A 56,926-nucleotide genomic window follows, 5' to 3' on the forward strand; every position below is an offset into this window, starting at 1 on the left:
GAAACCGATCACCACTTCCTTGTTCTCGACGCGCCGGCGGATATCGCTTTCCGCTTCGTCCGGCGTCTGGTAGCGCGACTGGATCTCGAACGCGACTTCGTTCGCGCCGCCGTGCTTCGGTCCTCGCAGCGCGCCGATTGCGCCCGTGATTGCCGAGTAGATGTCAGAACCGGTGCCCGCGATCACGCGCCCCGTGAACGTCGACGCGTTGAACTCATGCTCGGCATACAGGTTCAGCGACACGTGCATTGCATCGACCCACGACTTCGACGGCTCCACACCGTGCAGCAGATGCAGGAAATGGCCGCCGATCGAATCGTCGTCGGTTTCCACTTCAATGCGTTTGCCGTTGTGCGAATAGTGGTACCAGTACAGCAGCATCGAGCCGAGCGACGCCATCAGTTTGTCGGCGATATCGCGCGCGCCGGGCAGGTTGTGATCGTCCTTCTCCGGCAGCACGGTGCCGAGCACCGAGACGCCGGTGCGCATCACGTCCATTGGATGCGCGGCAGCGGGAATCCATTCGAGCGCGGCCTTCACATTGGCGGGCAGGCCGCGCAACGCCTTGAGTTTAGTCTTGTAGGCGGTGAGTTCGGCCTGTGTCGGCAGCTTTTCGTGCACGAGCAGATACGCGATCTCCTCGAACTCGCAATTACCCGCGATGTCGAGAATGTCGTAGCCGCGGTAGTGCAGATCGTTGCCGGTCTTGCCGACCGTGCAGAGTGCCGTGTTGCCCGCGGTCACGCCGGACAGCGCGACGGATTTCTTCGGTTTGAATGCGCCCGCGTTCGGCGTGCTGTTGTCTGCTTCGCTCATCAGTCTGTCTCCAGTTGCGATGCTACGTTTTTGAACGGGTCGTTAAATGCAAAGATCGGGCCATGCGCTGCGGCGGGCGCTAAGTGCCTGTTTCGGCGGAGATCCCGCCTTCTGCGAAATGCCGATGATTTCACTCATGAAATTGGCGAATTTCATTTTTGAAATGGATGCGCGCATAATGACCGCGTCTAGCCAACCGAGAGCGCACCGCGCTACTGCCGTGAGCACACCCCCCTTCGACCCCGTCCAGCGCCCGCGCATCTGGGCGCTCAGCATCAGCCGCCTGCGCGACCTGTTTTTCGACATCGCCGGCGAATATGTGGAGCGCGCCGACCTGCGCATCGTTGCGCAAGGTTTCGAAGACGCCGTTCGTGAAATCGAGGCCGCCGGCGCGTCGCGTCCTGATGTCGTCATCGCGGGCGGCTCGAACGGCGCTTATCTGAAGACGCGCGTCGCCGTGCCGGTCGTGATGATCACGCCAACGGGCTTCGACGTAATGCACGCGCTCGCGCGCGCTCGCCGCGACGGCTCGAAAGTCGCATTGGTCACGCACGGCAATACGCCCGACGAGGTTCGCCGCTTCGTCACCGCATTCGGGCTCGACGTGACGTTCGCCTCGCATCAATCGGCGCAAGACGCGGAAAGCGTCGTGCTCGATCTGCGCGACCGGGGCGTGGACGTGGTGGTCGGCCCAGGCCTTGTGACCGACCTGGCCGCGAACGCCGGCATGGGCGCTGTGTTTCTCTACTCACGCGCGTCGGTGCGCGCGGGTTTCGACACGGCGCTCGAAGTCGCGCAAGCCACGCGGCGCGAAACGATCCGCCGTCAACGGCTCGACAATCTGCTGCAACATTTGCGCGACGGCGTCGTCGCGCTCGACTCGCAAGGCCGCGTAGAAGCGATGAACCAGCGTCTTGCCGCCGTGCTCGGCATCGACCCGGCAAATGCAGTGGGCCGCACGTTCCTCGAACTTGCACCGGATCTCGACGGCAGCCTGCCCGATTCGGACGGCGACGCGTTCTGCACGGTACGGGGCGCGAGCTATGTCGTGCATCGCGGGCCGCTCGCAACAAGCGGAGCCGCGGCGGGCACGGTGCTGACTTTCCAGGAATCGCGCGCGGTCGAGCGGCTCGACCGCACATTGCGCTCGCGTCAGCGTGTGCAGCAGTTCAGCGCGCGGTATCGGCTCGAAGACATGGTCGGCGCGTCGGAGTCCATGCAACGGGTGCGCGCGCTCGTGCAGCGTTACGCAAGGTCGGACGCCACCGTGTTGATTCTCGGCGAGAGCGGCACCGGCAAGGAGATGGTCGCGCAAAGCATGCATCACCTGAGCGCGCGGCGCGACTTCGCGTTCGTCGCCATTAATTGCGGCGCCTTCCCCGAAGCTTTACTGGAAAGCGAGTTGTTCGGCTACGAAGAAGGCGCCTTCACCGGCGCGCGCAAAGGCGGCAAGGCCGGGTTGATTGAAGTCGCGCATCGCGGCACGCTGTTTCTCGATGAAATCGGCGAAATGCCGCTCTCGTTGCAAAGCCGCTTGTTGCGCGTGCTGCAGGAGCGGGAAGTCGTGCGGCTCGGTTCGACGGAACCCACGCGCGTCGACATTCGTGTTGTCGCGGCGACGCACCGTGCGTTGACTGCGGGCATCGAAGCCGGTACTTTCCGCGCCGATCTGTACTACCGGCTCAACATTCTCAGCATTGCGCTGCCGCCGCTGCGCGAGCGTCCAACGGACCTGATTTCGCTCGCCGTCGAGTTGTTATTGCAAGCCGCAGCGCGTGAGCCGAGGCTCGCCGCGCGTCTGCCCGACGCCGCCGCTGCTGAACGCGTTCTTGCCGGGCTCGCGGAGCCGTTGCAGCGCTATGCGTGGCCCGGCAACGTGCGGGAATTGCAGAACGTGGTCGAGCGCATCGCGGTCGAGCTTGCCGAGATAGAGACCGAGACGGACGTGGGCCTACATGCGGACGCCGCAGCACAAACCAGCCCAAGCCGGAACGCTGCAATCGCGCAACCGCTCATTACACGCGACATGCTGCGCACCATCGCACCCGAGATCACCGAGCCGCACCACACGCGTTCAAAGAAAGCCTCGCTCACGTTGCGCGAACGCAGCCGTCATGTGGAAGCCGACGAGATCCGTGCCGCCCTTGCCGCGCACGGCGGCGACCGCGACGCCGTTTGCGACGCGCTCGGCATCAGCAAGACGACCTTATGGCGGAAGCTGAACGCACCGCGCTAGCTTTCGCGCTCACGTTGCACTGCTTGCCCGCAGTGCCAGGATTGGCCGTCGCGCGTTGAATGAACATGCTGGGCGTCATGCCGCAGCATCGTTTGAAGTGCCGGCCAAAATGGCTTTGGTCGAAGAAACCGACCTCGGTGGCGACCACCGAGCCGGGCACGCCTTCAAGCAGCATCGTCTGCGCACGCTGAATCCGCACGCCGCACAGATAGCGATACGGCGAAGAACCGTATTGCTGCCGGAACACCGTCGCGAAGCGCGACACGCTGAGCGCGGACAGTGCCGCGAGTTGCGCGAGCGTCACCGGCTCGTTGAAATGAGCTTCGATGAAAGCCCGCGCGGCATTAAGGCTGATGGACTGTTTCATGACGTCACGATGCTCGAGCGAGGCGCCGCTTCTTTTGCGAAACGCTGAATGGCGAACTTGTCCAGTGGAATCGGCGTGCTGCCCGTATCGACGAGCTCCGCCATCGTCTCGCCGACACCCGGGCCAATCTGAAACCCGGCGCCGTTGAAGCCGAATGCATAGAAAAGACCGTCGACCTTGCTGCTCGGACCGATCACCGGTTCGCCGTCGGGCAGATAACTTTCGACGCCGCTCCACACACGAATCACATGCAACGGCGCCAGCGCGGGGACGAGCCGCCGCATCTGCGCGAGCTGACGTACCGTGTTCTGAGGCAGGACCGACGCGCGGCTCGTCACCGGATCGGCCGGCCCGGCGGGACCGCCACCGACGATGATATTGCCGCGCGGAATCTGCCGGAAGTAGATGCCTTCCTGCTTGATCGACGTGAACACGCCCATCGACGATTTGAACACGTAGGGCACCGGCTCCGTCACGCACATTTGCGGGCCGCTCACGGTAAGCGGCGCACCCTCGCCGAACTGTTCGGTAAGACGCGTCGCCCAGGCGCCCGCACAAATGACCAGTTGCGCGGCGCGGTATACGTCGCCCTGCGCGCTTTCCACGCGAAAACGGTCGCCGTCTTTTTCGACGCGCACGATCTCCGTGTTCTCGATCACCTGCGCGCCGAGCCGCGCCGCCGCGCGTCCGAATGCTGGTGCGGCCAGTCGCGGATTCGCGTGGCCGTCGAGCGGCGAGATGGACGCAGCCAGCACTTCGCGTCCAAGAAAGGGAAAGCGCCGGAACATCGCTTCGCCCTGCAGCACTTCGAGCTCCAGCCCGTGAGCGCGCGCGTCGATCGCGTACTGCTCGAAATTCCCGACGTCTTTCTGGTGATAGCACACGCGCGTATGGCCGACCGGCAGAAACTCGACATCGTCGCCGAGCAATTCAACCGAACGCTGCCACGTACGCAACGCGCGGTTGGCCATCGCCAGTTGCGGCAATGCGCGGCCTTGCCGCCGAATGCCGCCAAAGTTCACACCGCTCGCCTGCTGCCCCGTCAGACCGCGTTCCAGCAGAATCACCGAGCGATTGCGCCGGCTCAGGAAGAACGTCGTCGTGGTGCCCATGATGCCGCCGCCGATCACGATGACGTCCGCTTCGTTGCGATTGGCCGCGCTCATTGCGTCACCTCCTCGGTGAGTGCCTCGGTGAGTGCAACAGGCAGCGGCTTGACGGGCGCCTGGCCGCGCAACCGTCCCACCGACGACAACGGCACGCAAGCGGCCGCCGCAATGATCTCCGCGCCCGCGTGAGCGCAATAGCGCCCCTGGCAGCGCCCCATGCCGACGCGCGAAAACGCCTTTGCGCGATTGGCTTCCCGCGCGCCCGCCTCGCATACGACGCGACGCAACTCGCCCGCAGTAATCGCTTCGCAGCGGCAAACAATGGTCTCGTCCGGCAGCGACGCAGCGAACTTCGCCGGCCACGGAAACGCTTCGCGCAAGCCCGCAGCAAAGCGTGAGAAGCGCGCCAGTTCAGCGCGCAAGCCTTCCATGTCTTGCATGCTTCCCGTCTGCATGCCGTGGTCGTGCATGACGGCGAGCGCCGCGAGGCGGCCGGAACGTTCCGCTGCGTCCGCGCCGCGCACGCGCGCGCCGTCGCCCGCGAGATAGACGCCTTTCACGCTACTGCGGCCGTCGTTGTCCACTTGCGCGAGCCACTGCTGCGCTTCGTCGTCGAAAACAAAGCGGCAACCGGCCAGATCCGCAAGTTGCGTTTCCGGGCGCAAGTGATAGCCGAGCGCGACCGCATCGCACGCTAACTCGATGCGCTTGCCGCCCGGCAATGCCGCTTCCACGGCGCTCACGCCCGTTTGCGGGGAACCTTTGATCTCCAGAGGCTGCACGCCGCGATAAACCGGCACGCGCGCTTTCGACAACACGCGCGTCAACGCAATGCCCTTCTTGAGCGCGGCGGGAATCGCGAGCAAGCGCGGCAACGCGGCGACGCGCTGCATGAAGGTCGACGTGTCGAGCACCGCCGCGATCTGCGCACCCGCCTTCACATATTGTGCGGACACGAGATACAGCAGTGGCCCGCTGCCCATCATGACGATGCGCGAGCCGATTGCGCAGCCTTGCGATTTCAGCGCGACCTGCGCGCCGCCAAGGCTATACGTGCCCGCCTGATGCCAGCCTTTGACGGGCATCAGCCGATCGGTTGCACCGCTGCAAATGATCAGCGCGTCGAACGGCAGCGTGCCGTAACGTGTGCCGCTCACTGTGTGCACCGCATTCGCCGAGATATTCCAGACGAGCGTTTCAGACAGGTAGTCGAGCCTGCTTCTCAGCGAATCGAAGCTTTGGTGCAATGAAGCGGCGCGCTCCGCCTCCGTGCCATAAAGCGTGTCATAGCTGCGCGAGAAACCTTCAGGCTGACGCCGGTATATCTGTCCGCCGTCGCGCCGGCCTTCGTCGATAACGGTTGGACGCAGCCCGGCTTCGACAAGCGCCTCTGCAGCACGCACCCCCGCCGGTCCCGCGCCGATCACGATTACACGCGGGGCCATACGCCCTCCCCGGCTTCGGCCAGTTTGGTCACGATCGACATGCCGGGTGCCGCCGGCGTGCTGCATGCGCGCACACGCTCGCCTTTCGCGGTCCACACCCAGCAGTCCTGGCAGGCGCCCATCAGACAGAAACCGGCGCGGCGGCCATCGCCGAATTCGGAATCGCGCAACGTGCTTCCGCTCGTGAGCAACGCGACCATCAGCGTGTCGCCTTCGGCGGCCTCGCGTAGCACACCGTCGACGGTAATCGGGAAGGTCTTGCGACCGGTTTCCGCGAGCCGCACAAATCGCTGGTTCATGCCGGGATCGTCTCCAGGGTTTGCAAACGGCTGAGCTCGGCCGCCGAATGATGGCAAAGAATCTCAGCGCCGGAAGGAAGTTTCTTGAGCGACGGCGCGGTCATATTGCACATACCGTCGATTCGCACGGGGCAACGTGACCGGAACGAACAGAGTTCGGGCACGTCGGCGCTCTCGCCCATCGCGGGCAATGCGCAAGCAGCCACGTGACGCCGCGCGTCGAGCCAGCCGGGCCTCAGTTCGGGCACAGAATCCACGAGCAACTCCGTGTACGGGTGATACGGCGGCGCGGCGAGCACGTCGCGCTGTCCTGCTTCGACGCGCTGACCCGCGTACAGCACGATCACTTCGTCGCAGATCGCGCGCACGGTGGAAATGTCGTGGCTGATGAACATGTACGACACGCCAAGCTCGCGCCGCAACTCGGCGAGCAGATCGAGAATCGCCGCGCCGACCACGGTGTCGAGCGCGGAGGTCACTTCGTCGCAGAGAATCAAGGCGGGATCGGCGGCGAGCGCGCGCGCCAGATTGACGCGCTGCTTCTGGCCGCCGGACAAACCGGCAGGCGTGCGAGTCGCGATGGAAGCCGGCAGCTTCACCAGATCGAGCAGCGCGAGCATGCGTTTCTTTGCAGCAGCGCCACGCAGATGGTGATAGAACGCGAGCGGCCGGCCCAGAATGTCCGCAATCGAATGGCTTGGGTTCAGCGCTGTGTCCGCGTTCTGGAACACGATCTGGATCTGCCGGTACTGCTCGGTCGTGCGCCGCGACAGTTGCGCCGGCAGTGGCTCGCCATTGAACAGCACGTCGCCGCGTGCGCGGTCGACGAGCCCCGCAACCACGCGCGCGAGCGTCGTCTTGCCCGAGCCCGATTCGCCGATCACACCGAGCGCGCTACCGCGGGCAATGGTGAGACTCACGTCGTCGAGCACCCGCACGGCGGGTACGCCGGAACGGTCGATGCGGCCATAACCCGCGGACAGTCCGCGGATCTCCAGCAGCGGCGCCACGCGCTTTGCTTCTTCTGGCGGCGTGTCGAATGACGCTTCCGGGCGGCGCGTCGCGGCGAGCAGCTGGCGCGTGTAGGCGTCGACGGGCGCGTCGAGCACTTGGGCGACCGCGCCGTTCTCCTTCACCGCGCCGCCGTTCAGCACGACGATGCGATCGGCCATCTGCGCGACCACGGCAAGATCGTGCGACACATACACAGCAGTCGTGCCGAGTTCGCGCACCACCTTCTTGAAGGCGGCGAGCACTTCGATTTGCGTGGTGACGTCGAGCGCGGTAGTCGGTTCGTCGAACACGACGACCGCCGGATCGGTAATCAGCGCCATCGCGGCCATCAAGCGCTGCAATTGCCCGCCGGATACCTGATGCGGATAACGTTCGCCGATGGTTTCCGGCGCAGGCAACGCGAGCGCGCGAAAGAGCCCGATTGCCTTGGTCCGCGCGGCGTCTTTGGTCATCAGCTGATGCAGCAGCGCAGGCTCGGTGACCTGATCCATGATCGTGCGCGCCGGATTGAAGCCGGCCGCTGCGCTCTGCGCGACATACGCGACGGTGCGCGCGCGCAACGCGCGGCGTCCGCGGGCGTCGAGCGACAGCACGTCGACGTCGCCGATGCGCACCGAGCCGCCGCTGATCGAGCAGCCCGCGCGAGCATAGCCGAGCAGCGACAGCGCAATGGTCGTCTTGCCCGAACCGGACTCGCCGATCAGCGCGAGCACCTCGCCCTTCGCCACCGAAAAGTCGACGCCCTTGACGATCTCTGTCATCGGCCCGTGCGCCGCGCCCGCGACGACACGCAACCCCTTCACTTCAATCATGTGCCGGTCGGCCATCATGCGTCTCCGTGGCTACGGCTGCGACGCCGCAAGTTGTCGATCAGCAGATTCATGCCGATGGTCAGCGTGGCAATCGCCACCGCCGGCATCAGGACTGCGGGTGCGCCTTCCGACAAGCCGCCGATGTTCTCGCGCACGAGCGAACCCCAGTCGGCGTTAGGCGGCTGCACGCCGAGGCCGAGAAAGCTCAGGCCGCTCAACAGCAGCACGATGAACACGAAGCGCAGCCCGAAATCCGCGAGCATCGGATGGATCATGTTCGGCAGCACCTCGACGCGCGCGATATACAGCAGGCCTTCGCCTCGCGCGCGGGCCACCTGCACGTATTCCAGGCCCATCAGGTTCAACGCGAGCGAACGCGAGATACGAAACGCGCCTGGAATGTAGGCGAGCGCGGCAACTGTCGTGAGCATCGTGATCGACGATCCGAACGCGGCGATCACGACGAGCGCGAGCACCTTGCTCGGAATCGAAATCAGCGCATCGAACAGGCGGCTCAACACTTCATCCACCCATTTGCCCGACACCGCCGCGAGCAGTCCGAAGAACGTGCCGATTACGCTCGCGAGCAACGCGGCGGCGAGCGCGAGGCCCACCGTATAGCGCGCGCCGTACAGAATGCGGCTTAGCATGTCGCGGCCGAGATAATCCGTGCCGAGCGGATAGGCTGCGCTATAGCGGCCGAAGATTTCCGTCGACGTCAGCGCGCCGCCTTTGTATGGCGCGACCAGCGGTCCGACGAAAGCGACCAGCAGCCAGAACAGGACCATGAGCAGGCCAAGCAGGCCGAGCACCGAAAAGCGCTGCACGAGGCGTTGCAACACATTCTGCTTAGCGCTCGCCACTTCGACGGGTGGCGTCTCCGCGACGAGTTCATCGCGGCTGACGTCGTATAGCTCGGTGCCGGCGTGAGGAACGTGGGGATTGGTAGGTCGGCTCATCATCGACGCAGCCTCGGGTTGGATACGATCTGACACAGATCCGCGATCAGCACGAGCGCGAGATACGCGGCGCAAAACACCATCACGCAGCCTTGCACGAGCGGCATGTCGCGATTCGTCACGGCGTCGACCATCAGGCTCGCAAGGCCCGGATAATTGAAGATCGACTCGACGATCACCACGCCGCCGAACAGATACGAAAGGCTCAGCGCAACCGCGTTGGCAATCGGCCCAATGGTGTTCGGCAGCACATGGCGCAACACCACGCGGCCCGGCGACGCGCCCTTGAGCAACGCCATTTCCACATACGACGAGTTGAGCTGATCGAGCACGGCGGCGCGCGTCATGCGAGCCATCTGCGCGACGATCACGCAGCACAGCGTCATGACCGGCATCGCGTAGATGCGCAGCAGCGCGCCGAACGAATTCACCTCGGACAGGTACGACAGCGCGGGCAGCCAGCGCAGCTTGACGGCGAAAATGAGCACCGCGACCGTCGCGACGAGAAACTCGGGAACGGCCACGGTCGACAGCGTCAGCACATTGAGCGCACGGTCGAGCAGCGAGCCGCGAAACATCGCCGACGCGATGCCGATTACCAGCGCGACCGGCACCGACACCACCGCGGTCAAGCCGGCGAGCACGAGCGAGTTCGGCAGGCGCGTCGCGATCAACTGGCTAACGGGCAGATTGTTCGACAACGACGTGCCGAAGTTGCCGGTCACAATATGAAGGAGCCACTCGAAGTAGCGTTGCAGCGCGGGCTGATCGAGCCCGAACTGATGCCGCAGGGCGGCGACGGCCTCCGGCGTGGCCGCCTGGCCGAGCGCCTGTTGCGCGGCGTCGCCGGGAAGCAGGCCCGTCACGCCGAACACGATTGCCGAGACCAGCAGGAGCGTGAGCAGCGCGAGGCCGAGGCGCGCGGCAATGAGTCGTTGCGCGTGTGCTTTCATTGAAAGTCGCCTCCTTTTTTGCAGCATGCGCGCCGCGTCGCAACGGCGAGCCGTGCACGTTTGGCGCGTATGGCGCGGATTGCGCGCATTGCGTATTGCGGGGGAAACGGCGCCCCGGTTCACCGAACCGGAGCGCCTTTACATTACGCCTCTAGCCAGACGTTTTCAGCAAATGCAAAACCCATCAGACCTGCAAGCGGAATCGAGCCGAGGCCCTTGAGCTTGCTCGTATAGGCGTCGAGCGAACTCTGGAACAGCGGAATGCCGATGCCGCCGTTTTCATGCACGAGCACCTGGATGTCGCCGTAGATCTGCTTACGCTTGGCGTCGTCCGGTTCACCACGCGCCGCAACCAGCAACTGGTCGAACTTCGCACTCTTCCAGTTCGCCTCGTTCCATGGCGCATCCGACTTGAAGAACTGCGTGAGCAGCACATCGGCGCTCGGGCGCGCGTTGACGGAACCGTAACCGAGCGGATGCTTCATCCAGTGATTCGACCAGTAGCCGTCCGCCGGCACGCGCGTGACCTGCAGGTTCAAGCCCGCTTGCGGCCCGACCTGCTGAAGCAGCATTGCCATTTCGACCGAACCTTCAGCCGCCGGCGAAGCGAAAATCTGGATCGGCGTGCTGCCGACCTTGGCCTTCTGGAAGTGATACTTCGCCTTGTCCAGATCGAACTTGCGCTGCGGCAAACCGGCCAGGTAGTACCTGTTGGTCGGATCGATCGGCTGATCGTTGCCGATCGCGCCGTAGCCCTGAAAGACCGCGCGGCGAATCTGCTCGCGATCCTGCAGGTACATCATGCCTCGCCGAAAATCGTCGGTGCCGGTAATGCCGCCTTCGTCGCGAACGACCAGATCCGTGTACTGGCCGGTTTTCGTTTCCAGCACGGAGAAGCCGGCCGTGCCCTTGATGCGCGGCGCCGAGCGCGGGCTGACCGCGTTGATCAGCTGCACGTCGCCGGAAAGCAGCGCATTCACGCGTGCCGATTCGTCGCCGATGCCGATCAGTTCTATCTCGTCCAGATGCGGCAGGCCCGGCTTCCAGTATTTCTCGTTCTTCACGCCGACCGTGCGAACGCCCGGCGAGAATTCCTTGACCTTGAACGGACCGGTGCCCACAGCCGTCTTGAAGTCCTTGGTGCCGTCCTTGATGATAAGGAAGTGCGACGTCGCGAGGATCACCGGCAAGTCGGCGTTCGCGCCTTCGAGCGTGATCGTCACTTCGTCCGGACCCGTGGCCTTCACTTCCTTGATCTGATCGGCGAGCGTCTTGGCCTTCGACGCTGTCGCCGGGTCCTTATGGCGCATGATCGAATAGACGACGTCGGCGGGCGCGAGCGACTTGCCGTCGTGAAACTGCACGCCGTTGCGCAGCTTGACGACCCACACGGTCGCGTCTTTCGTATCGAGCGACGTGGCGAGCGCCATCTTCGCGCCGAGATGCGAGTCGAGCTCGGTCAAGCCGTTGTAGAACATGTTGCAACGAACGTAGTCGGTCGCGAGCGCCCCCTTCGCGGGATCGAGCGTGTCAGACGCGGACGCCGACTGTGTCGCCACGCGAATCTTGCCGCCCTGCCTGGGCGCCGCCTGCGCGAGAGCAGCGCCGCTTGCGCTCAGCAGCCCGGCGCCCGTCATCGACATCATCCCGGCCGCGGCCATCGCGCGCAGCACATCGCGTCGCGAGGCGCCCCGGGCTGTCAATTGCTCCAACCCGTTACCGAGGTCATAAGCGCCATGTTTCGAGTTTTCCTTATCCATCGAACTTCTCCGCAAGGGTGGGCAGTTGTGATGACTGCGTGGGGCTCAATAACAAACACAAGAACAGGACTTCAATAAAAGATGTCTTTGATACGGTAGTACGTCCCCACGAGCGGCAGGAACCAGGGCTTGCCGGTGTGGCCCGGTATCGCGGCCCATTCCGACTCGCCCCACGGGTTGCGGTCTTCGCGGCCGTCCATGACGTCCGCCATCACCTGACCCATGTGTGTGGACATCTGCGTGCCGTGGCCGCTGTAACCCATCGAAAAATAAATGCCGTCGTGTTGCCCGGCGTGCGGGAGACGGTCGGCGCTGATGTCCACCAGACCGCCCCAGCAATAGTCGATGCGCGCGCTCGACAGCATCGGAAACATCACGGCCAGGCCTTGTTGCAGGATGCGCCCGCTCTTCGCATCGGACGGACGTTCCGACGCCGTGAAACGCGCGCGGCCGCCGAACAGCAGACGCGAGTCGGGCGTCACGCGGAAGTAGTTGTGCATCAGGCGCGTGGTCGTATAAGCGCGCCGGTTCGGCAACACCTTCGCCAACAGTTCGGGCGGCAAAGGCTCGGTGACCACGATGAACGACCCGACCGGAGCAAGACGCCGCCGATACCAGCCGAACGGTCCATGGCGCGACGGGCCGGTTGCGATCAACACCTGCTTCGCACGCACTTCGCCGCGCGTGGTAACGACGCGATGCGCGCCGCCGTCTTTCACGATCGACGTGACCGCCGCGTTTTCATACAGCTTCGCACCGCGACGAACCGCGGCCTCGGCGAGCCCGACCGTGAACTTGCCCATATGCATCTGACCGCCGTGACGTTGCAGCAATCCGCCATGAAAACTGTCGGACTGAACCTCGCTGCGAATACGGTCTCCGTCGATCAGTTCAATGTCGGTATCGACCGTGCGCCGAATCAGATCGGCGGTCTTTTCCAGATGCGCGAGATGATGCGGCTTCGACGCGAGCTTCAGCTTGCCGGACGCCAGGTAGTCGCAGTCGATCTGTTCTTCGCGGATCAAACGCTCGACCGTATCGACGGCATCGGCAAACGCGCGGTAACACGCGCTGGCGCGCTCGATACCGAGTTGTGCGGCGAGCGCGACGAAGTCTTGGGCGACGCCCGTATTCACCTGCCCGCCGTTGCGGCCGGATGCACCGCCGCCAACGCGCCCAGCGTCCACCACCGTTACCGACGCGCCGCGCTTACCCAGCGCCAGCGCCGCCGACAAGCCGGTGAAACCCGCGCCGATCACCACCACGTCGGCGAGGCCGTCGACCGGGCCTTCACACGCCGTGACGAACGGCGGCGCGGTGTCGAGCCAATAGGATTCGAGCTTCATCCGGTGTGTCCTTTGATCGGCAGATGCTTACAGGCCGAGTTCGGCGGCCAGCCCCGGAATGCCGTCGACTTCGTAGTACTGGTAATACGGCGTCGACGGTTCATGACCGCGGTTGATGAAGGCCTTATGCTTGACGCCCATGTCGTGCACGGTCATGAGGTCGTAGCGCAGGCTCGACGACACGTGCAACACGTCTTCCGGATTGCAGTTCAGCTTGTCGAACATGTACTCGAAGCCTTGCATGCGCGGCTTGTACGATTGCGCCTGCTCTGCCGTGAACACCGCATGGAACGGCGCGCCGAGCTTGTCGACGTTGCTCTGGATCTGGTCATTCGATGCGTTCGACAGAATCACGAGCTTGTACTTCTTTGCAAGGCGCGAAAGACCCTCGGGCACGTCCGGATGCGGCCCCCACGTCGGCACTGCTTCATAGATCTTCTGCGCACCGGCTTCATTGAATTCGACGTTCATGCGCGCGCACGCACGGCGCAGCGCATTCACCACGACATCGCGATACGGCTTCCATGCGCCCAGCACTTCGTCGCGGCGATAGCCGGCGTAGAACGCCACCAGCTTTTCGAGGTCGTCGGCCTTCAGAATGTGGCCGTACAGTTCGCGCGTCATCTCGGCCATGCGGAATTTGGTCAGCGTGCCGTAGCAGTCGAAGGTAATGTATTTCGGTTCGAATTCGATCATGGTGCAGTCCTATCGTGATGGTGAACTCGCGTCGAGCTCATTGGCGAAAACAGGGAAAGCTCATTCCTGTAAAAGATTTAATCAGCGCAAAAACATAGATGTTCCTGATTCGCGCGCTGCTTGTGACACAAACCATTCGTTTTGAGGCCGTTGCGCAGCACAGTCTGCGGTTACCGGCTGGAAGCCTTGCCAGGCTTGGCTCGCGTGGGCCGGGCGCGCACGCCGGCGCCCGTCATTGCCGCCAAGCTTGTCGGCGATGAAATGGCCGCTGCGAATCGCGACATCGTCCGGATTGAAGCCGTCCATGAGAGAGGGTCCTGAGTGGTGACTGAATCAAACCGCCTGCGATGCGTTGGTAGCAGGTCATCGCAATGACAAAATCGTAGAGCCGCGTGCCCGGCATATGTCGCCGACAAAATTCGCCCCGCAGCAGAACCCGCCTGTAATGCATGTGCAGACCTGGTGTTTTGCATCGAATTGCAATGCGGCCCTCTGAAGCGCGTCACATAGAAAGATCGTCCTAGTCACACCGCGCCCTGGATGACAAAGTGACGCGTAAGCCTTTAGCCATTCATGGAGTGCGGCGTGCCCGATTCGATTACCTATAGACGCTTTACCCTCGACGACATAGACGCCGCTCATGCGTTGACGGTCGAACTCAAATGGCCGCATCGCGCCGATGACTGGAGATTCGTCGTGCAACTCGGCGTGGGTTTCGTCGCGGAAGACGCGAGCGGCGTGATCGGCACGGCGCTCTGCTGGAAGTACGGAGCGGACCGTGCGTCGCTCGGCATGGTGATCGTGTCGCCGGCGCGGCAAGGACGCGGCATCGGCAGAAAGTTGATGGAGCTTCTGCTGGAAGAACTCGGCGGCCGGATCACGTTCCTGCACGCAACCCCCGCCGGTCAGCCGCTTTACGAGAAGCTCGGCTTCCGCGCGGCCGGCACGCTCGACCAGCATCAGGGCGCGGCATTTCAGCCACCGCTCGTGTCGTTGCCGCCCGGCGAGCGTCTGCGTCCGTTAGGTTCAAGCGACACCGCGCGGCTCGTGGAACTGGCTTCGCAGGCAAGCGGCCTCGATCGCAGCGAGGTCCTGCCCGCGCTGCTGGAGAACGCCGACGGCATTGCGCTCGACCGCGACGGCGAACTCGTCGGCTTCGCGCTCTTTCGCCGCTTCGGACGCGGCTTTGCGATCGGCCCGGTGGTCGCGCCTCATTCCGGCGATGCGAGCCGCGCGAAGGCGCTCATCAGCCACTGGCTCGCGCTCAATGAGGGCGTCTTCGTGCGCGTCGATACACCGGGCGATAGCGGTCTGACCGAATGGCTCGAACAGCTCGGTCTGCCGCGCGTGGACACCGTCGTCAGAATGGTGCGCAACGCAGCGCCGGAAAGCGTGGCGGCCAAGGCGACAGGGTGTGTGCAGTACGGCATCATCAATCAGGCGATTTTCTGACCCGTCATGGCCTTCCTCTATAAAGCAGACCCGGCGCGCGGGGCGCAGTGGGCGAAACTCTTCGCCGAGAAGGCGCCCGACCTACCGTTTCATATCTGGCCCGATCACGGCGATCCCGCCGCGATTCGCTATCTCGCCGCCTGGCAACCGCCTGCCAATCCCACGCTCACGTTTCCCAATCTGGAAGTGGTGTTTTCAGTGGGCGCGGGCATCGATCAATTCGATCTGTCGGGCGTGCCGGCGCATGTGCCGGTCGTGCGGATGATCGAACCGGGGATCGTGGAAGGAATGGTGGAATACGTCACACAGGCCGCGCTGACGATTCATCGCGATCTGTTCGACTACGGTCTTCAGCAACAACAGCAAGTGTGGCGCGAAATGCCGCTGAAGCCGGCTGCGCAACGGCGCATCGGCGTGCTCGGACTGGGTGTGCTCGGCACCGCGGTTCTGGAACGACTGCGCCTTTTCGGTTTTGCATGCGCGGGCTGGAGCCGCTCGCCGCGTGAAATAGAAGGCGTCGAATGCTATGCGGGCGAAGGCTCGCTCGACGCGTTTCTCGCGCGCACCGACATACTGGTTTGCCTGTTGCCGCTCACGTCCGCCACACGCGGTCTGCTCGACGCGAGCCTGTTTGCCAGGCTGCCGCGCGGCGCATCGCTGATTCAAACCGGGCGCGGCCCGCAACTGAATCAGCCGGATCTGCTCGCAGCACTCGACAGCGGTCAACTCCTCAACGCGATTCTCGACGTGACGGATCCTGAGCCTTTGCCGCCCGGCCATCCGTTGTGGACGCATCCACGCGTGCGGATCACGCCGCATATCGCCAGCGCCACGCGGCCCGATACCGCCGTCGACGTGGTGCTCGACAACTTGCGCCGTCATCGCGAAGGTCTGCCGATGCTCGGTCAGATCGACCGTACGCGTGGCTATTAAGCGGCACACATGTCACTGAACACATGCCCGGCGGCACTTTTCAGCGTTCGCAGCACAAAATGCTAAGGGCATGCATCAAAACGCGTCGCGCGCGCTTTTCAGGCAATTGTTTAGGCAAGCGGGCGATCGCCCCGGATCAGTAGTATGGAACCGTCAACAGCCCTTTCCCGCGACGAGAACCCACCATGCCGATTCAATCGCTCATTGAAGCCGACCGCCAGCATCTGATTCACCCTGTCATCAACTATCGTGCGCACGAAGCTCGCGGCGTCACGGTTCTCGAATCCGCCAGCGGCGCGTTTCTGCGCGACGCGGCCGGCAATGAACTGCTCGACGCCTTCTCCGGCTTGTGGTGCGTGAACGTGGGCTACGGCCAGCAGAGCATTGTCGAAGCCGCCACCGCGCAAATGAAAAAGCTGCCCTACGCGACCAGCTATTTCCATTTTGGCTCTGAACCTGCGATCGAACTCGCACAGAAACTGGCGAGCGTGGCGCCGGCGTCGCTGCAACATGTGTACTTCACACTCGGCGGCTCGGACGCGGTCGACTCGGCAATCCGCTTCATCACGCATTACTTCAACGCGACGGGCCGCCCGTCGAAGAAGCACATCATCGCGTTGCAACGCGGCTATCACGGGTCGTCCAGCATGGGCGCGGGGCTCACTGCATTGCCCGCGTTCCACCGCAATTTCGATCTGCCGTTGCCGAACCAGCATCACCTGCCGTCGCCGTATGCATACCGCAGCAATTTCGCCGACGACGCCGCGCTGATCGCCGCCTCGGTCGCCGCGCTCGAAGCGAAGGTCGCGGAACTCGGCGCGGACAATGTCGCCGCGTTCTTCTGCGAGCCGATTCAAGGCTCGGGCGGCGTGATCGTGCCGCCGTTCGGCTGGCTGAAGGCGATGCGCGAAAGCTGCCGCAAGTTGGGCATTCTCTTCCTGGCGGATGAAGTGATCACGGGCTTCGGCCGCACGGGTCCGCTCTTCGCATGCCAGGGCGAAAGCGTCGAGCCGGACCTGATGACCGTCGCGAAGGGTTTGACCGCCGGTTACGCGCCGATGGGCGCCGTGCTGATGTCTGACGAAATCTATCAAGGCATTGCCGATGGCGACGCCGAAGCGATTGTCGGCCACGGTCACACGTATTCCGCGCATCCGGTCAGCGCGGCAATCGGTCTCGAAGTGCTGCGGCTTTATCACGAAGGCGGGCTGCTGGCGAACGGCGCAGCGCGTGCACCGCGTTTTGCGCGTGGTCTCGACGCGTTGCTCGAGCATCCTCTGGTGGGCGACTCGCGTCACCGCGGCTTGCTCGGCGCGCTCGAACTCGTCAGTAACAAGGACAGCAAGGCGCAATTCGACCCGGCACTCAAGCTGTCAGAGCGCATTGCCGCTGCGGCGTATGAAAACCGCCTGATTTTCCGCGCGTTCGGCGACAACATTCTCGGCTTTGCACCGGCGCTCTCGTACACCGAATCGGACTTCGACATGATGTTCGAGCGGCTCGAAAAAACCCTGGACGACGTGCTCGCGCAACCCGACGTTCGGGCCGCGCTGAGCGGCAAAAACGCGGCTAACAACCGAGTCAAAAGTACTGCCGCTGCATGCTAGAGTAGAGGGCGCCTTAAGCCCCTTACCCCAACCGCCGGAGCTACAACGTTACGATGAGCAGCGATTGCAAGCTGGACCGTATTGACCTGCGCATACTTTCGCAGTTGCAGAAGAAAGGCCGCATAACCAACGTCGAGCTTGCCGATGCGGTTGGCCTTTCGCCCAGCCCCTGCCTGATTCGCGTCAAGCGCCTGGAGAAAGCCGGCTACATCATCGGCTATGGTGCGCAGATCCAGCTCGAAAAGCTGGGCGACGTGCAGATCGTTTTCACCGAAGTCACGCTCGCCGATCACCGGCGCGAAGACTTCACGAAGTTCGTGAATGCGATTCGCGACGTCGATGAGATCGTGGAGTGCCATCTCGCAAGCGGCGGCTACGATTACCTGCTCAAGTTCGTCACGCGCAGCGTGAGCCATTACCAAAGCATTATTGAAGGCTTACTGGAACGCGACATCGGCATTGAAAAGTACTTCAGCTACGTGATCATCAAGTCGCCGTTCGTGAAGAGCCACTATCCGCTCGAAACGTTGTTCTCGCAGAATCATCACTAGGCATTATCAGGCGCTGTGTTCCGGCGGGCTCCACTGGGCGAACTCCTCGCTGAGGAAGTCCACGCAGACCCGCACTTTCGCCGACTGCGCGAGCCGCGCCGGATACACCGCCCACAAGTTCGCCGGCTGCGTCACCTCCGGCAACACCTGCTGCAACTGCCCGCTTTCCAGCAGCGGCCGCACGTCCCACATCGAACGCAGCACGATGCCGCGTCCGGCCAGCGCCCATTGCACCGCCACCTCGCCATGATTGGTCGACAACGGTCCCGTGACCTTGATCGACGCCGCTTCGCCGCGCACGGTCAAACGCCACAATCCGAACGGATGATCGCGCTCCTTGATCGCGAGACACGCATGCGACGACAGATCGGCTAGCTGACGCGGCGCGCCATGCCGCGCGAGGTAGTCGGGCGACGCGCATAGTACGCGATGATTCGACGCGAGCCGCCGCGCGATCAGATGCGGCGCGATGTCGTCGCCAATACGAATGTCCAGATCGAAGCCCTCGCCGGCCACATCGACGAGCCGGTCGAACAGGTCGAGGCGCACGCTCAACTGCGGATAACGTTCGGAAAACCCCGCGAGCGCGGGTGCAACGAAGCGCCGGCCGAAACCGAAACTGCTGGAAATACGCAGCTTGCCGCCAGGAATGCGGCGCGTAGTCGACACGTCTTCCACCAGCTGATCGACGTCGTCGAGAATCTTCTCGGCCCACGTATAGACGCGCTCGCCGGCTTCCGTGATAGCCACGCGCCGCGTAGACCGGTGCAACAAACGCGTGCCGAGCGTAGTCTCCAGCACATTGATCCGCTTGCTCACATAAGCTGCGGACACGGACAACGCCTCCGCCGCCGCGCTGAAACTGGCTTTGCGCGCGACTTCGCAAAACACGCGCAAATCGCCGAGATCGGGTGACGGGGCGGCGTTCATAGGTCGCTCACTGGCGTGGAGGTTTGTACACGAATCGTGCACAGTGGCTTAACTAAAGCGATCATTTTAGAGCCAAACAGCAGGAATAGAATAACCGTTATCGAATCAGTACTAGCCCTAATGGAGGAGCACAACATGTCGAAAAAATATCGGATCGCTGTCATTCCCGGCGACGGCATCGGCGTCGAAGTCATGCCCGAAGCGCTTCGCGTGCTCGACACGGTGAAAGCGCGCTTTGGCATCGAACTCGAGTATCAGCACATCGAATGGGCGAGCTGCGACTACTACGCGAAGCACGGCCAGATGATGCCCGACGACTGGAAGGCGCAACTGCAATCGGCGGACGCGATTCTGTTCGGCGCGGTGGGTTGGCCCGACACGGTGCCCGACCATATTTCGCTGTGGGGCTCGCTGCTCAAGTTCCGCCGCGAATTCGACCAGTACATCAACTTGCGCCCGGCGCGTCTTTTTGCCGGCGTGCCGTCGCCGCTCGCGGGTCGCAAGGCCGGCGACATCGACTTCTGGATCGTGCGTGAAAACACCGAAGGCGAGTATTCGTCGGTAGGCGGCGTGATGTTCGAAGGCACGGAGCGTGAGTTCGTACTGCAGGAATCGGTATTCACGCGGCACGGCAGCGAACGCGTGTTGAAGTTCGCGTTCGATCTCGCGCAACGTCGCGAGCGCAAGAAGATCACCGTTGCGACAAAGAGCAACGGTATCGCGATCAGCATGCCGTGGTGGGACAAATGCGCGGCCGGCATTGCGGCGCAGTACCCGGACGTCACGTGGGACAAGCAGCACATCGACATTCTCTGCGCGCGACTCGTGTTGAACCCGGATCGCTTCGACGTGGTGGTCGCCACCAATCTGTTCGGCGACATCCTGTCCGATCTCGGTCCCGCGTGCACGGGCACGATTGGGCTCGCGCCGTCCGGCAATCTGAACCCTGACCGCAAGTTTCCTTCGCTGTTCGAGCCGGTGCATGGCTCGGCGCCGGACATCGCCGGCAAGAACATCGCCAATCCGATCGCGATGATCTGGTCCGCGGCGATGATGCTCGACTTCCTCGGCAATCACGAGGGCAAAGAACGCGAGGCGCACGACGCGATTCTGGCTGCGATCGAAGCGACACTGATTGAAGGCCCGCATACCGGCGACCTTGGCGGTAAGGCGAACACGACCGAAGTCGGTCAGGCCATTGCCGCGAAACTCGGCTGAAGCTCTCTATCTTTCTGCCAGGACACTCTCGCATGAGCATGGAAACCTATCCCATCGAGGTCGAGTTCCCCGACATCTCGGCACATGAACAATCGCCGTCGGGCATTGCCTATGTCCATACGTTCGACTCCGGCGTGCCCGGCCCGCACGTCATGATCAACGCGCTCACGCACGGCAACGAAGTGTGCGGCGCGATTGTCGTGGACGACCTGCTGCGACGCGCGTTGCGCCCGCGGCGCGGGCGCCTCACGCTCGCGTTCGCGAACGTCGCGGCTTACCTGAGCTTCGATCCCGCGAAGCCGGACGCCGCCCGGTTCGTCGATCAGGACTTCAACCGCGTGTGGACCGCCGCCATGCTCGACGATGTGTCGCGAACCTCCAGCGAACTAACGCGCGCGCGGGCGATACGGCCGGTCATCGACAGCGTCGACCTGTTGCTCGATCTGCACTCGATGCACGAGAAGAGCAAGCCGCTGATCGTGGCCGGGCCGCTGCAAAAAGGCATCGATCTCGCCACGCGACTCGGTACACCGGCCACCGTGATCTGCGACGAAGGCCATCCGGAAGGCCGCCGCATGCGCGACTATGAAGGCTTTGGCGATGCGGCCAGCCCGAAGAACGCGTTGCTGATCGAATGCGGGCAGCACTGGGAACAGACTGCCGTGGCAGTGGCACGCGACACGACTGCGCGTTTCCTGCTGCTCGCCGGTGTTGTCGACGAGAGCGATCTGCCGCCTGACTGGCTCGCGCCGTTGCCGCCTGTGCAGCACATCGTGCGCGTAACGGAACCGGTCGTCGCAACGAGCATGGACTTTCGTTTCGCCGGGCCGTACACCGGGCTCGAAATCTTTCCTGAAGCCGGCGCTGTCATCGGCTGGTCCAACGGCGAAGCCGTCACCACGCCTTACGACAACTGCATGCTCGTCATGCCTTCGCTGCGCCAACTGCGCCCTGGCGTGACGGTCGTGCGCCTCGGCAAGATCGAACAAACCATTGCCAACACTTCAACCAGCGGCCAGTAAGCGGGCGCGTGCATTTATATAAGGCGGCTAAAGCCATGAAGGTTCAACAAATCAAACAAAGCGTGAATCTGCAGAATCTGGAGGACTGGGGCACGGCTGGACTGCCCGGCACCACGCCGATCCGCGTCTCGGGCGTGCAACGGGTGATCAAAGGAACGGAAACCATCGACACCGGCATATTCGAATGCTCGGCCGGCACTTACCGCCGCTCGGTCAAGCAGGCCGAAGTGATGCACATCATCGCCGGACATGGGCGCTTTACGCCCGACAACGAGGAGACGGTCCACTTCGCGAGCGGCGACACGCTGTTTTTCGAAGCCAATACCGAAGGTCTTTGGGAAGTGGACGAGACCATGCGCAAGGTCTATGTGATCCTCTGAGCGACTCTTTCAGTTTCTACCCGGCGCGCTCACACGCGCCGCGGCCTCCGCGCTATTCTCTGCTTCGTCACCGCCCTTTCCTTTCGACGCGCCCCGGTCACAGTGTCGGGTAATCCCGCGTTGACCTGCCGTTATCAAATTACTTACAGTGGCACTTGTTCGCTGAGAGAATCGTAGTTCTATATACGAACAAATAAATTGATAGCGACGGCAACCCTGTCCGCATACCATGCATGAATGAAGCCGACAGAGTTGCAGGCGCAGGCATTGCGCGCCGCCCAACGGCACGCGATCGTAAAGTAAGACGAGGCTCGCTGCGACGAGCCTTTTTGCAGTCAGGAGACGCATCATGAATCGCAGCAACGCTGTGAACGTTCAGACCTTCCTCAACGAACATCCATTTTCACCGTTCCAGTGGCTGGTCTTTTTCATGTGTTTCGTGATCGTCCTGCTGGACGGTTTCGACACGGCCGCCATCGGTTTCATTGCGCCGTCGCTACTCGCGGAATGGGGCATTGCGAAACCGGCGCTCGCACCCGTATTGAGTGCGGCGTTGTTCGGCCTTGCATGCGGCGCGCTGGTGTCGGGGCCGTTGTCCGACCGGCTCGGACGACGGGGAATGCTGCTGGGCTCGGTGTTGCTGTTCGGCGCCGCCTGCCTCGGCTCGGCATTTTCGACGAGCATCGAATATCTGACGGTGCTGCGCTTCATCACCGGCGTCGGCCTCGGTGCGGCCATGCCGAACGCCGTCACGATGATGGGCGAGTACTGCCCGGACAGCCGCCGCGCGACCGTGATCAATCTGATGTTTTGCGGCTTCCCGCTCGGCGCGGCATTCGGCGGCTTTCTCGCCGCGTGGATGATTCCGCATTTCGGCTGGCGCAGCGTGCTGATGCTCGGCGGTATCGCCCCGCTTCTCCTGCTCGTCCTGCTGGTGATCAAGATGCCGGAGTCGGTTCGCTACATGGTCGCCAACAATCAGCCGGTCGCGCGGATTCGCACCGCCCTGTCGCGCATTTCGAGCGAAGCCGCGCAGGCTGACTCGTTCATGATGACGGAAACCGCGCCGCAAACGGGCGGCAAGGGCGCGGGGGTAGTGCTGTCGCGCGCGTACATCGTCGGCTCGCTGATGCTGTGGATCACGTACTTCATGGGCCTCGTAATTTTCTACGCGTCGATCAACTGGATGCCGATTCTGCTGAAGGACGCCGGCCTCACGCCGCAACGCGCGACGCTGATTTCCGCGCTGTTCCCGCTCGGCGGCGTAGGCGCGGTTGTGTGCGGCGTGCTGATGGATCGCTTCAACGCGAACCGTATCATCGCGGCCTGCTATGCGTTGACCGCCGTGAGCGTGTATTTCATCGGCCAGGCGGTGGGCAATGTCGGCGCGCTCGTGTTTATCGTGTTCGTTGCAGGGGTGCTGATGAATACCGCGCAATCGTCGATGCCCGCACTCGCTGCCGCCTTCTACCCGACGCAAGGCCGCGGCACGGGCGTCGCGTGGATGCTTGGTATTGGACGCTTCGGCGGCATTGCCGGTTCATTCCTCGTGGCGGAACTCGCGCGCCGTCACTTCACGTTCGCCGGCATCTTCGCGACGATCGCCGTGGCCGGCGTGATCGCGTGCATCGCGCTGCTGATCAAACAGGCGGCGCGGCCGCATGTGGCAAATGCATCGGTGCCTAAAGCGGAGTCGTTCGGACACTGAGGGCCTCGCACGGAAGTGCGTTGCTGGTCCAGACAAGCCGCCTCTCCAGGCGGCTTTTTCTTTTCAAGCTCCAACCTGCGTTGCCGGGTTCGGGGCTTGCTGGAAGTGATGCCAACCATCTTATGGAGCACACGACATGAACCCCGATTCCCTTGCCGATTCCCTTGCCAGCTCCCCTGCCTATTCGCTGCCCGTTCGCCATGTTCCAGTTTTCGGCATGGCGGCGCAATCCGATCCACCGGCTGATGAAAACGACGACGACCTCGATGACGAACTCGACGAAACGGGCGAGGTCACCAACAGGAGCAATGGCAAAACAGGCACCGACACCGAAGCCGAGCCGGACAAAAAATAGTCGCCCACAGCGACGAATCGACGCGGGCAGCAAGGGCTCGCTACCGCGGCGTTAAACTGCGGCCTTTGCGCCCAACAGGATTCGTCGTCATGAAACGCGTGGTGATATCGGCATTGCTTGCAGGATGCCTTGTTCAAACGGCCGTTCAGGCCGTGGCACAAACGGTCAGCAATCAGTGCTTTGCGATTGGCGATATCGCCGGCCAGGTCGCTTCGTGGCGCGCGCACAAGAAGACCAAAGCGCAGGCGCTCGATCAGGCCGCAAAGTACTATCGCGACGATGCAGACCGCCGGACGTTTGCCGCCATCATCGAGAAAATCTATGCGCCCAACGCGCCGCGCATGACGCCCGACCAGGCCAGCATGGCGTTCACGTCCGAGTGCGCGACGGCGCGCAACGAACAGGCGTTAGCGCACTAACGCCTGCGACCGTGAATGCTACGCGGGCGGTCGCCACTTGTCGTGCGCGCGTCGACGGGTCCATGCCGCGGGCGCTAACGTTGCAACGCAATCAGCACAATATGCTGTGGGCGCCCGAAAAAAACAATCTGCACACCGTGGGCCGCTTTTTGAGGCGATTCATTGATTGCCGGACGCGCGTAGCATCGGCTTATGGAACGAGCTTCGCGCTGCTCTACACCTGCTGCGCGCTTACAGAAACCGTACGCCCGAAACTGTCAAAACGGCAACCCAAGGAGCAACGCAATGTCTCTCGCATTGACGCGCAATGAACTGATTCGCCCGCTGAATTTCATCGGCGGAAAATGGATCGCCGCCGCGAACGGCGCGCGCTTTCCCGTCACTAATCCCGCGACCGGCGACACGATCGTCGAAGTGGCGAACAGCAGTGCCGCCGACGCACGCGCCGCAACCGACGCCGCGGCCAGCGCGTTGCCCGCATGGCGCGGCAAGCTGCCGCGCGAACGTGCTGAGATTCTGCGCCGCTGGCACGCGCTCATCGTTGAAAACACCGAAGACCTCGCCAAGCTGATGTCGACGGAACAAGGCAAGCCTCTGGCGGAAAGCCGCGGCGAAGTCGCGTATGGCGCGTCATACGTCGCGTGGTTCGCAGACGAGGCGACGCGCATCTACGGCGACATCATTCCGCAGCAGCAACGCGGCAAACGCATGAGCGCGGTGAAGGAAGCCATCGGCATCGTGGCCGCAATCACGCCGTGGAATTTCCCGCTCGCGATGATCGCCCGCAAAATCGCGCCGGCCCTTGCGGCCGGTTGCACGGTAGTCGCCAAGCCCGCCGAAGACACGCCGCTCACCGCACTCGCGCTCGCCGCCCTCGCACAGGAAGCCGGCGTGCCCGACGGTGTGCTGAACATGCTGTCCGCTTCGCGCGACCAGGGCATCGAAGCGGTGGCCGATTGGCTCGCCGATGCTCGCGTTCGCAAAATCACGTTCACCGGTTCGACGCCGGTCGGCAAACATCTTGCGCGCGAGTCCGCCGCCACGTTGAAAAAGCTCTCGCTCGAATTGGGTGGCAATGCGCCTTTCATCGTATTCGACGACGCCGATCTCGACGCCGCCGTCACCGGTCTGATGGCAGCGAAGTTCCGCAATGGCGGGCAAACGTGTGTATGCCCGAATCGCGTGTATGTGCAAGCCGGTGTCTATGAGCGTTTCGCCGATCTGCTCGCGAAACGCGTGGCGGCCCTGAAGGTTGCGCCTGCAACGGACCCGAGCGCGCAGATCGGCCCGATGATCAACGAACGCGCAATCGACAAGATCGCGCGTCACGTGGAAGACGCCGTAAAACAAGGCGCAAAAGTGTTGACCGGCGGCAAACGCCTAACAGAGTTGGGCCCGAACTACTATGCACCGACGGTGCTGACCGACGCGAATGACGGCATGCTGGTGTGCTGCGAAGAGACCTTCGGACCGGTTGCGCCGCTGTTCCGCTTCAGCGACGAAGCCGAAGCGGTGCGTCTCGCGAACGACACGCCGTTCGGCCTCGCCGCTTACTTCTTTACGCAGGATGTGCGGCGTATCGACCGTGTCGCCACCCGGCTGGAAGCAGGCGTAATCGGTATCAACGAAGGCGCTGTGTCGAGCGAAGTGGCGCCGTTTGGAGGCGTGAAAGAATCGGGCTATGGCCGCGAAGGCTCGAAGTACGGACTCGACGATTATCTGTCGATCAAGTACCTGTGCCAGGGCGGCTTCGACCAGTAAGCAACCGGCTTGCGTTAAACCAAAGCGGTGCGATGGGCTTCCACCAGTTCGGCCATGCTGTTAAAGCGAAAGTCGATCTTCGGCTGGGAGCCCGGGTCCATTGTCGCGCCAAAGCCCTCTTTGGCATGCCGGCGATAGATCCAGCACGACGCAAGTCCGAACTCATTCGCCGGCTTGTGATCGTGAAAGAGACTTTCCGCCGTGTGAAGAATCTTGTCCTTGGAGATGCCGCGTTCGCCCAACTTCTCCAGCATGTACTCGAAATTGCGCGGCGACGGCTTATATGAACCGATATCTTCAGCGGTGAAGATTGCGTCGAATTCCACCTGCAGCCTTGCGTTGCTATAGCTGAAGCTCTCATTGTCCACGTTCGAAAGAATGACCAGCTTGTAGTGCTGCTTCAGGTACTGCAACGCTGCGGCTGAATCGTCGAATGCCGGCCAGTTCTGAATCGATCTGCCATAAGCCATGCAGTCGTCGAGTGTGTACGGCACGCGCCATTCTTCGGCGAGGCGCTTATAGACGATCGGCAACAACTCCTGATATCGCCGGTAAGGCGTGTACTTTTGCTGCGACGACTCGTGTCGCGCGTGTGCTTCAAGTACCTGGTCGCGTGTCAGCGTTTGCTCGACGCGTTCGAGAAGCGGCCGCAAGCCTTCGAAAATGCCTGTTTCCCAGTCGATTAGCGTGCCGTAGCAATCGAACGTCAACGTGTCGAAGTCAGTCAGTCGCATTGATTGCGCTCCTCATTTTCGCGGATCATAGGCAACAGTGTAGGGTATTCTGCGCGTACCGACGTCAAACAGAATCGCTATGAATCTTAGGGCCCTGCAGTGCTTCGTGATTCTCGCCGAGGAGCTGAATTTCAGCCGTGCTGCTGAACGGCTTCACATTGCGCAGCCCGCGCTGAGTCAACAGATCCGCTCGCTCGAAGAGCGGCTCGGCACGCAACTGGTCGACCGCGCTCGACGGCCGCTCACGCTGACCGAAGCGGGACTTTACTTGTGTACAGAGGCTCGCCAGATACTCGGTGCTCTGGAGCAGGCGAGCCTCGCGACGCAGGAAATCGGCATAGGCCGGCGCGGCTGGCTCAGCGTCGGCTTCACGCGCTCGGCGATGTACAGCATTCTGCCGCCCGCGCTCAAAGCGTTTCATCAAGCGTATCCGCAGGTGGAACTGAAGCTCTTCGAAATGCTCACTGAAGAACAGACCGATGCGCTTCGCGACATGCGGATTCACGTGGGCATTGGCCGTCAGCCGCTGGCAATCGAAGGATGCACGTCGTACCCGCTGCTGCGCGAACGGGTGGTGGCCGCGTTGGAGCCGGGCCATCCGCTCGCCGCCCGGAAGAGCTTGAAGATCACCGATCTCGCCGATACACCGTTGATCCTTTACCCGAAGCATCAGAATGCGCAGTTCAAGCGCTCGGTTCTATCGTTGTATCGCGATGCCGGACTGACGCCGTTCGTCGCTCACCAGGCGTATGAGATTCAAACCGCTATCGCGCTCGTGGCCGCTGGGCTGGGTGTCACGTTCATTGGCGAGTCGGTAGCGCGGCTCGGCCGCAGCGACGTTGTCTATCGCCACCTGACAGGACCGGCTTCCAGATATCGCTCGACGCTTGCCGCGACTTTCCGCTCGGACGACGCGTCGCCGCACTTGCGTGCGTTCCTCGCCTGCCTTCCGCCGCCGCTTGAGAACACCGCACTATAAGCAAAAGCCTATAGAAGCATAAGCAACCGGTCTTGGACTGCTCACCCGCCCGTTCTTATCATTGCCTGCACATATGACAAGAACGCAGGGACGGCGCACTCGCCGTCGCCGCAAGGTAGGAGACAGTATGAACCCGATCGACGAAGCCGCAACCATGCGAAAGGTATATGGGCGCCTGATGCCCCTGCTTTTCGCCATGATGTTCTTCAATTACCTCGACCGCATCAACATCGGTTTCGCCGCACTCGACATGAACAAGCAGTTGGGCTTTAGTCCCGCTGTGTTCGGTTTCGCGGGTAGCATCTTCTTTGTCGGATACATGTTGCTGGAAGTGCCAAGCAACCTGCTGTTGCATCGCGTCGGCGCACGGCGCTGGATCGCACGCATTCTTCTGACGTGGGGCGCCGTGGCCGCGGTGACTGCATTCGTGTTCAACGACACGAGCTTCTACGTGCTGCGCTTTTTGCTCGGCGTCATGGAAGCCGGCTTTTTGCCGGGCGTCGCGGTGTATCTGACGAAGTGGTTTCCGGTGCGCTACCGGGCGCGAGCGGTGGGCGGCTACATCATCGCCGGGTCGTTTTCGGCAGTGCTGGGCGGGCCTATTTCCACGGCGCTCATGACCTACGCGGACGGCATTCTCGGTTTGCACGGCTGGCAGTGGATGTTCATTCTCGAAGGCGTGCCGGCAATGCTGCTCGGTCTCCTCACCCTGCGCATCATGACCGAGCGCCCGGCCGACGCCGAGTGGCTCTCCGTCGACGAAAAGCGCTGGCTCGAATCCACGCTCGCCGCAGAACGGGAAGCCCTGGGCGGCAACACGCACTTCCCGCTTATGCGCGTGGCGGGCGACATTCGTGTGTGGAGTCTGGCTTGCCTGTTCGGCTGCGCACTGGTCGGCATTTATGGATTGTTCCTGTGGTTGCCGCAGATCGTCAAAAGCCTTGGACACCTTACTAATCTCGAAGTCGGCTTTCTGTCCGCCGCGCCGCCTTTACTCGGCGTGCTCGGCACCTTTCTGATCAGCCGCAGCTCGGACCGCACCGGCGACCGGAAGAAACACCTTGCTTTCGTGTACGGAATGAGTGCGCTTGCCATTGCCGGCAGCGCGTATGCGCCGAATCCGGTGATCGCCTACGTGCTGTTGTGCGTGACCGGCCTGTTTATCTACGCGGGCAATCCGCTCTTCTGGAGTCTTGCATCGTCGTTCAGAACCGGTGCGGCAGGCGCCGCGACTATCGCGCTCATCAATACCATTGCGCAGTTCGGCGGCCTGGTCGGCCCATGGAGTATCGGTCTCGTGCGCAGCGCAACTGGCAACTTCAAGCTCGCGTTGCTGACGATTGCAGCGTTCCTGCTCGTGGCCACGGTCATCGCACTGGTGATGCGTGTCACGGCATCGGAAGACGAAACACAATCGCTCGCCGCAGGCGACGCCGCGCCGCGTGCGTAACGAACATCGCGACAACAAGCAAAGGCATTGCAAACCATGATCATCGATTGTCACGGGCATTACACGACCTCGCCGCCGCAACACGAAGCCTGGCGCACGCAGCAGATTGCCGCGTTAAAGGACGGCCACACGCCGCCCGCACGCCCCAACATTAGCGACGATGAAATCCGCGAGAGCATCGAAACGGGCCAGTTGCGTATTCAACGCGAACGCGGCACCGACCTCACGATCTTTTCGCCACGTGCCGCGGGCATGGGTCACCATCTCGCCACCGCGCAAGCAAACGCGCAATGGTCACGCGAATGCAACGACCTCGTGCATCGCGTGTGTTCGCTGTTTCCGCGCAACTTCGTGGGCGTATGCCAGTTGCCGCAAGCACCAGGCGTGCCGCCCGCGAACTGTATTGACGAATTGCGGCGCTGTGTCGAAGAACTCGGTTTTATCGGCTGCAATCTGAATCCCGATCCATCCGGCGGACACTGGTCGGGTCTGCCGCTCACGGATCGCTCGTGGTATCCGCTCTATGAAGCGATGGTCGAACTCGACGTGCCCGCGATGATCCACGTGTCGTCGTCGTGCAACCCGAACTTCCATGCAACCGGTGCGCATTACATCAACGGCGACACCTCCGCGTTCATGCAGTTGCTGACTGGCGACCTGTTCGCGGACTTCCCCACGCTGCGTTTCATCATTCCACACGGCGGCGGCGCAGTGCCTTATCACTGGGGACGTTATCGCGGTCTCGCGCAGGACATGAAGCGACCGCTGCTGCGTGATTACCTGCTAAAGAACGTGTTCTTCGATACCTGTGTCTATCACCAACCCGGCGCTGAGTTGCTCGCGAAAGTGATCCCCGTCGAAAACATTCTGTTTGCGTCGGAAACGATAGGCGCGGTGCAAGGCGTCGATCCGGAGACCGGACACCATTACGACGATACGCGCCGCTATATCGATGCAATCGAATGGCTTAGCGACGCGGAGCGCCAACGCATATATGAGGACAACGCGCGTGCCGTGTATCCGCGGCTTTCGCGTCAACTCGACCGGCAACTCGCGGCGCAAGGAGCTATTGTATGAACCCAATCGGATGGCGGGAGTATGAGTCGGCACCCCAGGCTGGAGCGGCGACTCTCGGTGCATTGCGCGAACTTGCGGTGTCCCTCCTCAGCGACAACATGGCACGCACGAGCGGCATGCTCGGATTGCGACCGTATCATCGGCCGAAGCCGCTTGCAGGCACCGCGGTCACGGTGCATACCCGGCCTGGCGACAACCTGGCGATTCATCGCGCGTTCGATTTCTGCAGACCCGGCGACGTGCTGGTGATCGACGGCGCCGGCGACCTGACCCAGGCGCTGATGGGCGAGATCATGGCGAGCTTCGCTCAGAGTCTGGGCGTGGAGGGACTCGTGATAGACGGTGCGATACGCGACGTCGGCGCGTTAGGTCAGCGCGACTTTCCGGTGTACGCACGCGGCGTCACGCATCGTGGTCCGTACAAGAACGGACCTGGCGAAATCAACGTGCCTGTCACCGTCGGCGGCATGGTGGTCCATCCAGGCGATATCATTGTCGGCGATGAAGACGGCCTGCTCGCAATCGCGCCCGCCGACGCCGAAGCTGTTATCGAAGGCGCGCGCCGCCAACAAGCGAAAGAGATGGCAGCCTTGAAGTCGATTGCCGATGGCAACTTCGACCGCTCGTGGGTTGCCCCTCAACGCGACAGGATGATGAACACCTGACAGTGAGCCTCATGGCGCAATATCTGAACGCTGAAATGCTTGTTGAACTGGCGCGTGCCGCAGAGGCGCGCGCCATCGGGCCATGCGCGTGCATGAAAACGCCGCTCGACGGCTGGCAGTCGCAACCGCTTTCTCTCGACGAAACGCAGTTCGAGGAAATCGGCACGCTGCTGCCGCAAGACTATGTCGAGCCGACTTTCAGCGAGTACTTGCCGGACAAGACAAGCTATTGGTCGGCCGACGCGCCCATTGCGCCGCGCTACTTTCCGTACAACCGCTGTGCAGTGTGGAAATGCGTCTTATGCGGACGTCTCTATCTGCACTACACCGAAGGCGGCGGCTATTTTGTCGATCGCAGAATTCGCGCGGTGAAAGCCGATTTGATTGAAGACGTGCCATTGCTTCCCTAAAGCCCTAACGCCCGAACGCAATAACGCAGTAACGCCCTAGCCGCTTGCCAGTCGAGCGATCTGTGTCTCCGATATCGCGCGAACGTCCACGCGTCGCGGCAAAATCGCGTCGCGGTTCGCACTGTCGGCCACTTTCTGAAGCGCGGCAATATCCTTATCGTTGATGAAATGCTGTTTGAGCGACGCGCGCCGCGTGATAGTTTTCGCGGCATCGAGCGGAGAGCGCGTCAACGTCGCATAGATTTGTGCATATGCATCTTGGTTTGCTAATGCCCAGTCGCCCGCGCGTTGCAGCCTCAACAGCACGTCGGCAATGGCCGCGCGTTTGCCCGCGTCCGCAAGCGACGCTCCTGACGCAGTAATAAAGCCTAGCCCGCTATTGATGCCAGTGCCGTCGCGCAAAATGCGGGCGCCGCGTTGGACGGCAATGCCGTAGTACGGATCGAATGTCGCCCACACCTCGATGGATCCGGAAGCGAATGCCGCAAATGCATCGACGGGCAAAATGAAGCGCACCGTCACGTCGTCTTTCGATAAGCCCGCTTCGGCGAGCGCGCCATACAACTGGAATTGCGAAATGCTGCCGCGTGCCGACGACACAAACACGGTGCGTCCTTTCAGGTCGGCAACCGTGCGTATCGCGGAGTTCGGCGGGACAAGGATGCCGAGTTGCGCGCCCGAACCCACGCGGGTCGCCACGATCTTCAGCGTCGGATCGCCAACCGCCGCCGCGAGCACCGGTAAATCGCCTGCCGGTGCGAGATCGACGGCGCCCGCGCGTTGCGCTTCGAACAGCGGCGCCGCCCCCTGAAAATTCGCCCAGCGAAAAGCGTATGGCGCACCGTCCAGCACTTTGGCCGCCTCGACGAGCGCGCGCGTGCCGCCGGCCTGGTCACCGAGTACGAGCGTGGTCGATGCAAGATCCGCAGCCAGCGTATGTTGCGAATGCAATGCGCCGGTCGCCGCGAAGGCGGGCACGGCACCCAGCAGTTTCAGCATGCGCCGTCGCGTTGAAAAAGAAGTTGGAGCGGAATGAGCCATAAGCCCTCACGTCAGGTCGATACGTCAGCGTATCGAGCCGCGCGCGGCATGGGAATGAATCGATTTCGATAACGTTATTTGCCGGCGCGCTTTGGCGTCGGGCGCGCGCTATGAGCGTCGAAGTCGAAGGGCATGCAGGTCGTTGCGAGGCTTGTATGTGAGTGCTCCAGTACACGCAAAAAACCGCCACTGTGCCGTTTGAAGTGCCGCTCTGACTACCCGCGATTCAAAGTTGAAACGAATCGGTCCGACGCCGGCCAAAAAACCGCCTCAATTCGTCGAAGAAAGCCGCGAACGACACACCTGGGTCAAATCCCTAAATTTGGGCTGCACAGCATAGCCATGGCCGGAAAGCGCGAAGTTTCGCCACGGCAAAAATGACCTGCAGATGAGGCAGAACTGATTCAAGTCGGTCAGAACTACGCGTGCCGGCATCTTGCGAAGTGCGATCAACGGGCTGCAACCCCGGCGCGCTATGGAATCGACCACGACTGGCCCACTCCTTGCCTTTATCTTTTCATACAGCCGGCGACACGACCATCGACCAGGTCTTGCCAACGGGGGCTTCTCTAAAACGCTCGAGAACGAGCAGCGAGAAGAACGATCCGGCTGCGAAATAAAAGAATGCAAGGAGTACCAGAAGATGCAGTCTCTCATCCTCATTCGAACGGGCTTGCGGTGTGCCTTGCGCATCGCGCGTCGTCTTCTGGCATCGCATCTCGCGGTCATATTCAATGCGCCGCTTACGTTCCCTGTTTCCCGCAAGCTAATCCCGCTGACAGTCGCGCCGTGGCGCAGCCAGCGCACAAATCGTAGCGGGCCGTTTTCGCCTCCTGCCCGGCCGCTCTCATCCGCAGCGCCCGGACGCCATTTCCTGTAGCACCCTTGTAGTGAGCAGTACGTTGTACCCAAACCGTAGTTATTCGATGACATTTAAGTTAGCCATCCTAAAGGGAGTTCAATCATGAAATCGTTTATCAACAGCGCCAAGGCATTCATTCGCGACGAAGACGGCGTGACCGCCATCGAATATGGCCTGATCGCCACGCTCATCGCGCTCGCCATCATCGTTGGCGCGACGGCCGTTGGTACCAATCTCAACGCGAAGTTCAACTTCATCGCAGGGAAGCTCGCGTAAATACGGACCGGTGCCGGCGGACGAATCGTGCAAGCGTACCGTCCGCCGCCACCGCCGTTAGCCGCTGCCCGGCCCGCAAGGCCGCCATCCAGTTGAACGGGAGTTGATCATGCAATCGCTCATTGAATCCATTGACGCATTCGCCCACGACGAAGAAGGCGTCACCGCAATCGAGTATGGCCTCATCGCCACGCTCATCGCGCTCGCCATCATCGTCGGTGTGACGGCCATCGGGACGAACCTCGAGGCGAAGTTCATCGCGATCTCCGGCTATCTGGCCTAGTTTCGCGCGAAGTGCCGATGGGCGTGCCGCGTTCGCGCCGACGTCCATCGCACCCCCCTTTTTCAGTCTGCGGTATTGCCGATAAGAGCTTGCCATGTTGATTACCAGCAACGTCCTGCCACCGATCGCCCCGTGCGTCATCGCGCTCGTGGTCGCTGCCGCCAGCACGGACATCCAGTGCCGGCGTATTCCGAACATGCTGGTCGGCGCCGGTCTGCTCGGCGCGCTCTTTGTGCAGTGCTGGCTCAAGGGATTCGGCGACGGCGCCGGCGCGTGGTTCACGGGCTCCGTTGTGGGACTCGCGCTGTTTCTGCCGTTTTATCTCGTGCGCGGCATGGCCGCCGGCGACGTCAAGCTGCTCGCGATGGTCGGCGCATGGATTGGGCCGCTGCTCGTGTTCCATGCGGCTCTCGCCACGTGTGTGATCGGCGGCATATGGATGCTTGCGCGCACCGCGCGGCGTCATCAGTTGGGAAAGGTCTGGGCAAATCTTCGCGTCATTGTCCAGCCCTCGTTGCGCAAAACAGGCGCGGCTTCCATCGAATCGGTGGGATCGGTGCCCTACGGCGCAGCCATCGCAGCAGGAACCATTTCGGTGCTGCTGACGGCAACGGCATAACGGAATCACAACCGCGTGCCGGACGACGATCCGGCATCCGAAGCGATAAAGCCGTGCTCAACGTAGCGCGCGGCACCGGGGAGCAGGACATGAACACGAACGTTACGGCCACAGCCCAGGCAGCAAGCGCACCTCTCGACACGGACGCCGGCCAGAGCTGCACGAACGACATGGTATTGCGCGCGCCGCGCACGGTTGCGGACACCGGCTTGCCCGCGCTCTTCGTCGCGCATCTGGTTCTGAAGTCCCTTTTGCAGAACGGCAAATCGTCGCTCGGCGATCTCATTACGCGGCATTGCCTGACAGCAGCGGCACTCGAAGAAACGATCGGCTTCCTGGTGCGCGAACATCTTGTCGAAATCGCCCATCGCGGTGCGGCCGATACCGATGTCTATCTGCGCCTCACCGACGCCGGCCGCGCTCTCGCAGCTCACGAAGCAAGCCGCTCCACCTATTGCGGCCCCGCGCCGGTCACGCTCCAGGCGTATGTGAGCATGGTCAACGCGTATTCGGTAAAACGCATCCGCATTGCGCAGCACGACGTGCGCGCCGCCTTCCCGGACCTGATCGCCGATATGCCGTTGATCGATTCCGCAGTCGCCGCGTTGAACGCCGGCCGGCCCGTCATGCTCTATGGCCCGGCGGGCGGCGGCAAGACCTACCTCGCCGAACGACTTGGAGAATTGCTGCAAGGCGCTGTGCCGGTTCCCTATGCGATTCATGTAGCGGGCGATGTCATCCAGTTGCACGATCCGCTGATTCATCGCGACGCTTGCGCTAGCGCTCTGCCTCACGTAACCGATCGCCGCTGGCGAGTATGCGAACGGCCGGTGGTGATGTCCGGCGGCGAACTGACATTGGCGATGCTCGATCTTCAGTACAACGCGAACAGCGGCTTTTATCAGGCGCCGCCGCATATGAAGGCGAACATGGGCCTGTATGTCGTCGACGATCTCGGCCGCCAGCGCGTCGCGCCCGCCGATCTGCTCAATCGCTGGATCACGCCGCTCGATCGCGGCGTCGATCAGTTCTCGCTGCAGTCGGGTGCGCGCTTCGTGAGCCCGTTCGATGTGTGGCCCGTATTCTCGACCAACCTTACCCCTGCCGAACTGAACGACAACGCCTTTCTGCGCAGGCTCGGCTCGAAGCTCCATGTCGGTCCGCTATGCCTCGACGACTACCGGCGCCTCTTCGACGCTCAATGCGCAGCGCACGACATTGAACAGGCACCCGGCGTGTTCGAGTACCTGCTGCACCAATTGCATCTGCGCAGCCGGACACCGCTTCTCGCCTGTTATCCGGCCGATCTTCTCGCCGTGCTGCGTTCTTTCGCGCTCTATCACGGCGACGCACCGGTCGTCACCGAATACCGTCTGGCGCATGCATGGCACAGCTATTTCGGCAGCGCGCCGGAACATGAAGACACGCATCTATCCCATGCCGGGGAAGCCGGCAAACGGTACGCCGGCGTCTGATCAGCAGGTGCCATCGCAACTCATGAAAGGAGTATCAACATGAAGACCAGTCGCGCAATTGTGATGTTAGGAATGGCTCTGCTCGCGGGTCTTGCCGCCGTCGGTTTCGCGTCGCGATGGTTGCTGCAGGCGTCGTCGTCGGCCGTCACGCCGGTTGCGGTGGCCACCGCCGAAGTGAGTCTCGGGCAGCCGCTGAATCCGAACATGATCCGCACGGTGAACTGGCCGTCCGCAAGCGTCCCGCCCGGCGCGTTCAAGGATGCCAAAGCACTTGACGGGCGCGTAGTGCGCACGAGCCTCGAACCCGGCGAGCCGGTGATCGAATCGAAGCTCGCTCCGCAAGGCACCAAGGGCGGGCTCTCGGCGGTGATCGGCGAAGGCAGGCGTGCGATCACGGTGCGCGTGAACGATGTCGTGGGTGTGGCGGGTTTTGCACTGCCCGGCAACTATGTGGACGTGATCGTCAACACTCAGGAACCCGAAGCGAAGAACTCTGACCCGCAGCAGAGCATCTCGAAGATCGTCCTCGAAAAGATTCTCGTGCTTGCCGTCGCGCAGCAGGTCAGCCGCGACGACACGCAGCCCAAGGTCGTCAACGCAGTCACGCTCGAAGTGACGCCTGACCAGGCCGAAAAACTCGATCTCGCGCGCAGCGTCGGCAGCCTGTCGTTGGTGCTGCGCAACCAGATCGACGACCGCGCGTTGCCCACCGGCGGCGCGACCAAGGTCACGCTGCTAGGCAGGCCCGCCGCGCCGGCATCCGCGCCCGTTGTCGCGGCGGCGCCCGCTCGCGTCAAATACACGGCCCGCCCTGCGCCGAAGCGCGACTGCGTCGGCGTGCTGTCCGGAACGCAAGGTAGTCAGGAATGCTTTTGATCACATAACAGTCGGGCAATGCCGCCGCGTGTCGCGCACGACAGTTCGCTCGCAACGGGGCTACGGGGAGATAAAGAAATGAAATCGAGTCAACGGAAACTCATGAACGGCTGCGGGATGCGCGCCGCGTTGCTGACCACAACGATATGTGCATCGCTGCTCGGGACGCAGGCGGTGCACGCCCAGGAAGCGCTCGATCCGGGCATGTCCGGCAAAGGCGTTGCCGTGCCCATGCCGCGCGGTCCAGTGCAAATGACCATCAGCATGAATCCCACGGCGGCACAGCCTGCCAGCGCAATGCAAAGCGCCGCCGCCCGCGGTCCTGCATGCAGCCGCACGCAGAACGAGCAGAGCACGGTGGTAGTGCCAATCGGCAAGTCGACGCTGATGCACACCGCGGAACCGGTGCGCAATCGCACGCTGGGCAATCCGTCGATCGCGCAGGCCACCATGGTGTCGCCGCAAACGCTGTACGTGGTCGGGATGGCGGTCGGCACCACCAACATGATCGTGCAAGGCAAGAGCGGCGCGTGCGAGGTCATCAACGTGGTAGTGAACGCGGATTCCGGCGGCCTGCAGACTTCGCTGTCGCAACTCATGCCCGATGAGCCGAACATCCGCGTCTCGACGGTCGCGGGAGACCTCGTGCTCGCCGGCCGCGTATCGAATGCACAGGCCGCCAATCAGGCACAGGAAATCGCAAAAGCATACGCACGGAGTTCGCTGCCAGCAGCCAACGGCGCGTCGAATGGCAACGCCAAGGCCGCGACCGTGCTCAACATGATGAGCGTCGACTCGCCGCAACAGGTGATGCTCGAAGTAAAGGTCGCTGAAGTGTCGAAGACCGTGCTTAACCAGTTGGGCTCGGCAATGAACATTCAGGGCGGCTTCGGCTCGTGGAGCGGCGCGTTGATCAGCAGCCTGCTCGCGGGCGTGTCGAGCATCGTCGACGTGAACAAGGCGAATAACCGGCCATTCAATGTCGCGATCGACGGACAGCACGGCGATAACCTCGTGAAGATTCTGGCCGAACCAAATCTCGTCACGTTGAGCGGGCAGGAGGCGACATTCCTCGCAGGCGGCAAGGTTTTTATTCCGATTCCGCAAAGCAACCTGAACGGCGTGGCGACCATCGTCTTGCAGGAAGAGGAATTCGGCGTCGGCCTGAAGTTCACGCCGACTGTACTCGCCGGCGGCCGCATCAACCTGAAGGTGGCGCCGGAAGTGTCGGAGCTGTCGTCCACCGGCGTCACCGTGGGTGCGACGAATACCAACAATCTGACGATCTTGCCGCTGATCACCACGCGCCGCGCTTCCACGACGGTGCAGATGAACGATGGAGAGACTTTCGCGATTGGCGGCCTGATCAAGAACAACGCGTCGGGCACGTTGAAGGCCATTCCGGGTGTCGGCGAAGTACCGGTGTTGGGCGCGCTCTTCAGAAGCACGTCGTATCAGCAGGACCGCACCGAACTCGTGTTCATCATCACGCCGCACCTCGTGAAGCCGTTGCAAACGGCGGCGAATCTGCCGCTGCCCACCGACCGCCTGAAGACGCCGAACGAGGCCGACGTTTATCTGATGGGCAACATGGAAGGCCGCGATCCGGCTGTCGACAACAAGCCCGCGCCGCCGATGCCTGCCCCTGCGCCGTCCCCGGCGATGGCTCCGGCACCGTCGCAACCGCAGGTTCCTGCAGTCGTTCCCGCCGCCGAGCCGCCCGTCTCCGCCATGGTGCCGAATCAGGCAGCGGCGAGCACACCGCTGCCTGAGGCGAAAGCCGCGCAAATTGCTGCTCACAACTAACGCAACCCCTCGGAGAACGTCATGACAAACCACACCATTTCCTCCTTGCGCTGGGCTGCGTTACTCCTGCCGGCGTGCCTCGCGCTCAACGGCTGCATGTCGACGACGCCCGACTTCGACCGGCACTTCGGCGAATCGGTGCGCAGCTACACCGAGGCCCAGATCATCGACCCGGACGCGGCCTCCAAAAATCCGTCGACGATGGGCGTGGACGGCAAGGCTGCGGTCGCGGCGATGTCGAACTACAACGCGTCGCTGAAGGCACCGACAACGTCCGCCAATGCATTTGTGATCGGCGTGGGCCGCAGCTCGGCCGGCGGTGCGGGCGCGGGCGCGGGCGCGGCCATGCCTTCGCCTGCAAACGGCGAGTAGGCAACGTGAGCCTTGCAACGGCGCGAGCCGTCGCAGGGCCAACCCGGCAACGATTCCGCGGACGACAACATCATGATCAATATCCTCATCAACTCCGAGCACACGGGCCGAATGTCCGAGGTCGTTCGCTTCGTCACTGACTGCGGCAATTGCACGACGACCCGCATGCAAGGCGCACCCTCCACGTTGCTGGAGCGCGGCGACAGTCTCGATGCGTTCGACGTGCTGATCATCGACGCGGCGTCGATCGAGCGCGCCGAACTCGATTCGGTCAACCTGCTGGTGCACCGCTATCCGCGCCTCACGTGTCTGTTGCTGTTGCCGCAGACGTCGCCCGACACGCTGATCGCCGCGATGCGCGCGGGCGTTCGCGACGTGCTGAACTGGCCGCTCGACGCACGCGCGCTCGGCGCCGCCGTGCAGCGTGCCATGGCCCCGCACGCCGACGAGGCTCGCCAAGAAACGCATATGGTGTCGTTCATTTCGTGCAAGGGCGGCGCAGGCACGAGCCTGATCGCGGCGAACGTGGGTCACGCGATCGCGACGCTGCACGGCAAGCGGGTGCTGCTCGTCGACCTGAACCAGATGTTCGCCGACGCCGCGTTTCTCGTGAGCGATCAGGAGCCGCCGTCGACGTTGCCGCAAATCTGCGCGCAGATCGAACGCATCGACGCCGCGTTTCTCGATGCGTCGCTCACGCACGTCACGCCCGGCTTTCATGTGCTGGCCGGCGCAGGCGATCCGTTGAAGGCGCTCGATATTCATGAAGAGCAGCTTGAATGGATTCTTGGCGTTGCCGCGCCGCGTTACGACGTCGTGCTGTTCGATCTCGGCCAGAGCATCAATGCGCTGTCCATCGTCGCGCTCGATCGCAGCGCCGAGATTCACCTGGTGCTTCAGGCAAGCATGCCGTATGTGCGCGCGGGCCGCCGTCTGCAGGAGATGCTCGTGTCGCTCGCGTATTCGCCCGACAGGATGCGCCTGCTATTGAACCGGCACCGCCGCCACGACGAGCGAGCCGCGAGCGCGCTCGAACAGGTGCTCGGCAGGCGTCCTTCGCATCTGATCGCCGACGATCCGCAAGCGGCGGCCGAGGCCGTCAACCTCGGTGAGCCGTTGCTGAAAAATGCGCGCAACAGCGCGCTCACGCGCAGCATACAGGCGCTCGCACAAAGCATCGTCAATCAGTCGACAGGCGTCGTCCCGCAGAAGAAGCGCGATGACCCGTTGCTCGCCCGGCTGTTCGGCCGCTCGGCCACGCAGCGGCAGTCGACGGCGTCATAACGTCAGCCAGGAGAATCTCATGTCACTACGCGAACAGATGTCGTCACAAACGGTCCATGCGCTGCCGGAACGCCAGGCGGGCATGCGCGCGCCTCTCGGTCTCGCGCGAGCCGCTTACCAGACGCTCAAACGCAAGGTTCACGAAGCCGTGCTCGATCGGGTCGAACTGGAACGTCTCGCGCGGCTGCCGGCCGAGCAGGTGCGTCAGGAAATCGGCGGGCTGATCGGGCGCATCCTCGAAGAAGACAAGGCACCGGTCAACGACCTCGAACGCAGGCAGTTGATGACCGACATCCACGACGAGATGTTCGGTTTCGGTCCGCTCGAAGCGCTGCTGCGCGACCCGAGCGTATCGGACATTCTGGTCAACACGTACCGCACGACATACGTCGAGCGTGGGGGACGGCTGGAACTCACGGACGTGACCTTCTACGACGACGCGCACCTGATGAAGGTGATCGAGAAGATCGTCTCGCGAGTCGGGCGCCGCATCGACGAATCGAGTCCGATGGTCGACGCGCGCCTGCCTGACGGCTCGCGCGTCAACGCGATCATTCCGCCTTCCGCCGTGGACGGACCGCTCATGTCGATCCGGCGGTTCGCAGTGAACCCGCTGCAGATGAGCGACCTGGTGGCGTCGCAAAGCCTCACGCCGCCCATGGCCGAACTGCTCGATGCGCTCACGCGGGCAAAGGTCAACGTGCTGGTGTCGGGCGGAACGGGCAGCGGCAAGACCACGCTGCTCAACATTCTGTCGGGCTTCATTCCCGAAGGCGAGCGCGTGGTAACGATCGAAGACGCGGCTGAGTTGCAACTGCGGCAGCAGCACGTGCTGCGTCTGGAAACGCGGCCGCCGAATGTCGAGGGACGCGGCGAAGTCACCCAACGCACGCTCGTGCGCAACGCGCTGCGGATGCGGCCGGATCGCATCATCCTCGGCGAAGTACGCGGCGCGGAAGCGCTCGACATGCTCAATGCGATGAACACCGGCCACGAAGGATCGCTCGCGACAATTCACGCCAATACGCCGCGCGACGCACTGACGCGCCTCGAAAACATGATCAGCCTTGCCGGCCTTGCGCTGTCGCCGAAGAATCTGCGCCAGCAGATTTCGTCCGCGATCTCGGTGGTGGTCCAGGTGGCCCGCTTGACCGACGGCCGGCGCAAGGTCGTCAGCATTCAGGAATTGACGGGCATGGAAGGCGAGATGGTGAATATGCAGGAGATTTTCACGTTCAAACGAACGGGCATCGATCAGAACGGCACGGTACGCGGCCACTTCTGCGCGACCGGCGTAAGACCGAAATTCACCGAGCGGTTGCAGGCGTTCGGCATTGCGCTGCCCGACCAGCTCTACGATCCGGCCCGGCGCTTCGATACGGCGTAACGGTCGGCGCTGCGCACGCGGCTCATCTTTGTGAGGCATCTATGAATCCGATCTTTTACGCCTTCGCTTTCCTGCTGTTCGTTGCGGTGGTCCTCGGTATAGAAGGGGTGTATCAATGGTGGAACAGCCATCATGGGCCCGCCGCGCGACGCCTCGATCAACGGATCAGAGCGCTGTCGGCGGGCGCGCATGTGCACGGCGAGCGCCTGTCCATCCTGAAGGAGCGCATGCTCAGCAACTCCGCGCCGCTCCATGCGCTGATGTTGCGCGTGCCGCGCATCCACGCGATCGACCGGATCGTCGTTCAGTCGGGGTTGAGCCACACGGTCGGGCGGCTCGTGATGCACAGCGTGGCGGCCGTTGTTGTCGTATTGCTCGCGGCCAGTTTCTCTCCAGTGCCGGTGCCGACGCTCGTCATGGTGCTCGCCGTCGCGGCGGCCCTCGCGTTCCCAACACTGCGCGTGCTGCGCGCCCGCGCGAGGCGTCTGCGTGTTCTCGAGCGGCAGTTGCCCGAGGCCGCCGACATGATCAGCCGCGCATTGCGAGCGGGCCATTCGTTTTCAAGCGCCATCGGAATGCTCGGCAACGAGTTCGCCGAACCGACGGGCTGCGAGTTCCGTACCGTCTTCGATGAAATCAATTACGGCGTCACGATGAACGAAGCACTGCTCAATCTTGCAACGCGCGTGCCGGTTCGCGATCTGCGCTACTTCGTGATCGCGGTGCTGATCCAGCGCGAGACCGGCGGCAATCTCGCAGAGATTCTCGACAGCATTGCGTCGCTGGTTCGCGACCGGCTGCGTCTGTTCGATCAGGTGCGCGTGCTGTCCGCCGAAGGGCGCCTGTCCGCATGGATCATCGGACTATTGCCGTTCGCAGCGGCGGGCGCGATGAATCTGTTGAACCCGAGCTTTCTCTCGGTGCTCTGGGAAGATCCCGCCGGGCTCAAGGTCATCGAATCGGTGTTCGTGTCGATGCTGTTCGGCGTGCTGTGGATGCGGCGGATCGTGCGGATTCGCGTATAACGCCGGCCGTGCGTGAAGAGAACCCACTTGGAGAGTCACGATGGAAACGCTCGATTCAGGGACCCTGTTGCTGCTCGGCGGCGTGTTCGTCGCCACATTCGCCGGCGTGGTCGCGCTCATGTGGTGGATGACGCCAAAGGATATGCAGCGCCGCATCCAGCAGGCCGGAGGCGTGTCGATATCGCGGCAAACGCAGTCTTCAGCCGGCTCGGGATGGGCCGAGAAAATCGCGGAGATTTCGCGGCCGATCTCGCAACTGTCCATTCCAAAGGACGGCTGGGAAGACTCGCCGTTACGGCTGCGTTTGATGAACGCGGGCTGGCGTTCATCGACAGCGGCCGGGCTCTATTTCGCGGCGAAGACCGTGCTCGCGCTGCTGCTGCCGCTTGTCGGCCTCGTCGCATTGATGCGCACGCCGGTTGTCAACGGACAGTACGCTGTGAGCGCAACGATCCTCGCCATACTCGCGGCGATCGGCTACTACACGCCGAACATCATATTGGCGCGCTGCCGTGTGCGGCGTCAGCGCGCGATTGTCGAAGGCTTCCCGGACGCGCTCGATCTGCTGACGGTTTGCGTGGAAGCGGGCCTCGGTATGGACGCCGCGCTGATGCGAGTAGCCAACGAAATGCAGCTCGCAAGTCCCGAAGTCGCAAGCGAACTGCAATTGATGCTGCTCGAACTGCGTTCCGGCTTCACGAAGGAAAAGGCGCTGCGCAACCTCGCGTTGCGCACGGGTGTCGAGGACGTCGACAACTTCGCTTCGATGCTGGTGCAAGCGGATCGCTTCGGTACGAGCATCGGCGCTTCGTTGCGCGTGATGTCCGACACGCTTCGCACGCGCCGCAGAATGCGCGCAGAGGAACGCGCCGCCAAGATCGCATTGAAGCTGTTGTTCCCGCTGATCTTCTGCATCTTCCCCGCATTGATGACGGTGCTGATGGGACCGGCGTTCATCCACATCTACCGCATTTTGCTGCCGACGCTCGGCACGTGACGCGTTCATCGGCACGCGGCGCACGCATTGGTTGAAAACAACAACGCGCACAGGGGACGAGAAATGAGCCATAAAACAACGCACTTTTCATCATTTTCCGAAACGCGCCCGGCCTCGCGCAGACGCGGGCGGCGCCGCGAGGCGGGCGTCGCGGCGGTCGAGTTCGGACTCGTCCTGCCTCTGCTGTTGCTGATCGTGTTCGGCATGGTCGAGTTCAGCATTGCGCTGTACGACAAGGCGGTGATCACCAATGCGAGCCGCGAAGCTGCACGCGCCGGCGTGATGTACAAGGTACCGCCACTCACGGCCGCTCAGATCACCACTGTCGCGCAGAACTATGCGTCGACGTATCTGATCAGCTTTGGCGCGTCGCCGTCGCCGGTGAGCGTGGCCGTAGATCAATCGTCGGGCACGACGACCGGTCAGCCGCTCAAAGTCACGCTCACCTATTCGTATAGCGGCGTGGGGCTCGGCACGATCGTCAGTCAACTGGTGGGCTCGGTGCCCATCACCGCCATCACCACGATGAACTACGAATAACGACGCGCAACCGGCAGGCCGCCACTGCCCGGCGCAATCCACACGCGATGGAGGTTCACATGAGACCCCGAAGAAATCCTGCGCCGGCGCGGAACCGGCAACGCGGCGCCGTAGCGGTGATGACCGCGCTGTGCCTGACCGTACTGATCGGCACGACTGCGCTCGCGGTAGACCTGGGCCGCGCGTGGGTCGTGCGCAACGAACTGCAGAACGCTGCCGATGCGGCGGCGCTTGCCGGCGCTGGAGCGCTCGGGCCGAACTACGCGACCCCGAACTGGACGCAGGCGGAAATGAAAGCCCAGTCCGCGATCACGCTAAACCGGACCGAAGGCTCGCTACTGCTGACGGCCCAGGTTCAGAGCGGCTACTGGAACGTGACGGGCACACCCGCCGGCTTGCAGTCGCTGCCTGTGCCCTCGCCGGGCGCCTACGACAGACCTGCCGTGCGAGTGACGGTAAGCCGTGCGGCCGGGCAGAACGGCGGACCGCTCCCGCTCGTGCTGGCGCCTATCATCGGCATCAACACAATGCCGATCAGCGCAACGGCTGTGGCGGTCATCTCGGCGCCGGGCTACGCCGCGCCCGGCGCACTTTTTCCGACAGCCATCTCGAAGTGCCTCTATACGGCCTACTGGAATGCAGCGACGGGACAACCGGTGAACGATCCCGCGACCGGCCGCCCTCAGGAGTTCAGCATAGGATCGACTTACCACTATGCCGGCTGCGCGGCGAGCGTGGGCTCCGGGCAATGGACGTCGTTTCAGTACAACGTTCAGGACGTGACATCGATCCGCAATCTGATCGCCAACGGCAATCCACTGCCGCTCAATATCGGCGATACGACATGGATTCAATCCGGTGTTAAGAATTCGATCTACAACTCGGTGCCTGCTCCCGCCGATGTTCTGCTGCCGGTGGTCAACACCCTCAATACGGGCAGCCCCGTGCCCATCGTCGGGTTCGCGCCTTTTCATATCGACGGTTCGGTGAACGGCAGCAACCCGTACATTTACGGCCATCTCATTGCGGGCTACAAGGCGCCGTCGGCTAGCGGAGGCTCCGGCGCCGCGACGTATTACGGCGCCGTCACAGCGCCGAGTCTCGCCAACTAGCGAACTTGGCCATGCCTCGCACGCCGCGAATCCACCTGCCGGGAACGTTCGCTGCGACTGTATAGCCTGGCGCCCGCCATCGCGGCGACATAGGTCGTCCGCGAGACCGGCGCCGGTCATTTTTTTCAACGCTTCAAGTAACCCTTTCATACGATGCGTTTACACGAGGGTTGCAGCGGACTTCGCGGAATGGAAAGAGCGGCAGACATTGCGCACCCCGACCGCGGAGTCCCCAACGGCAGGAGTAGCGACATGCAAAACGCGGAAGACAATCCCACGCAGAAACAGCAGAACGAAATGGCCGCAAAGAGTCCGGTGCATACCCCTGCAGCCGGAACGGCTTCTCCAGACGCTCATACGCAGGCGAAAGAGTTCGGCAGCTCAAGTAACGCCGGCGCGGCCGAGCCGACGGGGCGCCACGACAACGCGCAGAATCTGCCGCCTATCGATCTCGACGCGCTGACCGCCGATTCGCCCGACCCCGTGCACCGGGCGAGCAGCCGCACGGTCTCGGTGGACGCGGCCAACACGGCGTCAACGGATAACACCGTCGATACCGACGGCAAAGGTCTTGAAGCAAAGCGAGGACTGTCGCCGTGGCACGACAACGTCATCTCGTCGAATGCGACGCTCGAAAACAACGTTCCCGCGCCCGCAATGGGCCTGGGCGGCATAGACAGCCGCGCCGGCGGAAACATGCCGCTGATTGCGGCGCGCGACGGCTGGCAAGTGTCGTATCGCGGCACTGTTTACATCGAGCGAAGGAACGGCTCGCTCGCAGAACACGTCATACAGTTCGACGCCCGCAGGGCAAGCGGCAACGAGCGAACGTAAGCTGCGGTAATCCGGCGGGACTGCGCAAGGCATGGACCTTGCGCAGCGTTTTCGCCGGACACATGGCGCGCCTCCCTCCCCGGAAGCACACCGCTGTCGCCTGCCGGCGCACCAGTTCGGGAAGGCACCATGGAACTCGTCGATCGGAGCGATCGGAGTCGCGCTAGCCGCGTGCGCGGGCGGCGGCGCTCACGCGTTTTATCCCGCTATGCGGGTCGGCCGGTTCGTCTCATCTGGCGCTATGTCGCGCGTCACAAAGTGGCTCACGTCATCATGCTCGTCAGCGTCGTGGCCGCGGTCGGCTTCGCGCTCGCGTCGCAATACGGTATCCGCAATCTGATCGACGCGCTGCCGCAAGGGCGCGCGCATCCCCAGACGGTCGAGTACGCGTTTGCCGTGCTCGTCGGCCTCATTTTCGCGGACAACCTGATGTGGCGCGTCGCCGGCTGGGTCGCGGCACGCGCATTCGTGCGCGTGACGGGCGACATCCGCCAGGACATGTTCGAGTATCTGACGGGACATGCACCTTCGTTTTTCGCGGACAAACAGCCGGGCGTTTTATCCAGCCGTGTGTCGGCCACGGCGAACGCGGTGTACATCATCGAAAACACGGTGGCATGGACCGCCTTGCCGCCGACGCTGACCGTGATCGGCGCGATCGTGATGGTGGCCACCGTGAGCGTTCCGATGAGCGTCGCGCTCGTCGCCGTTTCGGCAGCCCTCAGCGCGTGTCTGTTCTGGCTCGCGCGCAAGGGCACGTCGCGGCACGAGGCGTTCGCGAGCCAGGCGGCTTCCGTAGACGGCGAACTGGTCGATGTAATCGGCAACATGGGGCTCGTGCGTGCGTTCAGCGCGGTCAACGCGGAGCAACGGCGCTTCGACGGCCATCTCGAAGCCGAGGCCGTTGCGCGCAAGCGCAGTCTGCTGTATCTGGAGAAGCTCCGCCTGCTGCATGCGTTCGCCACCGTGGTGCTGTCGGCGGGCGTGCTCGGCTGGACCGTGTGGCTTTGGACGCAAGGTAGAGCGAGCACCGGCGACGTGGTCCTCGTGGGCTCTCTGGGCTTTTCGATTCTGCATGGTTCGCGCGATGTGGCGGTGGCATTCGTCGATTTAACGCAGCACGTGGCGCGCCTCGCGGAAGCATCGCAAACTTTGCTGACGCCCTATTCGATGCCGGAACCGCCCAAAGCAATACCGCTCGCGGTGCGCGAAGCGACAGTCGATTTCGACAACGTCTCGTTCGCTTATCCGGGCCGCAGGCCGGTATTGAACGAGTTGACGCTGCACATCCAGGCAGGGGAACGCGTGGGACTGGTCGGACCGTCCGGCGCGGGGAAATCGACGGTGCTCGCGCTGCTTCAGCACTTCTACGAGCCGGCCACCGGATGCGTACGCATTTCCGGCCAGGACATCTCGCAAGTGACGCTGGAAAGCCTGCAAGCGGCGATCTCGGTGGTGCCGCAAGACGTCACGCTGCTTCATCGCTCGTTGCTCGACAACATCCGCTATGGCTGCCCCGATGCAAGCGAAGCCGACGTGAGGCGCGCATGCGAAGACGCCAGCTGCATGGATTTCATCGGGGCATTGCCTGACGGCTTGAACACGATAGCCGGCGACCGCGGCGCGAAGCTCTCCGGCGGACAGCGCCAGCGCGTCGCAATTGCGCGTGCAATCCTGAAGGACTCGCCGATACTTCTCCTCGACGAGGCGACCTCGGCGCTCGACACCGCTTCGGAAATCGTCATTCAGGCCGCGCTCGAACGTCTCATGCAGAATCGCACGGTGATCGCGATCGCGCACAGGCTGTCGACGTTGCAGTCGTTCGACCGGATCATCGTGATGAACCGCGGCCGCGTCGTTCAGGAAGGCACACCCGCGCAACTTGCCCAAGTGCCGGGCATCTATCGCGATACGCTGGCGCGCCACGGCCGGCGCACCCCCGCCCCTACGCTGAACTGACCTGCCCGCGCCCCTGCCGCATTCAAACGACTTCGCGGCAAGGGCTAGCCGTCCATGCGCTCGCCTTGTGTCCTGATCAACTCGACGAGACGCTTCGCGGGCATCCGGTAACTGGTCTGCTGTTGAATACCCCATTCGGAGCGCTCCGTTTCGACGAGCAAAACGTACTTGCCGTCCGGGCTCGCTTCCAGGTGCTGCATGTTCAGCATTTCCTCGCCGGCAATATCTGTTTCCTGCCCGAGCGTCATGACACCTTTCGCGCCACATCCCATGCCACGCCTCCATGCCGTTGCCGCCGGCGATCGCAGGTCCGCTTCGTCGCCTGCATCGATCCAGCAAAGCGCGTACCGGCGAAGCAGTCACCGACAATTGACGGATAATCGGGGTGCGTCTTGCGCGCTCGCTGCGTTGCGCCAGAGCGTTCATGGTTTACCGCACTACTGTGCTTGCCTTCGCATGGCCAGCATCGGAACACTTCACAACCGCACTGAGAAGACTTCACCATGCGCATACCACCCGTCAAAGCCATCATCGCTTTTGAGAGCGTGGCTCGAACTGGGAGTGTCAATCGTGCGTCGGAGGAGCTTGGGCTGACCGCTTCGGCGGTGAGTCATCAGATCAGCAATCTGGAGTCGATCATCGGCCAGACGCTGTTCTACCGCTCGGGCCGGGGCCTCGTGCTTACGCCGACAGGCGAGCGCTATCTGTCGGACGTCACGGGTTCTCTTGCGGACCTGAGCCGCGCGACCGAGCGCGCGTCGAGCCGCACCGAGGTCGACATTCTGCGCGTGCATTCGAGCCCCAGCTTCGGGCTGATGTGGCTGCTGCCGCGGCTCGCATCGTTTCAGGAAGCGAACGGGGACATTCAGCTGAACCTCGCATGCTCATACGAAGATGTGTCGTTCACGAGCGGCTATTACGACATCGACATTCGTCACGGTTATGCGAACTGGCGTGATCTCGAAGTGCGGACGCTGCGCAACGAGTTCATTGCGCCGCTGGCGTCGCCGGCCTATTTGCGGAGCCACCCGGTGAATACGCCGGAAGATCTGCTCGCCCATCGTCTGATCTACTCGGAAACGCCGCTTGTTCAGTGGAAGCAATGGTTCGGGCGTACCGGCGTCTCCGCCGCGCACAAGACGTTCGATTTCTCGTTCGACCGCTCGTACATGTCGCTCGAAACGGCGGCGCTCGGACTCGGCATCGCGCTCGAAAGTCTGATGCTCGCGTCGGTACGGATCAAGGAAGGCGCGCTCGTGCCGGTGTTCGATCACTCGCATGCGGTCGAGGTCGGCGCGCATCATCTGGTGTGCCCGCCGCAGAATGCGGAGTTGCCACGGGTTGCGCGATTCATCGCGTGGATCGACCGGGAAATCGGTCAGAGAGAACGCGCGGCTTAAAAACACCGGCAGATCGACACCAGGGTATTCCAGCACCCTGCTCATTCGGCGGATTGCTTCGCAGGCCGCCAACCCGCGCGCAGCAAGCGTCGCGTCCGCCCTCCCGAACACCTGAAAATTTCTCAAGCATAGTTGAGCCGTACTGCGTTGATGCCACGCGCGGCGTGCCGGACACTGGCTCCATCACATCAACATTCAGGAGACAAGTGATGCTGCTCGAGAACAAGGTGGTTATCGTCACGGGCGCGGCTTCCCCGCGAGGAATCGGCAAGGCGACGGCGAAGGCACTGGCCGCCCAGGGTGCGCGCGTCGTGATTCTCGATCTGCGCGAAGAAGACGCGAAAGCGGCCGCCGCCGATCTGGGCGCGGCACATCTCGGCCTTGCTTGCGACGTCACCAATAAAGCTGCATGCGTGCAAGCCGCAACCGCCACGCTCGAACGTTATGGGCGCATAGACGGACTCGTCAACAACGCCGGCATCACGCAGCCAGTACGCACGCTAGACATTAGCGCCGAAGGTTTCGACGCAATCGTCGATGTGAATCTGCGCGGCACGCTCTATATGTCGCAAGCCGTACTGCCTGCAATGAAGGAGCAGAAGCGCGGCAGCATCGTGTGCATGTCTTCTGTCTCGGCGCAACGCGGCGGCGGCATTTTCGGCGGCCCGCATTACAGCGCGGCGAAAGCCGGTGTGCTCGGTCTTGCGCGTGCAATGGCCCGCGAATTCGGCCCCGACAGCATCCGCGTCAACTCGATCACGCCGGGGCTCATCCAGACCGACATCACCGGCGACAAGCTGACTGCGGAAATGCGCGTGGACATCATCAAAGGCATTCCGCTCGGCAGACTGGGCGACGCCGCCGATGTCGCGAACGCGTGCCTTTTTCTCGTGAGCGATCTCTCGACGTATCTGACGGGCGTCACGCTCGACGTCAACGGCGGCATGCTCATTCATTGACGACAGCGCTCGCCCATGAGGCGGCGCTGTGTTCCTGGCACCCGGGCGAACCCGGGGCCCATGGAAGGAGACAAACATGAAATCGAAATACACCGCTTCTGCTATCGACGGCGAAGTGTTGGCGCACTCAGACGCGACGAGCTTCGAATCGCGCACCTACGCCAAGGTAAGCCGCAGGCTGATTCCGTTTCTGATGCTGTGCTATCTCGGCGCGTATCTGGATCGCGTCAACGTCGGCTTTGCGAAGCTGCAGATGCTGAACGATCTGCGCTTTAGCGAGACCGTCTACGGCATGGGCGCGGGCATCTTTTTTCTCGGTTACTTTCTTTTCGAGGTGCCGAGCAATCTGGTGCTTCACCGTGTCGGCGCGCGCAAATGGCTCGCGCGAATCATGCTGACGTGGGCGGTGATTTCCGCGTCGTTCGTCTTCGTGAAGTCGCCCACCGCGTTTTATGTTTTGCGCTTTTTGCTTGGCGTTGCAGAAGCGGGTTTTGCGCCTGGCGTCATTCTTTATCTGACGTACTGGTTTCCCGCTGCCCGCAGAGCCAAGGCGTTGTCGCTCTTTTTCATGGCGATTCCGCTTGCGGGCATAGTCGGCGGTCCGCTGTCGGGCTGGATCATGCATTCGCTCCACGGCGCAATGAATATGGCCGGCTGGAAGTGGCTGTTCATGCTCGAGGCTCTGCCGTCGCTCGTGCTTGGAGTCGCGATTCTTCTGTATCTCGACGACGGCATCGCCAAAGCAAAGTGGCTCACCGAGTCGGAGAAGAATCTGCTGGCACGCAATGTCGCCGGCGATAACGTGCACACCACTGCCCATATTTCGATTCGCTCGTTCATTGGCGACCGTCGCTTGTGGCTGATGGCAGCGATTTATTTCTGCGTCGTGCTCGGTCAGTACGGGCTGACTTTCTGGCTGCCGACGATCATCCGTAAATCAGGCGTCGCCGATCCGCTGTGGGTGGGTGTGTTCACCGCGATTCCTTATCTTTGCGCGATTGTCGCGCTGCCGCTGATCGGCATGAGCGCCGACCGCCGACGCGAACGCAGACTTCACCTGGCCATTCCAATGCTGATCGCGGCAGCGGGGTTTGCGGTCCTGCCTACGCTCGGCAGTGTGCCGGCGTCGATCGTGTGTTTGAGCATCGCGGCTGCCGGCATCCTCGCGTCGTCGTCGCAGTTCTGGTCGCTGCCCACGGCGCTGCTCGGCGGCATGTCTGCCGCAGCCGGCATCGCGGCTGTGAACTGCTTCGCCAATCTTGCGGGCTTCTTTTCGCCCGCCATCGTGGGCTGGCTCAACGACATGACTGGCCGCTCGACGGCGGGACTGATCTTCATCTCGGTGGCGGTGACGCTCGGCGCATGTCTGGTCTTCCTCGTGCCCGCGAAATCCGTGAACCGCTGACCTTTTCCAACTATTCCGCTTAAACCTCAGGAGACGACATGAACAGTCCATTCAATGCGTCGACGGCATCGCTTGCCGAACACGCTCACCGCATCCGCAGAAACGCGCTCTTAATGGGCGAGGTGCAGGGCCAGGGTTATATCGGGCAGGCGCTCGACATCGCCGATGTACTGGCCGTCGCGTACTTCGGCGCAATGCGCTATCGCCCGGAAGATCCCGAGTGGGAAGAGCGCGACCGCTTCCTGCTCTCGAACGGACACTATGCGATCGCGCTGTACGCGGCGCTGCTCGAAGCAGGCATTCTTCCCGCCGAAGAACTGGAGACCTACGGCAGCGACGACAGCCGTCTGCCCATGTCCGGCATGGCGAGCTACACGCCCGGCATGGAGATGTCCGGCGGCTCGCTCGGACACGGCCTGACGATTGCCGTCGGCCGCTGTCTCGGACTCAAGCGCAAGGGCTCGAAGTCGTTCGTGTACACGCTGTTCTCCGACGGCGAACTCGACGAAGGCGCGATCTGGGAAGGCATCATGTCCGCGAGCCACTGGAAGCTCGACAACCTGATCGCCGTTGTAGACGTGAATAACCAGCAGGCCGACGGACCGTCGACACAGATCATGGCTTTCGAACCGCTAGTCGAGAAGCTCGAAGCATTCGGGTGGTTCACGCAACGTGTGGACGGCAACGATATCGGCGCCGTGGCCGCCGCGTTCGACGCGGCCCGCAAGCATCCCGGCAAGGAGCCGCGCATGATCGTGGCCGACACGCGCATGGGTTGCGGCGTGCCGTTCCTCGAAGAGCGCGAGAAGAACCACTTTATCCGCGTCGATGCGCACGAATGGCAATTGGCGCTCGAAGCACTGGAAGCAGGGAGACAAGCATGAGCAACGCAACCATGAGCAAACCGCGCCTGAAGACCTCGGCGATGATCGCGTCCATTGCGGGCGAAGGCCAGCTCACGCGCTCGGCGCCTTTCGGTCACGCACTCGCCGAATTGGCTCGGCAGAAAACCAACGTTGTCGGCATGACGGCCGATCTCGGCAAGTACACGGACCTGCATATCTTCGCGAAGGAATTCCCTGAGCGCTACTACCAGATGGGCATGGCCGAGCAATTGCTGATGGGCGCAGCGGCGGGCCTCGCGCACGAAGGCGCACAGCCGTTCGTGACTACCTACGCCGTGTTCGCGACGCGCCGTGCGTATGACTTCATGCACCAGGCCATTGCCGAAGACAACCTCGACGTAAAGATCGTCTGCGCGCTGCCTGGGCTGACCACTGGCTACGGTCCTAGCCACCAGGCCGCGGAAGACCTCGCGTTGATGCGCGCGATGCCGAACATGACCGTTGTCGATCCATGCGATGCGCTCGACATCGAACAGATGGTGCCCGCCATTGCCGCACACAAGGGCCCTGTGTATGCGCGTCTTTTGCGCGGCAACGTGCCTGCGGTGCTGGACGAATACGACTACACGTTCGAACTCGGCAAGGCAAAGATGCTGCGCGACGGCGCGGAAGTGCTCGTGATCTCGTCGGGCATTATGACCATGCGTGCGCTCGAAGTCGCGAAAGCGCTGGAACGCGAGAACATCGGCGTGGGCGTGCTGCATGTGCCGACCATCAAGCCGCTGGACACGCAGACAATCGTGCGCGAAGCAAACCGTTCGGGCAGGCTCGTCGTCGTGGCGGAGAACCATACGACGATCGGCGGTCTGGGTGAGGCCATTGCGGCCGAACTGATGCGCGCCGGAGTGTCGTGCCCGTTCAGGCAGGTGGCGCTCCCCGATGCATTCCTCGCTGCGGGCGCACTGCCGACACTGCACGACCGCTATGGTATTTCGACCTCCGCGATGATCGAGTCGATCAAGGGCTGGCTCGGTTAGATCCGCACATTGCGGATTCCATTACCTGTGAGGTAATCGACGCGCCTCCGGGCGAGGGCAATCATACGCAGCATGCGAGTTCCGGTTTCTTCATGCATGGAGGAGTGAACATGACTGCGTATGCGATTGCCCATTTGCACGACGTTGAAATGTGCGCTGAGATTGTCGAGTACCTCGAGGGTATCGACGCAACCCTTGCGCCATTCGGCGGCCGATTCATTGTGCACGGCGCACGGCCCCACGTCGTGGAAGGCGAGTGGCACGGCGACCTGATCGCGATTGAGTTTCCCGACCTTCCGACGGCGCGCGCCTGGTACGCGTCGGACGCGTATCGGCGCATCCTGCCATTGCGCATGCGGCATGCTCGCGGACCGGTAATCCTCGTGGAAGGCGTGGACGGGAATCACAAAGCGACCGACATTCTGCATTGAATTCCGCGTTGAATTCGGCCGGCACCGCGGTTCGGCAGCGGGGAACTCCGAAGCGCACGGAGTCGACAACCCTCATAATGCGATCATTCGAAGCCACAAATTCGCGCCACAATGATCGACCTTCAAGCCCAAGCAAGCTCCTCGCCCCGCCTCACCAGCCTGTCGCACGGCGGCGGGTGCGGCTGCAAAATCGCCCCCGGCCTGCTCGCTGACCTGCTCAAACGCAGCGCGCCGCTGCCGTTCTTTCCAGACCTGCTAGTCGGCAACGATACCGCCGACGACGCCGCCGTCTACAAGCTGAACGACGAGCAGGCGATCGTCGCGACCACAGACTTCTTCATGCCGATCGTCGACGATCCGTTCGACTTCGGCCGCATTGCGGCGACCAACGCGCTCTCCGACGTCTATGCAATGGGCGGCAAACCGCTGATGGCGCTCGCCATCGTCGGAATGCCGATCAACGTGTTGCCGCACGACGTGATTGCGGCAGTGCTGAAGGGCGGCGAGTCGGTGTGTGCGGACGCCGGCATTCCGCTCGCGGGCGGACATTCGATCGACTCGGTCGAGCCCATCTACGGCCTCGTCGCAATCGGCGTGGTCGATCCGCGGCGCGTGAAGCGCAACGCGGGCGCGCAGGCTGGCGACGTGCTGATTCTCGGCAAACCGCTCGGCGTCGGCGTGCTTTCGGCTGCGCTGAAGAAAGACCGGCTCGACGCGAACGGCTACGCCGCCATGATCGGCGCGACGACCAAGCTCAACCGGCCGGGCGCGCAACTCGCCGGGCTCGACGGCGTCCATGCGCTCACCGACATCACGGGCTTCGGTCTGCTCGGCCATACGCTGGAACTGGCGCGCGGCTCGAAGCTCACTGCGCGCGTGCGTTACGCCGACCTGCCGTGGCTGCCGGGCGTAGTCGACTTTGCCGAAGCCGGCGTTTTCACGGGCGCCTCCGGTCGCAACTGGGATGCTTACGGTAAAGATATTTCGTTGCCGGCAACATTGCAGCCGAGCGCGCGCACCTTGCTCACGGACCCGCAAACCTCAGGCGGTCTGCTGGTTTCGTGTTCACCCGACACTGTGAGCGACGTGCTGGCGCTCTTTCACGCCGACGGTTTCGGCGACGCTCGCGTGATCGGCGAAATGGTTGCAGGCGAAGGGCGCGTAGAAGTGATCTGAAAGAAGGCGGCGGCCGGCACGGCGCGGTGAAAGGTTGCAGAAAGCCGCGCCCTGCCGCCAATCGCGCCGCATGCGATAATTTCGGTCTTTCCGGCACCACTTTGTCCGCATTTCCTCCGTACGCCCTTGAAAAACCTACTCGTCAGCCTCGATCAAGCAGGTGATTTCGATGAAATCATCGACGTACGCACGCCTCTCGAGTTTGCCGAAGACCACATTCCGGGCGCGATGAACGCGCCGGTGCTCAGCAACGAGGAACGCGTGCTGGTCGGCACGATGTACAAGCAGGTGTCGCCGTTCGAAGCCACGAAGGTGGGCGCGGCGCTGGTGGCCCGCAATATCGCGCTTCATCTGGAAACGACGTTCGCCGACCGGCCGCGCAACTGGCGACCGCTGGTTTATTGCTGGCGCGGCGGCAAACGCTCGGGCTCCGTCACCACGCTCTTCAACATGATCGGCTGGCCCGCGCGTCAGCTCGACGGCGGGTACAAGACTTACCGGCGCGCAACCGTAGAGGCGCTCACCACGCTGCCGAGCCAATTCCGTTACGTCGCACTGGTCGGCCCGACCGGGAGCGGCAAGACGCGGCTCCTCGCCGCGCTCAACGAAGCAGGTGCGCAGACGCTGGACCTCGAAGCGCTCGCCGCGCATCGCGGCTCGCTGCTCGGCGCATGGGCCGGCGTCGCGCAGCCGTCGCAAAAGGGCTTTGACACCTTGCTCGTGAGCGCGCTGCGCAGCTTCGATCCCGCGCGCCCGGTGTTCGTTGAAGCGGAGAGCCGTCGCATTGGCGCAATCACGCTGCCGCTCGCTCTGCTCGACACGTTTCATCGCGGCGATTGTGTGGAAGTGGCGGCGAGTCGCGAAGACCGCTCGGCGTTTCTGCTTCACGACTACGCGCAACTGTTCGACGACCCCGAGTCGTTAAAGGCGCAGCTGGAACGTTTGATCGGCTTGCATAGCCGCGAACGCGTCGCCGGGTGGCAAAAACTCGTCGACGAAAACCGGCGCGCCGAACTCGCGAACGAGTTGATCGAACTCCACTACGATCCGGCATACGCGCGCAGCAGCCATCAGCATTTCACGCAACTGCCGCAGGCGCTGAAAATCAGTTTCCGGCCGAACGACGCAGACGTCGTCGATCAGGCTAAAGCGCTCCTCGCGCAACTCGATAAGCGTTCAGTCGCGCTAGTCTGACCCAACCTTAACGTTACGAACAACATGCAATCAACCCTTCGGCAGCCCCGCGTCGCGCTTGGCTGGATCGTGTTCCTCGCGATCGCCGTCGTCGGACTCTTCTATGTGAAGTGGTTTCCGTATTACAACCGCGCGTTCGTCGCCGCGAGCCAGCATTCGATCGGCAAGTCGATCCTGATGGGTACGTCTGCGAGCGCGCCCGCCGCGTCGTGGCAGTCCGCAATCGACTACGCGTTTGCCTACGGCAAGGCCATCTGGCAGGCAATGG

General features: G+C 62.8%; 57 protein-coding genes (1 of these 57 cut by a window edge). 41 read left to right on the forward strand and 16 right to left on the reverse strand.

Annotation, left to right across the window (positions count from 1 at the left end):
- Window positions 1-816, reverse strand: an 816-nt coding sequence (locus H281_RS0132510) for a citrate/2-methylcitrate synthase (protein ID WP_020071308.1), incomplete at its 3' end; no start/stop codon positions are given.
- A gap of 220 nt (window positions 817-1,036) precedes the next feature.
- Here H281_RS0132510 and prpR point away from each other — a divergent pair.
- On the forward strand, window positions 1,037-3,052 hold the full coding sequence (prpR, locus tag H281_RS0132515; RefSeq protein ID WP_027805135.1) for a propionate catabolism operon regulatory protein PrpR: 2,016 nt from the start codon (window positions 1,037-1,039) through the stop codon (window positions 3,050-3,052).
- Here the strand turns inward: prpR and H281_RS0132520 are convergent.
- From H281_RS0132520 to H281_RS0132570, 11 genes are all read right to left on the reverse strand, one after another.
- Complete coding sequence (locus tag H281_RS0132520) at window positions 3,009-3,419, reverse strand: helix-turn-helix domain-containing protein (RefSeq protein ID WP_020071310.1); 411 nt, start codon at window positions 3,417-3,419, stop codon at window positions 3,009-3,011. The genes prpR and H281_RS0132520 overlap by 44 nt on opposite strands.
- Window positions 3,416-4,585 (reverse strand): NAD(P)/FAD-dependent oxidoreductase, encoded by a 1,170-nt coding sequence (locus tag H281_RS0132525; protein ID WP_020071311.1) that lies wholly within the window; start codon window positions 4,583-4,585, stop codon window positions 3,416-3,418. Before H281_RS0132525 ends, H281_RS0132520 begins: the two co-directional genes overlap by 4 nt.
- Window positions 4,582-5,973, reverse strand: coding sequence for an FAD/NAD(P)-dependent oxidoreductase (locus tag H281_RS0132530; RefSeq protein ID WP_020071312.1), 1,392 nt, complete (start codon window positions 5,971-5,973; stop codon window positions 4,582-4,584). Before H281_RS0132530 ends, H281_RS0132525 begins: the two co-directional genes overlap by 4 nt.
- The gene (locus H281_RS0132535; RefSeq protein ID WP_020071313.1) at window positions 5,958-6,272 is read right to left on the reverse strand and encodes a (2Fe-2S)-binding protein; all 315 of its coding nucleotides are present in this window, start codon (window positions 6,270-6,272) and stop codon (window positions 5,958-5,960) included. Before H281_RS0132535 ends, H281_RS0132530 begins: the two co-directional genes overlap by 16 nt.
- Window positions 6,269-8,113: an ABC transporter ATP-binding protein gene (locus H281_RS0132540; protein WP_020071314.1), complete on the reverse strand. Its 1,845-nt coding sequence runs from the start codon at window positions 8,111-8,113 to the stop codon at window positions 6,269-6,271. The genes H281_RS0132535 and H281_RS0132540 overlap by 4 nt, the downstream gene beginning before the upstream one ends.
- Window positions 8,113-9,060 carry an ABC transporter permease gene (locus H281_RS0132545; RefSeq protein ID WP_027805136.1) on the reverse strand — a complete coding sequence of 316 codons (948 nt, stop codon included), beginning with the start codon at window positions 9,058-9,060 and terminating at the stop codon, window positions 8,113-8,115. Before H281_RS0132545 ends, H281_RS0132540 begins: the two co-directional genes overlap by 1 nt.
- Complete coding sequence (locus H281_RS0132550; RefSeq protein ID WP_020071316.1) at window positions 9,057-10,010, reverse strand: ABC transporter permease; 954 nt, start codon at window positions 10,008-10,010, stop codon at window positions 9,057-9,059. Before H281_RS0132550 ends, H281_RS0132545 begins: the two co-directional genes overlap by 4 nt.
- A 143-nt stretch (window positions 10,011-10,153) precedes the next feature.
- Window positions 10,154-11,770 carry an ABC transporter substrate-binding protein gene (locus H281_RS0132555; protein WP_020071317.1) on the reverse strand — a complete coding sequence of 539 codons (1,617 nt, stop codon included), beginning with the start codon at window positions 11,768-11,770 and terminating at the stop codon, window positions 10,154-10,156.
- A 71-nt stretch (window positions 11,771-11,841) separates the two neighbouring features.
- Window positions 11,842-13,116, reverse strand: a complete 1,275-nt coding sequence (locus tag H281_RS0132560) for an NAD(P)/FAD-dependent oxidoreductase (RefSeq protein WP_020071318.1) — start codon at window positions 13,114-13,116, stop codon at window positions 11,842-11,844.
- Between the two features lie 27 nt (window positions 13,117-13,143).
- Window positions 13,144-13,812: a haloacid dehalogenase type II gene (locus tag H281_RS0132565; RefSeq protein WP_020071319.1), complete on the reverse strand. Its 669-nt coding sequence runs from the start codon at window positions 13,810-13,812 to the stop codon at window positions 13,144-13,146.
- An 81-nt stretch (window positions 13,813-13,893) separates the two neighbouring features.
- A complete protein-coding gene (locus tag H281_RS0132570; RefSeq protein ID WP_020071320.1) occupies window positions 13,894-14,118 on the reverse strand; it encodes a hypothetical protein in 225 nt (74 codons plus the stop codon).
- 267 nt (window positions 14,119-14,385) lie between these two features.
- Here H281_RS0132570 and H281_RS0132575 point away from each other — a divergent pair, with 267 nt between their 5' ends.
- The 4 genes from H281_RS0132575 (at window position 14,386) to H281_RS0132590 (ending at window position 18,355) form a co-directional block, all read left to right on the forward strand.
- A complete protein-coding gene (locus H281_RS0132575) occupies window positions 14,386-15,264 on the forward strand; it encodes a GNAT family N-acetyltransferase (RefSeq protein WP_020071321.1) in 879 nt (292 codons plus the stop codon).
- Between the two features lie 6 nt (window positions 15,265-15,270).
- Window positions 15,271-16,197, forward strand: a complete 927-nt coding sequence (locus H281_RS0132580; RefSeq protein ID WP_020071322.1) for a 2-hydroxyacid dehydrogenase — start codon at window positions 15,271-15,273, stop codon at window positions 16,195-16,197.
- 185 nt (window positions 16,198-16,382) lie between these two features.
- The gene (locus H281_RS0132585) at window positions 16,383-17,804 is read left to right on the forward strand and encodes an aspartate aminotransferase family protein (protein ID WP_020071323.1); all 1,422 of its coding nucleotides are present in this window, start codon (window positions 16,383-16,385) and stop codon (window positions 17,802-17,804) included.
- Window positions 17,805-17,857: 53 nt separating this feature from the next.
- On the forward strand, window positions 17,858-18,355 hold the full coding sequence (locus H281_RS0132590; RefSeq protein WP_020071324.1) for an Lrp/AsnC family transcriptional regulator: 498 nt from the start codon (window positions 17,858-17,860) through the stop codon (window positions 18,353-18,355).
- A gap of 6 nt (window positions 18,356-18,361) precedes the next feature.
- Here the strand turns inward: H281_RS0132590 and H281_RS0132595 are convergent, their stop codons facing one another.
- Window positions 18,362-19,285 (reverse strand): LysR substrate-binding domain-containing protein, encoded by a 924-nt coding sequence (locus H281_RS0132595; RefSeq protein ID WP_020071325.1) that lies wholly within the window; start codon window positions 19,283-19,285, stop codon window positions 18,362-18,364.
- 135 nt (window positions 19,286-19,420) lie between these two features.
- Here H281_RS0132595 and H281_RS0132600 point away from each other — a divergent pair, with 135 nt between their 5' ends.
- The 7 genes from H281_RS0132600 (at window position 19,421) to H281_RS0132630 (ending at window position 26,148) form a co-directional block, all read left to right on the forward strand.
- Entirely contained in the window at window positions 19,421-20,503 is a 1,083-nt protein-coding gene (locus H281_RS0132600) for a tartrate dehydrogenase (RefSeq protein WP_027805138.1), read from the forward strand.
- A 32-nt stretch (window positions 20,504-20,535) separates the two neighbouring features.
- Window positions 20,536-21,525, forward strand: a complete 990-nt coding sequence (locus H281_RS0132605) for a M14 family metallopeptidase (protein WP_020071327.1) — start codon at window positions 20,536-20,538, stop codon at window positions 21,523-21,525.
- A 35-nt stretch (window positions 21,526-21,560) separates the two neighbouring features.
- On the forward strand, window positions 21,561-21,905 hold the full coding sequence (locus H281_RS0132610) for a cupin domain-containing protein (protein WP_020071328.1): 345 nt from the start codon (window positions 21,561-21,563) through the stop codon (window positions 21,903-21,905).
- A gap of 349 nt (window positions 21,906-22,254) precedes the next feature.
- Complete coding sequence (locus tag H281_RS0132615) at window positions 22,255-23,613, forward strand: MFS transporter (protein WP_020071329.1); 1,359 nt, start codon at window positions 22,255-22,257, stop codon at window positions 23,611-23,613.
- A gap of 136 nt (window positions 23,614-23,749) precedes the next feature.
- Window positions 23,750-23,968 carry a hypothetical protein gene (locus H281_RS0132620; protein WP_020071330.1) on the forward strand — a complete coding sequence of 73 codons (219 nt, stop codon included), beginning with the start codon at window positions 23,750-23,752 and terminating at the stop codon, window positions 23,966-23,968.
- An 89-nt stretch (window positions 23,969-24,057) separates the two neighbouring features.
- Window positions 24,058-24,387 (forward strand): hypothetical protein, encoded by a 330-nt coding sequence (locus H281_RS0132625; protein ID WP_020071331.1) that lies wholly within the window; start codon window positions 24,058-24,060, stop codon window positions 24,385-24,387.
- A gap of 285 nt (window positions 24,388-24,672) precedes the next feature.
- Complete coding sequence (locus H281_RS0132630; RefSeq protein ID WP_020071332.1) at window positions 24,673-26,148, forward strand: NAD-dependent succinate-semialdehyde dehydrogenase; 1,476 nt, start codon at window positions 24,673-24,675, stop codon at window positions 26,146-26,148.
- Window positions 26,149-26,162: 14 nt separating this feature from the next.
- Here the strand turns inward: H281_RS0132630 and H281_RS0132635 are convergent, their stop codons facing one another.
- Window positions 26,163-26,882 (reverse strand): haloacid dehalogenase type II, encoded by a 720-nt coding sequence (locus H281_RS0132635; protein ID WP_020071333.1) that lies wholly within the window; start codon window positions 26,880-26,882, stop codon window positions 26,163-26,165.
- Window positions 26,883-26,961: 79 nt separating this feature from the next.
- On the opposite strand from H281_RS0132635, the gene H281_RS0132640 reads away from it, so the two are divergent.
- The 5 genes from H281_RS0132640 to H281_RS0132660 all read left to right on the forward strand — a co-directional run bounded on the left by H281_RS0132640 (window position 26,962) and on the right by H281_RS0132660 (window position 31,463).
- Complete coding sequence (locus H281_RS0132640; RefSeq protein ID WP_020071334.1) at window positions 26,962-27,861, forward strand: LysR family transcriptional regulator; 900 nt, start codon at window positions 26,962-26,964, stop codon at window positions 27,859-27,861.
- Between the two features lie 127 nt (window positions 27,862-27,988).
- Entirely contained in the window at window positions 27,989-29,311 is a 1,323-nt protein-coding gene (locus H281_RS0132645; protein ID WP_020071335.1) for an MFS transporter, read from the forward strand.
- Window positions 29,312-29,347: 36 nt separating this feature from the next.
- Window positions 29,348-30,388 carry an amidohydrolase family protein gene (locus H281_RS0132650; RefSeq protein WP_020071336.1) on the forward strand — a complete coding sequence of 347 codons (1,041 nt, stop codon included), beginning with the start codon at window positions 29,348-29,350 and terminating at the stop codon, window positions 30,386-30,388.
- Entirely contained in the window at window positions 30,385-31,053 is a 669-nt protein-coding gene (locus H281_RS0132655) for an RraA family protein (RefSeq protein ID WP_020071337.1), read from the forward strand. The genes H281_RS0132650 and H281_RS0132655 overlap by 4 nt, the downstream gene beginning before the upstream one ends.
- Window positions 31,054-31,064: 11 nt before the next feature.
- The gene (locus tag H281_RS0132660; protein ID WP_020071338.1) at window positions 31,065-31,463 is read left to right on the forward strand and encodes a hypothetical protein; all 399 of its coding nucleotides are present in this window, start codon (window positions 31,065-31,067) and stop codon (window positions 31,461-31,463) included.
- Between the two features lie 36 nt (window positions 31,464-31,499).
- On the opposite strand, the gene H281_RS0132665 is transcribed toward H281_RS0132660, so the two are convergent.
- Window positions 31,500-32,462, reverse strand: a complete 963-nt coding sequence (locus H281_RS0132665) for an ABC transporter substrate-binding protein (protein WP_020071339.1) — start codon at window positions 32,460-32,462, stop codon at window positions 31,500-31,502.
- A gap of 1,006 nt (window positions 32,463-33,468) precedes the next feature.
- On the opposite strand from H281_RS0132665, the gene H281_RS0132675 reads away from it, so the two are divergent.
- The 15 genes from H281_RS0132675 (at window position 33,469) to H281_RS0132745 (ending at window position 48,211) form a co-directional block, all read left to right on the forward strand.
- Window positions 33,469-33,642 (forward strand): Flp family type IVb pilin, encoded by a 174-nt coding sequence (locus tag H281_RS0132675; RefSeq protein ID WP_020071341.1) that lies wholly within the window; start codon window positions 33,469-33,471, stop codon window positions 33,640-33,642.
- 109 nt (window positions 33,643-33,751) lie between these two features.
- On the forward strand, window positions 33,752-33,925 hold the full coding sequence (locus H281_RS0132680; protein ID WP_027805140.1) for a Flp family type IVb pilin: 174 nt from the start codon (window positions 33,752-33,754) through the stop codon (window positions 33,923-33,925).
- Between the two features lie 94 nt (window positions 33,926-34,019).
- Window positions 34,020-34,544 (forward strand): A24 family peptidase, encoded by a 525-nt coding sequence (locus H281_RS0132685; RefSeq protein WP_020071343.1) that lies wholly within the window; start codon window positions 34,020-34,022, stop codon window positions 34,542-34,544.
- 89 nt (window positions 34,545-34,633) lie between these two features.
- Window positions 34,634-36,019, forward strand: coding sequence for a P-loop NTPase family protein (locus tag H281_RS0132690; protein ID WP_020071344.1), 1,386 nt, complete (start codon window positions 34,634-34,636; stop codon window positions 36,017-36,019).
- Between the two features lie 39 nt (window positions 36,020-36,058).
- A complete protein-coding gene (gene cpaB / locus H281_RS0132695) occupies window positions 36,059-36,895 on the forward strand; it encodes a Flp pilus assembly protein CpaB (RefSeq protein ID WP_020071345.1) in 837 nt (278 codons plus the stop codon).
- A 78-nt stretch (window positions 36,896-36,973) separates the two neighbouring features.
- On the forward strand, window positions 36,974-38,701 hold the full coding sequence (locus tag H281_RS35140) for a type II and III secretion system protein family protein (protein WP_084690239.1): 1,728 nt from the start codon (window positions 36,974-36,976) through the stop codon (window positions 38,699-38,701).
- A 21-nt stretch (window positions 38,702-38,722) separates the two neighbouring features.
- The gene (locus H281_RS0132705; protein WP_020071347.1) at window positions 38,723-39,073 is read left to right on the forward strand and encodes a hypothetical protein; all 351 of its coding nucleotides are present in this window, start codon (window positions 38,723-38,725) and stop codon (window positions 39,071-39,073) included.
- Between the two features lie 72 nt (window positions 39,074-39,145).
- A complete protein-coding gene (locus H281_RS0132710; RefSeq protein ID WP_027805142.1) occupies window positions 39,146-40,357 on the forward strand; it encodes an AAA family ATPase in 1,212 nt (403 codons plus the stop codon).
- Window positions 40,358-40,376: 19 nt separating this feature from the next.
- Window positions 40,377-41,744 (forward strand): CpaF family protein, encoded by a 1,368-nt coding sequence (locus H281_RS0132715; protein WP_020071349.1) that lies wholly within the window; start codon window positions 40,377-40,379, stop codon window positions 41,742-41,744.
- A 41-nt stretch (window positions 41,745-41,785) separates the two neighbouring features.
- Window positions 41,786-42,769, forward strand: a complete 984-nt coding sequence (locus H281_RS0132720) for a type II secretion system F family protein (RefSeq protein ID WP_020071350.1) — start codon at window positions 41,786-41,788, stop codon at window positions 42,767-42,769.
- 40 nt (window positions 42,770-42,809) lie between these two features.
- Entirely contained in the window at window positions 42,810-43,766 is a 957-nt protein-coding gene (locus H281_RS0132725) for a type II secretion system F family protein (protein WP_020071351.1), read from the forward strand.
- 63 nt (window positions 43,767-43,829) lie between these two features.
- Entirely contained in the window at window positions 43,830-44,306 is a 477-nt protein-coding gene (locus H281_RS0132730) for a TadE/TadG family type IV pilus assembly protein (protein WP_020071352.1), read from the forward strand.
- A 59-nt stretch (window positions 44,307-44,365) separates the two neighbouring features.
- A complete protein-coding gene (locus H281_RS0132735; protein WP_027805143.1) occupies window positions 44,366-45,418 on the forward strand; it encodes a TadG family pilus assembly protein in 1,053 nt (350 codons plus the stop codon).
- 252 nt (window positions 45,419-45,670) lie between these two features.
- Window positions 45,671-46,252 (forward strand): DUF3005 domain-containing protein, encoded by a 582-nt coding sequence (locus tag H281_RS0132740; protein ID WP_020071354.1) that lies wholly within the window; start codon window positions 45,671-45,673, stop codon window positions 46,250-46,252.
- A gap of 129 nt (window positions 46,253-46,381) precedes the next feature.
- Entirely contained in the window at window positions 46,382-48,211 is a 1,830-nt protein-coding gene (locus tag H281_RS0132745; protein WP_020071355.1) for an ABC transporter ATP-binding protein, read from the forward strand.
- Window positions 48,212-48,255: 44 nt separating this feature from the next.
- Here H281_RS0132745 and H281_RS0132750 read toward each other — a convergent pair whose 3' ends face one another.
- Window positions 48,256-48,459, reverse strand: coding sequence for a hypothetical protein (locus H281_RS0132750; protein WP_227471264.1), 204 nt, complete (start codon window positions 48,457-48,459; stop codon window positions 48,256-48,258).
- A gap of 255 nt (window positions 48,460-48,714) precedes the next feature.
- Here H281_RS0132750 and H281_RS0132760 point away from each other — a divergent pair, with 255 nt between their 5' ends.
- The 9 genes from H281_RS0132760 to H281_RS0132800 form a co-directional block, all read left to right on the forward strand.
- Entirely contained in the window at window positions 48,715-49,611 is an 897-nt protein-coding gene (locus tag H281_RS0132760) for a LysR substrate-binding domain-containing protein (RefSeq protein WP_027805144.1), read from the forward strand.
- A 209-nt stretch (window positions 49,612-49,820) separates the two neighbouring features.
- Window positions 49,821-50,570 (forward strand): SDR family NAD(P)-dependent oxidoreductase, encoded by a 750-nt coding sequence (locus H281_RS0132765; protein ID WP_020071358.1) that lies wholly within the window; start codon window positions 49,821-49,823, stop codon window positions 50,568-50,570.
- A 76-nt stretch (window positions 50,571-50,646) separates the two neighbouring features.
- Window positions 50,647-51,975 (forward strand): MFS transporter, encoded by a 1,329-nt coding sequence (locus H281_RS0132770; protein WP_020071359.1) that lies wholly within the window; start codon window positions 50,647-50,649, stop codon window positions 51,973-51,975.
- Window positions 51,976-52,013: 38 nt separating this feature from the next.
- Window positions 52,014-52,859, forward strand: coding sequence for a transketolase (locus H281_RS0132775; RefSeq protein ID WP_020071360.1), 846 nt, complete (start codon window positions 52,014-52,016; stop codon window positions 52,857-52,859).
- Window positions 52,856-53,857, forward strand: coding sequence for a transketolase family protein (locus H281_RS0132780; RefSeq protein WP_020071361.1), 1,002 nt, complete (start codon window positions 52,856-52,858; stop codon window positions 53,855-53,857). Before H281_RS0132775 ends, H281_RS0132780 begins: the two co-directional genes overlap by 4 nt.
- 110 nt (window positions 53,858-53,967) lie before the next feature.
- Complete coding sequence (locus H281_RS0132785; protein ID WP_020071362.1) at window positions 53,968-54,288, forward strand: DUF1330 domain-containing protein; 321 nt, start codon at window positions 53,968-53,970, stop codon at window positions 54,286-54,288.
- Window positions 54,289-54,399: 111 nt separating this feature from the next.
- Window positions 54,400-55,464 (forward strand): selenide, water dikinase SelD, encoded by a 1,065-nt coding sequence (gene selD / locus H281_RS0132790; RefSeq protein ID WP_020071363.1) that lies wholly within the window; start codon window positions 54,400-54,402, stop codon window positions 55,462-55,464.
- A 126-nt stretch (window positions 55,465-55,590) separates the two neighbouring features.
- A complete protein-coding gene (mnmH, locus tag H281_RS0132795; RefSeq protein WP_020071364.1) occupies window positions 55,591-56,658 on the forward strand; it encodes a tRNA 2-selenouridine(34) synthase MnmH in 1,068 nt (355 codons plus the stop codon).
- Window positions 56,659-56,682: 24 nt separating this feature from the next.
- Window positions 56,683-56,926, forward strand: partial view of a permease gene (locus H281_RS0132800; RefSeq protein WP_020071365.1) — the beginning only. Its footprint extends 815 nt past the window's final position; only the first 244 of its 1,059 coding nucleotides appear in the window; it begins with the start codon at window positions 56,683-56,685; the stop codon falls past the right edge of the window.

This window comes from Paraburkholderia caledonica (genome assembly GCF_000383275.1).
GTDB classification, from domain to species: Bacteria; Pseudomonadota; Gammaproteobacteria; order Burkholderiales; family Burkholderiaceae; genus Paraburkholderia; species Paraburkholderia caledonica.

Bases quoted from the DNA above. Each gene is read 5' to 3' on its own strand.
- H281_RS0132520 (WP_020071310.1), bottom strand. From the start codon at position 3,419: ATGAAACAGTCCATCAGCCTTAATGCCGCGCGGGCTTTCATCGAAGCT.
- H281_RS0132525 (WP_020071311.1), bottom strand. From the start codon at position 4,585: ATGAGCGCGGCCAATCGCAACGAAGCGGACGTCATCGTGATCGGCGGC.
- H281_RS0132530 (WP_020071312.1), bottom strand. From the start codon at position 5,973: ATGGCCCCGCGTGTAATCGTGATCGGCGCGGGACCGGCGGGGGTGCGT.
- H281_RS0132535 (WP_020071313.1), bottom strand. From the start codon at position 6,272: ATGAACCAGCGATTTGTGCGGCTCGCGGAAACCGGTCGCAAGACCTTC.
- H281_RS0132540 (WP_020071314.1), bottom strand. From the start codon at position 8,113: ATGGCCGACCGGCACATGATTGAAGTGAAGGGGTTGCGTGTCGTCGCG.
- H281_RS0132545 (WP_027805136.1), bottom strand. From the start codon at position 9,060: ATGATGAGCCGACCTACCAATCCCCACGTTCCTCACGCCGGCACCGAG.
- H281_RS0132550 (WP_020071316.1), bottom strand. From the start codon at position 10,010: ATGAAAGCACACGCGCAACGACTCATTGCCGCGCGCCTCGGCCTCGCG.
- H281_RS0132555 (WP_020071317.1), bottom strand. From the start codon at position 11,770: ATGGATAAGGAAAACTCGAAACATGGCGCTTATGACCTCGGTAACGGG.
- H281_RS0132560 (WP_020071318.1), bottom strand. From the start codon at position 13,116: ATGAAGCTCGAATCCTATTGGCTCGACACCGCGCCGCCGTTCGTCACG.
- H281_RS0132565 (WP_020071319.1), bottom strand. From the start codon at position 13,812: ATGATCGAATTCGAACCGAAATACATTACCTTCGACTGCTACGGCACG.
- H281_RS0132570 (WP_020071320.1), bottom strand. From the start codon at position 14,118: ATGGACGGCTTCAATCCGGACGATGTCGCGATTCGCAGCGGCCATTTC.
- H281_RS0132575 (WP_020071321.1), top strand. From the start codon at position 14,386: ATGGAGTGCGGCGTGCCCGATTCGATTACCTATAGACGCTTTACCCTC.
- H281_RS0132580 (WP_020071322.1), top strand. From the start codon at position 15,271: ATGGCCTTCCTCTATAAAGCAGACCCGGCGCGCGGGGCGCAGTGGGCG.
- H281_RS0132585 (WP_020071323.1), top strand. From the start codon at position 16,383: ATGCCGATTCAATCGCTCATTGAAGCCGACCGCCAGCATCTGATTCAC.
- H281_RS0132590 (WP_020071324.1), top strand. From the start codon at position 17,858: ATGAGCAGCGATTGCAAGCTGGACCGTATTGACCTGCGCATACTTTCG.
- H281_RS0132595 (WP_020071325.1), bottom strand. From the start codon at position 19,285: ATGAACGCCGCCCCGTCACCCGATCTCGGCGATTTGCGCGTGTTTTGC.
- H281_RS0132600 (WP_027805138.1), top strand. From the start codon at position 19,421: ATGTCGAAAAAATATCGGATCGCTGTCATTCCCGGCGACGGCATCGGC.
- H281_RS0132605 (WP_020071327.1), top strand. From the start codon at position 20,536: ATGAGCATGGAAACCTATCCCATCGAGGTCGAGTTCCCCGACATCTCG.
- H281_RS0132610 (WP_020071328.1), top strand. From the start codon at position 21,561: ATGAAGGTTCAACAAATCAAACAAAGCGTGAATCTGCAGAATCTGGAG.
- H281_RS0132615 (WP_020071329.1), top strand. From the start codon at position 22,255: ATGAATCGCAGCAACGCTGTGAACGTTCAGACCTTCCTCAACGAACAT.
- H281_RS0132620 (WP_020071330.1), top strand. From the start codon at position 23,750: ATGAACCCCGATTCCCTTGCCGATTCCCTTGCCAGCTCCCCTGCCTAT.
- H281_RS0132625 (WP_020071331.1), top strand. From the start codon at position 24,058: ATGAAACGCGTGGTGATATCGGCATTGCTTGCAGGATGCCTTGTTCAA.
- H281_RS0132630 (WP_020071332.1), top strand. From the start codon at position 24,673: ATGTCTCTCGCATTGACGCGCAATGAACTGATTCGCCCGCTGAATTTC.
- H281_RS0132635 (WP_020071333.1), bottom strand. From the start codon at position 26,882: ATGCGACTGACTGACTTCGACACGTTGACGTTCGATTGCTACGGCACG.
- H281_RS0132640 (WP_020071334.1), top strand. From the start codon at position 26,962: ATGAATCTTAGGGCCCTGCAGTGCTTCGTGATTCTCGCCGAGGAGCTG.
- H281_RS0132645 (WP_020071335.1), top strand. From the start codon at position 27,989: ATGAACCCGATCGACGAAGCCGCAACCATGCGAAAGGTATATGGGCGC.
- H281_RS0132650 (WP_020071336.1), top strand. From the start codon at position 29,348: ATGATCATCGATTGTCACGGGCATTACACGACCTCGCCGCCGCAACAC.
- H281_RS0132655 (WP_020071337.1), top strand. From the start codon at position 30,385: ATGAACCCAATCGGATGGCGGGAGTATGAGTCGGCACCCCAGGCTGGA.
- H281_RS0132660 (WP_020071338.1), top strand. From the start codon at position 31,065: ATGGCGCAATATCTGAACGCTGAAATGCTTGTTGAACTGGCGCGTGCC.
- H281_RS0132665 (WP_020071339.1), bottom strand. From the start codon at position 32,462: ATGCTGAAACTGCTGGGTGCCGTGCCCGCCTTCGCGGCGACCGGCGCA.
- H281_RS0132675 (WP_020071341.1), top strand. From the start codon at position 33,469: ATGAAATCGTTTATCAACAGCGCCAAGGCATTCATTCGCGACGAAGAC.
- H281_RS0132680 (WP_027805140.1), top strand. From the start codon at position 33,752: ATGCAATCGCTCATTGAATCCATTGACGCATTCGCCCACGACGAAGAA.
- H281_RS0132685 (WP_020071343.1), top strand. From the start codon at position 34,020: ATGTTGATTACCAGCAACGTCCTGCCACCGATCGCCCCGTGCGTCATC.
- H281_RS0132690 (WP_020071344.1), top strand. From the start codon at position 34,634: ATGAACACGAACGTTACGGCCACAGCCCAGGCAGCAAGCGCACCTCTC.
- cpaB (WP_020071345.1), top strand. From the start codon at position 36,059: ATGAAGACCAGTCGCGCAATTGTGATGTTAGGAATGGCTCTGCTCGCG.
- H281_RS35140 (WP_084690239.1), top strand. From the start codon at position 36,974: ATGAAATCGAGTCAACGGAAACTCATGAACGGCTGCGGGATGCGCGCC.
- H281_RS0132705 (WP_020071347.1), top strand. From the start codon at position 38,723: ATGACAAACCACACCATTTCCTCCTTGCGCTGGGCTGCGTTACTCCTG.
- H281_RS0132710 (WP_027805142.1), top strand. From the start codon at position 39,146: ATGATCAATATCCTCATCAACTCCGAGCACACGGGCCGAATGTCCGAG.
- H281_RS0132715 (WP_020071349.1), top strand. From the start codon at position 40,377: ATGTCACTACGCGAACAGATGTCGTCACAAACGGTCCATGCGCTGCCG.
- H281_RS0132720 (WP_020071350.1), top strand. From the start codon at position 41,786: ATGAATCCGATCTTTTACGCCTTCGCTTTCCTGCTGTTCGTTGCGGTG.
- H281_RS0132725 (WP_020071351.1), top strand. From the start codon at position 42,810: ATGGAAACGCTCGATTCAGGGACCCTGTTGCTGCTCGGCGGCGTGTTC.
- H281_RS0132730 (WP_020071352.1), top strand. From the start codon at position 43,830: ATGAGCCATAAAACAACGCACTTTTCATCATTTTCCGAAACGCGCCCG.
- H281_RS0132735 (WP_027805143.1), top strand. From the start codon at position 44,366: ATGAGACCCCGAAGAAATCCTGCGCCGGCGCGGAACCGGCAACGCGGC.
- H281_RS0132740 (WP_020071354.1), top strand. From the start codon at position 45,671: ATGCAAAACGCGGAAGACAATCCCACGCAGAAACAGCAGAACGAAATG.
- H281_RS0132745 (WP_020071355.1), top strand. From the start codon at position 46,382: ATGGAACTCGTCGATCGGAGCGATCGGAGTCGCGCTAGCCGCGTGCGC.
- H281_RS0132750 (WP_227471264.1), bottom strand. From the start codon at position 48,459: ATGACGCTCGGGCAGGAAACAGATATTGCCGGCGAGGAAATGCTGAAC.
- H281_RS0132760 (WP_027805144.1), top strand. From the start codon at position 48,715: ATGCGCATACCACCCGTCAAAGCCATCATCGCTTTTGAGAGCGTGGCT.
- H281_RS0132765 (WP_020071358.1), top strand. From the start codon at position 49,821: ATGCTGCTCGAGAACAAGGTGGTTATCGTCACGGGCGCGGCTTCCCCG.
- H281_RS0132770 (WP_020071359.1), top strand. From the start codon at position 50,647: ATGAAATCGAAATACACCGCTTCTGCTATCGACGGCGAAGTGTTGGCG.
- H281_RS0132775 (WP_020071360.1), top strand. From the start codon at position 52,014: ATGAACAGTCCATTCAATGCGTCGACGGCATCGCTTGCCGAACACGCT.
- H281_RS0132780 (WP_020071361.1), top strand. From the start codon at position 52,856: ATGAGCAACGCAACCATGAGCAAACCGCGCCTGAAGACCTCGGCGATG.
- H281_RS0132785 (WP_020071362.1), top strand. From the start codon at position 53,968: ATGACTGCGTATGCGATTGCCCATTTGCACGACGTTGAAATGTGCGCT.
- selD (WP_020071363.1), top strand. From the start codon at position 54,400: ATGATCGACCTTCAAGCCCAAGCAAGCTCCTCGCCCCGCCTCACCAGC.